This is a genomic window from Variovorax sp. UMC13 (assembly GCF_014170375.1).
Classification (GTDB): Bacteria; Pseudomonadota; Gammaproteobacteria; order Burkholderiales; family Burkholderiaceae_C; genus Variovorax.
Genome location: NZ_LZZW01000007.1, coordinates 113,590 through 170,209 on the forward strand (window position 1 = coordinate 113,590; position 56,620 = coordinate 170,209).

At 68.1% G+C, this 56,620-nt stretch carries 54 protein-coding genes (2 of these 54 running past the window's edge); 35 read left to right on the forward strand and 19 right to left on the reverse strand.

Annotation, left to right across the window (positions count from 1 at the left end; genetic code table 11):
- The 15 genes from ispC to A9977_RS04165 all read left to right on the forward strand — a co-directional run.
- A protein-coding gene (ispC, locus tag A9977_RS04095) for a 1-deoxy-D-xylulose-5-phosphate reductoisomerase (protein ID WP_183023606.1) crosses the window boundary here: on the forward strand, positions 1-874 show its 3' portion. The gene continues 308 nt to the left of window position 1, outside the view; 874 of the gene's 1,182 nt are visible here — the last part of the coding sequence; its start codon lies beyond the left edge, outside the window; the stop codon is at positions 872-874.
- 36 nt (positions 875-910) lie between these two features.
- Positions 911-2,290, forward strand: coding sequence for an RIP metalloprotease RseP (rseP, locus tag A9977_RS04100; protein ID WP_183023607.1), 1,380 nt, complete (start codon positions 911-913; stop codon positions 2,288-2,290).
- Between the two features lie 39 nt (positions 2,291-2,329).
- A complete protein-coding gene (bamA, locus tag A9977_RS04105) occupies positions 2,330-4,726 on the forward strand; it encodes an outer membrane protein assembly factor BamA (RefSeq protein ID WP_183023608.1) in 2,397 nt (798 codons plus the stop codon).
- On the forward strand, positions 4,726-5,271 hold the full coding sequence (locus A9977_RS04110) for an OmpH family outer membrane protein (protein WP_183023609.1): 546 nt from the start codon (positions 4,726-4,728) through the stop codon (positions 5,269-5,271). The genes bamA and A9977_RS04110 overlap by 1 nt, the downstream gene beginning before the upstream one ends.
- Before the next feature lie 12 nt (positions 5,272-5,283).
- Positions 5,284-6,261: a UDP-3-O-(3-hydroxymyristoyl)glucosamine N-acyltransferase gene (gene lpxD / locus A9977_RS04115; protein ID WP_183023610.1), complete on the forward strand. Its 978-nt coding sequence runs from the start codon at positions 5,284-5,286 to the stop codon at positions 6,259-6,261.
- A gap of 7 nt (positions 6,262-6,268) precedes the next feature.
- A complete protein-coding gene (gene fabZ / locus A9977_RS04120; protein WP_183023611.1) occupies positions 6,269-6,715 on the forward strand; it encodes a 3-hydroxyacyl-ACP dehydratase FabZ in 447 nt (148 codons plus the stop codon).
- A gap of 13 nt (positions 6,716-6,728) precedes the next feature.
- Complete coding sequence (gene lpxA / locus A9977_RS04125) at positions 6,729-7,517, forward strand: acyl-ACP--UDP-N-acetylglucosamine O-acyltransferase (protein ID WP_183023612.1); 789 nt, start codon at positions 6,729-6,731, stop codon at positions 7,515-7,517.
- Between the two features lie 7 nt (positions 7,518-7,524).
- The gene (gene lpxB / locus A9977_RS04130; RefSeq protein WP_259651805.1) at positions 7,525-8,679 is read left to right on the forward strand and encodes a lipid-A-disaccharide synthase; all 1,155 of its coding nucleotides are present in this window, start codon (positions 7,525-7,527) and stop codon (positions 8,677-8,679) included.
- Positions 8,651-9,322: a ribonuclease HII gene (gene rnhB / locus A9977_RS04135; RefSeq protein ID WP_183023613.1), complete on the forward strand. Its 672-nt coding sequence runs from the start codon at positions 8,651-8,653 to the stop codon at positions 9,320-9,322. The genes lpxB and rnhB overlap by 29 nt, the downstream gene beginning before the upstream one ends.
- Positions 9,319-10,098, forward strand: a complete 780-nt coding sequence (locus A9977_RS04140; RefSeq protein WP_183023614.1) for an RNA methyltransferase — start codon at positions 9,319-9,321, stop codon at positions 10,096-10,098. Before rnhB ends, A9977_RS04140 begins: the two co-directional genes overlap by 4 nt.
- Before the next feature lie 160 nt (positions 10,099-10,258).
- Entirely contained in the window at positions 10,259-11,443 is a 1,185-nt protein-coding gene (carA, locus tag A9977_RS04145) for a glutamine-hydrolyzing carbamoyl-phosphate synthase small subunit (RefSeq protein ID WP_183023615.1), read from the forward strand.
- Positions 11,436-14,663 carry a carbamoyl-phosphate synthase large subunit gene (carB, locus tag A9977_RS04150; protein ID WP_183023616.1) on the forward strand — a complete coding sequence of 1,076 codons (3,228 nt, stop codon included), beginning with the start codon at positions 11,436-11,438 and terminating at the stop codon, positions 14,661-14,663. The genes carA and carB overlap by 8 nt, the downstream gene beginning before the upstream one ends.
- 8 nt (positions 14,664-14,671) lie before the next feature.
- Complete coding sequence (locus A9977_RS04155; RefSeq protein WP_183023617.1) at positions 14,672-15,541, forward strand: Kdo hydroxylase family protein; 870 nt, start codon at positions 14,672-14,674, stop codon at positions 15,539-15,541.
- Positions 15,542-15,608: 67 nt separating this feature from the next.
- Positions 15,609-16,085 carry a transcription elongation factor GreA gene (gene greA, locus A9977_RS04160; RefSeq protein WP_183023618.1) on the forward strand — a complete coding sequence of 159 codons (477 nt, stop codon included), beginning with the start codon at positions 15,609-15,611 and terminating at the stop codon, positions 16,083-16,085.
- Positions 16,086-16,090: 5 nt separating this feature from the next.
- A complete protein-coding gene (locus A9977_RS04165; RefSeq protein ID WP_183023619.1) occupies positions 16,091-16,507 on the forward strand; it encodes a DUF4149 domain-containing protein in 417 nt (138 codons plus the stop codon).
- Here the strand turns inward: A9977_RS04165 and A9977_RS04170 are convergent, their stop codons facing one another.
- Both A9977_RS04170 and A9977_RS04175 read right to left on the reverse strand, forming a co-directional pair.
- The gene (locus A9977_RS04170) at positions 16,508-17,230 is read right to left on the reverse strand and encodes a glycosyltransferase (protein WP_259651806.1); all 723 of its coding nucleotides are present in this window, start codon (positions 17,228-17,230) and stop codon (positions 16,508-16,510) included.
- 41 nt (positions 17,231-17,271) lie between these two features.
- Positions 17,272-17,751 carry a YhbY family RNA-binding protein gene (locus A9977_RS04175; protein WP_183023621.1) on the reverse strand — a complete coding sequence of 160 codons (480 nt, stop codon included), beginning with the start codon at positions 17,749-17,751 and terminating at the stop codon, positions 17,272-17,274.
- A gap of 19 nt (positions 17,752-17,770) precedes the next feature.
- On the opposite strand from A9977_RS04175, the gene A9977_RS04180 reads away from it, so the two are divergent.
- From A9977_RS04180 to A9977_RS04205, 6 genes are all read left to right on the forward strand, one after another.
- The gene (locus A9977_RS04180; protein WP_183023622.1) at positions 17,771-18,439 is read left to right on the forward strand and encodes an RlmE family RNA methyltransferase; all 669 of its coding nucleotides are present in this window, start codon (positions 17,771-17,773) and stop codon (positions 18,437-18,439) included.
- Between the two features lie 152 nt (positions 18,440-18,591).
- Positions 18,592-20,511: an ATP-dependent zinc metalloprotease FtsH gene (ftsH, locus tag A9977_RS04185; protein ID WP_183023623.1), complete on the forward strand. Its 1,920-nt coding sequence runs from the start codon at positions 18,592-18,594 to the stop codon at positions 20,509-20,511.
- Positions 20,512-20,572: 61 nt separating this feature from the next.
- Positions 20,573-21,451 (forward strand): dihydropteroate synthase, encoded by an 879-nt coding sequence (gene folP / locus A9977_RS04190; protein ID WP_183023624.1) that lies wholly within the window; start codon positions 20,573-20,575, stop codon positions 21,449-21,451.
- Entirely contained in the window at positions 21,448-22,779 is a 1,332-nt protein-coding gene (glmM, locus tag A9977_RS04195; RefSeq protein WP_183023625.1) for a phosphoglucosamine mutase, read from the forward strand. The genes folP and glmM overlap by 4 nt, the downstream gene beginning before the upstream one ends.
- A gap of 1 nt (position 22,780) precedes the next feature.
- Positions 22,781-23,326, forward strand: coding sequence for an MOSC domain-containing protein (locus A9977_RS04200; RefSeq protein ID WP_183023626.1), 546 nt, complete (start codon positions 22,781-22,783; stop codon positions 23,324-23,326).
- A complete protein-coding gene (locus A9977_RS04205; protein ID WP_183023627.1) occupies positions 23,323-23,802 on the forward strand; it encodes a GNAT family N-acetyltransferase in 480 nt (159 codons plus the stop codon). Before A9977_RS04200 ends, A9977_RS04205 begins: the two co-directional genes overlap by 4 nt.
- Before the next feature lie 62 nt (positions 23,803-23,864).
- On the opposite strand, the gene A9977_RS04210 is transcribed toward A9977_RS04205, so the two are convergent.
- Genes A9977_RS04210 through A9977_RS04230 form a run of 5 tightly spaced genes read right to left on the reverse strand, consistent with a single transcriptional unit; the run spans position 23,865 to position 29,393 of the window.
- Positions 23,865-25,136 carry an acyl-CoA dehydrogenase family protein gene (locus tag A9977_RS04210; protein ID WP_183023628.1) on the reverse strand — a complete coding sequence of 424 codons (1,272 nt, stop codon included), beginning with the start codon at positions 25,134-25,136 and terminating at the stop codon, positions 23,865-23,867.
- Positions 25,137-25,173: 37 nt separating this feature from the next.
- On the reverse strand, positions 25,174-26,265 hold the full coding sequence (locus A9977_RS04215) for a phosphotransferase (protein WP_183023629.1): 1,092 nt from the start codon (positions 26,263-26,265) through the stop codon (positions 25,174-25,176).
- A 22-nt stretch (positions 26,266-26,287) separates the two neighbouring features.
- Complete coding sequence (locus tag A9977_RS04220) at positions 26,288-27,007, reverse strand: Crp/Fnr family transcriptional regulator (protein ID WP_183023630.1); 720 nt, start codon at positions 27,005-27,007, stop codon at positions 26,288-26,290.
- Between the two features lie 60 nt (positions 27,008-27,067).
- Entirely contained in the window at positions 27,068-27,847 is a 780-nt protein-coding gene (locus tag A9977_RS04225) for an oxepin-CoA hydrolase, alternative type (RefSeq protein WP_183023631.1), read from the reverse strand.
- Between the two features lie 25 nt (positions 27,848-27,872).
- Positions 27,873-29,393, reverse strand: coding sequence for a 3-hydroxyacyl-CoA dehydrogenase (locus A9977_RS04230; RefSeq protein WP_183023632.1), 1,521 nt, complete (start codon positions 29,391-29,393; stop codon positions 27,873-27,875).
- 82 nt (positions 29,394-29,475) lie between these two features.
- On the opposite strand from A9977_RS04230, the gene A9977_RS04235 reads away from it, so the two are divergent.
- Entirely contained in the window at positions 29,476-31,767 is a 2,292-nt protein-coding gene (locus A9977_RS04235) for a FimV family protein (RefSeq protein ID WP_183023633.1), read from the forward strand.
- 42 nt (positions 31,768-31,809) lie between these two features.
- On the opposite strand, the gene A9977_RS04240 is transcribed toward A9977_RS04235, so the two are convergent.
- From A9977_RS04240 to lexA, 3 genes are all read right to left on the reverse strand, one after another.
- Positions 31,810-32,817, reverse strand: coding sequence for a D-2-hydroxyacid dehydrogenase family protein (locus A9977_RS04240; protein WP_183023634.1), 1,008 nt, complete (start codon positions 32,815-32,817; stop codon positions 31,810-31,812).
- A 135-nt stretch (positions 32,818-32,952) separates the two neighbouring features.
- Positions 32,953-33,315 carry a hypothetical protein gene (locus A9977_RS04245; RefSeq protein WP_183023635.1) on the reverse strand — a complete coding sequence of 121 codons (363 nt, stop codon included), beginning with the start codon at positions 33,313-33,315 and terminating at the stop codon, positions 32,953-32,955.
- A gap of 120 nt (positions 33,316-33,435) precedes the next feature.
- Positions 33,436-34,110: a transcriptional repressor LexA gene (gene lexA, locus A9977_RS04250; protein WP_183023636.1), complete on the reverse strand. Its 675-nt coding sequence runs from the start codon at positions 34,108-34,110 to the stop codon at positions 33,436-33,438.
- Between the two features lie 72 nt (positions 34,111-34,182).
- Between lexA and A9977_RS04255 the strand changes: the two genes are divergently transcribed.
- A complete protein-coding gene (locus A9977_RS04255) occupies positions 34,183-35,175 on the forward strand; it encodes an asparaginase (RefSeq protein WP_183023637.1) in 993 nt (330 codons plus the stop codon).
- An 18-nt stretch (positions 35,176-35,193) separates the two neighbouring features.
- On the opposite strand, the gene adk is transcribed toward A9977_RS04255, so the two are convergent.
- From adk to A9977_RS04285, 6 genes are all read right to left on the reverse strand, one after another.
- Positions 35,194-35,850, reverse strand: coding sequence for an adenylate kinase (adk, locus tag A9977_RS04260; protein ID WP_183023638.1), 657 nt, complete (start codon positions 35,848-35,850; stop codon positions 35,194-35,196).
- 124 nt (positions 35,851-35,974) lie between these two features.
- On the reverse strand, positions 35,975-36,745 hold the full coding sequence (gene kdsB, locus A9977_RS04265) for a 3-deoxy-manno-octulosonate cytidylyltransferase (RefSeq protein ID WP_183023639.1): 771 nt from the start codon (positions 36,743-36,745) through the stop codon (positions 35,975-35,977).
- A 60-nt stretch (positions 36,746-36,805) separates the two neighbouring features.
- Complete coding sequence (locus A9977_RS04270; RefSeq protein ID WP_183023640.1) at positions 36,806-36,988, reverse strand: Trm112 family protein; 183 nt, start codon at positions 36,986-36,988, stop codon at positions 36,806-36,808.
- Positions 36,969-37,949, reverse strand: a complete 981-nt coding sequence (gene lpxK, locus A9977_RS04275; protein WP_183023641.1) for a tetraacyldisaccharide 4'-kinase — start codon at positions 37,947-37,949, stop codon at positions 36,969-36,971. Before lpxK ends, A9977_RS04270 begins: the two co-directional genes overlap by 20 nt.
- A gap of 1 nt (position 37,950) precedes the next feature.
- Entirely contained in the window at positions 37,951-38,376 is a 426-nt protein-coding gene (locus A9977_RS04280) for a biopolymer transporter ExbD (protein WP_183023674.1), read from the reverse strand.
- Between the two features lie 19 nt (positions 38,377-38,395).
- Positions 38,396-39,028 (reverse strand): MotA/TolQ/ExbB proton channel family protein, encoded by a 633-nt coding sequence (locus A9977_RS04285; RefSeq protein ID WP_183023642.1) that lies wholly within the window; start codon positions 39,026-39,028, stop codon positions 38,396-38,398.
- Positions 39,029-39,340: 312 nt separating this feature from the next.
- Between A9977_RS04285 and xseA the strand changes: the two genes are divergently transcribed.
- Together xseA and A9977_RS04295 are read left to right on the forward strand one after the other, a co-directional pair.
- The gene (gene xseA / locus A9977_RS04290; RefSeq protein ID WP_183023643.1) at positions 39,341-40,651 is read left to right on the forward strand and encodes an exodeoxyribonuclease VII large subunit; all 1,311 of its coding nucleotides are present in this window, start codon (positions 39,341-39,343) and stop codon (positions 40,649-40,651) included.
- A gap of 49 nt (positions 40,652-40,700) precedes the next feature.
- A complete protein-coding gene (locus tag A9977_RS04295) occupies positions 40,701-41,282 on the forward strand; it encodes a superoxide dismutase (RefSeq protein WP_183023644.1) in 582 nt (193 codons plus the stop codon).
- Positions 41,283-41,351: 69 nt separating this feature from the next.
- Here A9977_RS04295 and A9977_RS04300 read toward each other — a convergent pair whose 3' ends face one another.
- A complete protein-coding gene (locus A9977_RS04300) occupies positions 41,352-41,813 on the reverse strand; it encodes a DUF192 domain-containing protein (protein WP_183023645.1) in 462 nt (153 codons plus the stop codon).
- Positions 41,814-41,945: 132 nt separating this feature from the next.
- Positions 41,946-42,272: a cell envelope biogenesis protein TolA gene (locus tag A9977_RS04305; RefSeq protein ID WP_183023646.1), complete on the reverse strand. Its 327-nt coding sequence runs from the start codon at positions 42,270-42,272 to the stop codon at positions 41,946-41,948.
- Between the two features lie 209 nt (positions 42,273-42,481).
- On the opposite strand from A9977_RS04305, the gene icd reads away from it, so the two are divergent.
- The 6 genes from icd (at position 42,482) to sbcB (ending at position 52,083) form a co-directional block, all read left to right on the forward strand.
- Positions 42,482-43,741: an NADP-dependent isocitrate dehydrogenase gene (icd, locus tag A9977_RS04310; RefSeq protein WP_183023647.1), complete on the forward strand. Its 1,260-nt coding sequence runs from the start codon at positions 42,482-42,484 to the stop codon at positions 43,739-43,741.
- 174 nt (positions 43,742-43,915) lie between these two features.
- The gene (locus A9977_RS04315) at positions 43,916-46,153 is read left to right on the forward strand and encodes an NADP-dependent isocitrate dehydrogenase (RefSeq protein WP_183023648.1); all 2,238 of its coding nucleotides are present in this window, start codon (positions 43,916-43,918) and stop codon (positions 46,151-46,153) included.
- A 201-nt stretch (positions 46,154-46,354) separates the two neighbouring features.
- A complete protein-coding gene (clpS, locus tag A9977_RS04320; protein WP_183023649.1) occupies positions 46,355-46,714 on the forward strand; it encodes an ATP-dependent Clp protease adapter ClpS in 360 nt (119 codons plus the stop codon).
- Positions 46,715-46,771: 57 nt separating this feature from the next.
- A complete protein-coding gene (gene clpA, locus A9977_RS04325; RefSeq protein WP_183023650.1) occupies positions 46,772-49,093 on the forward strand; it encodes an ATP-dependent Clp protease ATP-binding subunit ClpA in 2,322 nt (773 codons plus the stop codon).
- A gap of 85 nt (positions 49,094-49,178) precedes the next feature.
- Entirely contained in the window at positions 49,179-50,627 is a 1,449-nt protein-coding gene (gene cls, locus A9977_RS04330; protein WP_183023651.1) for a cardiolipin synthase, read from the forward strand.
- A 13-nt stretch (positions 50,628-50,640) separates the two neighbouring features.
- Positions 50,641-52,083 (forward strand): exodeoxyribonuclease I, encoded by a 1,443-nt coding sequence (sbcB, locus tag A9977_RS04335; RefSeq protein ID WP_183023652.1) that lies wholly within the window; start codon positions 50,641-50,643, stop codon positions 52,081-52,083.
- Between the two features lie 10 nt (positions 52,084-52,093).
- On the opposite strand, the gene A9977_RS04340 is transcribed toward sbcB, so the two are convergent.
- Positions 52,094-53,230: an iron-containing alcohol dehydrogenase gene (locus A9977_RS04340; protein WP_183023653.1), complete on the reverse strand. Its 1,137-nt coding sequence runs from the start codon at positions 53,228-53,230 to the stop codon at positions 52,094-52,096.
- Positions 53,231-53,366: 136 nt separating this feature from the next.
- Between A9977_RS04340 and A9977_RS04345 the strand changes: the two genes are divergently transcribed.
- The 4 genes in view from A9977_RS04345 to A9977_RS04360 are tightly spaced (at most 11 nt apart) and all read left to right on the forward strand, a layout consistent with a single transcriptional unit that may run on beyond the window.
- Positions 53,367-54,296: an alpha/beta hydrolase gene (locus tag A9977_RS04345; RefSeq protein WP_259651807.1), complete on the forward strand. Its 930-nt coding sequence runs from the start codon at positions 53,367-53,369 to the stop codon at positions 54,294-54,296.
- Positions 54,293-55,165 (forward strand): YbgC/FadM family acyl-CoA thioesterase, encoded by an 873-nt coding sequence (locus A9977_RS04350; RefSeq protein ID WP_183023654.1) that lies wholly within the window; start codon positions 54,293-54,295, stop codon positions 55,163-55,165. The genes A9977_RS04345 and A9977_RS04350 overlap by 4 nt, the downstream gene beginning before the upstream one ends.
- Positions 55,166-55,176: 11 nt before the next feature.
- A complete protein-coding gene (locus tag A9977_RS04355; protein WP_183023655.1) occupies positions 55,177-56,538 on the forward strand; it encodes a cache domain-containing protein in 1,362 nt (453 codons plus the stop codon).
- Positions 56,535-56,620, forward strand: partial view of a response regulator transcription factor gene (locus A9977_RS04360; protein ID WP_183023656.1) — the 5' end (the start) only. The gene runs 553 nt beyond the window's last position; the window shows 86 of its 639 coding nt (coding positions 1-86); it begins with the start codon at positions 56,535-56,537; its stop codon lies beyond the right edge, outside the window. Before A9977_RS04355 ends, A9977_RS04360 begins: the two co-directional genes overlap by 4 nt.

The window sequence follows — 56,620 nt, forward strand, 5'->3', positions numbered from 1 at the left end:
CGTGGGCGCGGCGGGCCTGGGCCCGTGCCTCGCGGCGGCGCGGGCCGGCAAGCGGCTCATGCTCGCCAACAAGGAAGCGCTGGTCGTCGGCGGCGAGCTGTTCCTGCAGGCGGTGCGCGAGGGCGGTGCCCGGCTGCTGCCCGTGGACAGCGAGCATTCGGCGATTTTCCAGTCGCTGCCCGAAGACCCGGCCACCTGGCCGCGGCGCATCGAGAAGATCATCCTCACGGCCTCGGGCGGCCCGTTCCGCACTCGTGCGGCCGGCACGCTGCAGGACGTCACGCCCGAGCAGGCCTGCGCCCATCCCAACTGGAGCATGGGGCGCAAGATATCGGTCGACTCGGCCACCATGATGAACAAGGCGCTCGAGGTGATCGAGGCGCGCTACCTGTTCGACGTGACGCCCGAGCAGATCGAGGTGGTGATCCATCCGCAGAGCGTGATCCATTCGATGGTGCAGTTCACCGACGGCTCGGTGATCGCGCAGCTCGGCACGCCGGACATGCGGGTGCCGATCGCGGTCGGCCTGTCGTGGCCCGAGCGCATCGAGAGTGGCGCCGCCCGGCTGGACTTCCGGCAGATGGCGGCCATGACTTTCGAGGTGCCGGATGCGGCCCTGTTCCCGGGCCTGGCGCTGGCCTGGCATGCGCTGCGCGCGGTGCCCGGCACCACCGCCGTGCTGAACGCGGCCAATGAGATCGCGGTCGAGGCCTTTCTCGAGCGCCGCCTGCGCTTCGACCGCATTCATGCGGTCAACACGGAAACTTTGGCCGCGTTGCGGCCCTCGAAGCCTGCATCACTGGACGACCTGCTCGCGCTCGATGCCGAGGCCCGTTCGGTGGCCCAGGCAGCGGTGCGTCGCTTCGCCGGCTGACGCTTCCTTCTTGCCATTCCCTCAGGGAGTTCCTCGATGCTCACTGTTCTTGCCTTCATCGTTGCGCTCGGGGTGCTGATTGCCGTGCATGAGTACGGGCACTACCGCGTGGCCGTGGCCTGCGGCGTCAAGGTGCTGCGTTTCTCGGTCGGCTTCGGCCATTCGCTCTACCGCTGGAAGCCGCGCAAGCAGCGGCCGGGGCAGGACACGGAATTCGTCCTCGGCGCCTTTCCCCTGGGCGGCTACGTCAAGATGCTCGACGAGCGCGAAGGCCCGGTGCCCCCTGAAGAGCGGCACCTGGCCTTCAACACGCAGCCCCTGCGTTCGCGCGTGGCCATCGTGGCCGCCGGGCCGATCGCCAACCTGCTGCTGGCCGCGCTGCTCTACACCGCGGTCAACTGGATCGGGGTCCAGGAGCCCGAAGCCGTGCTGGGCCGGCCGGTGGCCGCCTCGCTGGCCGAACAGGCCGGATTGCGCGGTGGCGAGCGCATCGTGCGCGCGGGCTTCGCCGGCGCGTTGGAGCCGGTGCAGTCCTTCGAGGACCTGCGCTGGCGCATGACGCGCGGCGCCCTCGACGGCCGCGACCTCACGCTGGAGATCGCGGGGCAGGGCGCGCAAGCCGCCCGCACCGTGGTGCTGCCGCTCAGCCGCATCGAGGCCAAGGATGCCGATGCGCAGATGTTCCGCAAGATCGGCGTGATCTCTCCGCTGACGCGGCCCGAGATCGGCGAACTGGTGGCCGGCGGCGCCGGCGCCCGCGCGGGCCTGCAGCAGGGCGACCTGGTGCGCGCGGTGGGCGCCACCGCGGTGGTCGACGGCCAGCAGCTGCGCGAACTGATCCGGGCCTCGGTCGACGGCGGATCGCCGCGCACCCAGACCTGGCAACTGGTGCGCGGCGGCCGCGACATCAGCCTCGAGGTCACGCCCGAGGTGCGCGACGAAGGCCCGGCCAAGGTCGGCCGCATCGCGGCCTACGTGGGCGCGCCGCCGGCCATGCTGACCGTGCGTCAGGGTCCTGTCGATGGCGTCTGGCGTGGCGTGGTGCGGACCTGGGAGGTCTCGGCGCTCACGGTGCGCATGATGGGCAAGATGCTGATCGGCGAGGCCTCGCTCAAGAACCTCAGCGGCCCGCTCACGATCGCCGACTACGCGGGCAAATCCGCGAGCCTCGGCTTCACCCAGTACCTGGTGTTTCTCGCGCTGATCAGCGTGAGCCTGGGGGTGCTCAATCTGATGCCGCTGCCGGTCCTCGATGGCGGGCACCTGATGTATTATCTTTGGGAGGGCCTGACCGGTAAAAGCGTCTCCGATGCATGGATGGAACGGTTTCAGCGCGGCGGCGTCGCCCTGCTGCTGGTGATGATGTCCATCGCATTGTTCAACGACGTCAACCGACTCTTCGGGCTCTTTGGTTAACACTCCTTGCCGGCCCTTCATGCGCCGTCCACTTCATACATGAACAAAACAATCAGTCGCTTCCGTCTGCGTAGCGTGGCCGCGGTCATCGTCAGCACGCTCGCCGCCACCGCCGCCTGGGCCGTCGAGCCCTTCACGGTGCGCGACATCCGCGTGGAGGGGCTGCAACGCGTCGAGCCGGGGACCATCTTCGCCTCGATGCCGCTGCGCGTGGGCGACACCTACAGCGACGAACGCGGCTCGGCCACGATCCGCGCGCTGTTCGAGCTGGGCTTGTTCAAGGACGTGCGGCTCGACGTCAGCGGCAACGTGCTGGTGGTGATCGTGGAGGAGCGCCCGACCGTGGCCGACGTGGACTTCGTCGGCACCAAGGAATTCGACAAGGCGGCGCTGCAGAAGGCGCTGCGCGAAGTGGGCCTGGCCGACGGCCGCCCCTACGACAAGGCCCTGACCGACCGCGCCGAGCAGGAGCTCAAGCGCCAGTACGTGAGCCGTAGCCTCTACAACGCCGAGGTCGTGACGACCGTCACGCCGATCGAGCGCAACCGCGTGAACCTGACCTTCACCGTGACCGAAGGCGAGCCGGCGCGCATCCGCGAAGTGCGGGTGGTCGGCAACAAGGCCTTCAGCGAATCGACGCTGCTGAGCCTGTTCGACCAGGACAGCGGCGGCTACCTGAGCTGGTACACCAAGTCCAACCAGTACTCGCGCGCCAAGCTCAACGCCGACCTGGAGACCTTGCGCTCCTACTACCTCACGCGCGGCTACCTCGAGTTCCGCATCGATTCGACGCAGGTCGCGATCTCGCCCGACCGCTCGGACCTGACGGTGACGGTGAACGTGACCGAAGGCGAGAAGTTCGTGGTGGCCGGCGTGAAGCTCGACGGCAACTACCTCGGTCGCGAAGAGGAGTTCAAGTCGCTGGTGACCATCAAGCCGGGGCAGCCCTACAACGGCGAGCAGCTGACGGACACGACCAAGGCCTTCACCGACTACTTCGGCACCTTCGGCTACGCCTTCGCGCGCGTCGAGGCGCAGCCGGAGATCGACCGCACCAACAACCGCGTGACGTTGACCTTGAAGGCCGAGCCCTCGCGGCGCGTGTATGTGCGCCGCGTGAGCATCGGTGGCAACAACCGCACGCGCGACGAAGTGATCCGGCGCGAGTTCCGCCAGTACGAGGCGTCCTGGTACGACGGCGACAAGATCAAGCTGTCGCGCGACCGGGTCGACCGCCTGGGCTTCTTCACCGACGTGAACGTCGAGACACAGGAAGTGGCGGGCTCGCCCGACCAGGTCGACCTGACGGTCATCGTGGCGGAAAAGCCCACCGGTTCGCTGCAGCTGGGCGCCGGCTTCTCGAGCGCGGAAAAGGTGTCGTTCACCTTCGGCATCACGCAGGAGAACGTGTTCGGCTCGGGCAACTTCCTGGGCCTGCAGGTCAACACCAGCAAGTACTACCGCACGATCTCGGTGACCGCCACCGATCCGTACTTCACCAGCGACGGCATCTCGCGCACCTTCAGCCTGTTCCATCAGACGACGCGGCCGTACTACACGGTCGACGGCGACTACTCGCTGGTCAGCGAAGGCGGCAACATCAAGTTCGGCGTGCCGTTCAGCGAAGTCGACACCATCTTCTTCGGTGCCGGCCTGGAGCGCTTCAACTTCAAGCCGGGCTCGAACGTCGCCCAGTACACGCCGCAGGCCTACCGCGACTACTTCCAGTGCACCACCAACGCGGCCAACATCGTCAGCTGCGGCGAGGACAGCAAGTGGGGCCTGCCGCTGACCATCGGCTGGGCGCGCGACGACCGCGACAGCGCCCTGGTGCCGACCCGTGGTCGCCTGCAGCGCGCCAACGTGGAGTGGGGCGTGGGCGGCGACCTGAAGTACATCAAGTCGAGCTACCAGTACCAGCAGTACTTCCCGCTGAGCAAGCAGTACACGCTGGCGATCAACGGCGAAGTGGGCTACGGCAAGGCGGTGGGCGACAACGTCTACCCCATCTTCAAGAACTTCTACGCCGGTGGCCTGGGCTCCATCCGCGGCTTCGAGCAGAACTCGCTGGGTCCGCGTGACGGCATCACCCAGGCGGCGCTGGGCGGCACCAAGAAGGCGATCTTCAACGCCGAGCTGAGCACGCCGTTCCCTGGCGCCGGCAACGACCGCACGCTGCGCCTCTACGGCTTCTTCGACGCCGGCAACGTGTTCACCGAGCGCACCACGCAGAGCGATCTGCAATGGTCGTCGCAGAAGAAGCTGCGCGCCTCGGTGGGCCTGGGCATCAGCTGGATCTCGCCGCTGGGCCCCCTGCGCATCGCCTACGCGAAGCCCGTGCGTTCCCAGAAGGAGGACGACCTGTCCGACCCGCTGCATCCCATCTACAAGGATAGAATGCAGACCATCCAATTCCAGATCGGTACCGCTTTTTAATGAACCATTCGTACCGCGCAGCCGGCGCGCTCCTGCTTCCGTTGCTGGCCCTGTTTGCCGCACCTGCGCAAGCGCAGGTACAGGAAGGTTTTCGCATCGGTTTCGTGAACCCCGACCGCGTGCTGCGCGAAGCGCAGCCTGCCAAGGCCGCGCAAGCCAAGCTCGAGGCCGAATTCCTGAAGCGCGAGCGTGATCTCGGTGCCCAGGGCGAGGCCCTGAAGGCGGCTTCGGAGAAGTTCGAGCGCGAGGCGCCGACCCTGTCCGAAAGCCAACGCGCCACGCGCCAGCGGGCGCTGGTCGACCAGGACCGCGAATTTCAGCGCAAGCGCCGCGAATTCCAGGAAGACCTGAACGCTCGCAAGAACGAAGAGCTGCAACAGGTCTACGACCGGGCCAACCGCGTGGTGAAGCAGGTGGCGGAGGCGGAGAAATACGACGCCATCCTGCAGGAAGCCATCTACATCAACCCCAAGCACGACATCACCGAGAAGGTGATCAAGGCCCTGAACGCTGCTGCCACCGCGCCTGCCGCAGGCGCGAAGTAGGCCGCATCGCGCGTGGTGTTGCGGCTCGGAGCCATCGTCGGCGCCCTCGGGGGCGAACTCCAGGGTGAGCCCGAGCTGGCGATCGAGCGCCTCGCGCCACTGCAGAGTGCCGGGCCCGATGCGCTGAGCTTCCTGAGCCACCCCAAGTACCGCAAGGAACTGGCGGCCTCGCAGGCCGGTTGCGTCATCGTGTCACCCGCCATGCGGGAGGCCGCTGCGGCGCGCGGGGCCTTCATCGTCACCGACGATCCTTACCTCTACTTTGCCCGGCTGACCCAGTTGTGGAAGCGCTCGCATGCCGCGTTGGACGCGGCGCGCATCCATCCCAGCGCGGTCATCGATCCGCTGGCCGAGGTCGACCCCAGCGCGCAGATCGGCGCCTTCTGCGTGATCGAGCGCGGTGCGCGCATCGGTGCCCAGACGGTGCTCAAGTCAAGGGTGACCGTGAGCGAGGATTGCCGGATCGGCGCGCGTTGCCTCCTGCATCCGGGGGTGGTGATCGGTGCCGACGGCTTCGGTTTCGCGCCGCACCAGGGCGCCTGGATCAAGATCGAGCAGCTGGGCGCGGTGCGCATCGGCGACGACGTCGAGATCGGGGCCAACACCTGCATCGACCGCGGCGCGCTGGAAGACACGGTGATCGAAGACGGCGTGAAGCTCGACAACCTGATCCAGATCGGCCACAACGTGCGCATCGGCAAGCACACCGCGATGGCGGGCTGCGTCGGGGTGGCGGGCAGTGCCGTCATCGGCGCGCATTGCACCGTGGGCGGCGGCGCCATCGTGCTGGGACACCTGACGCTGGGCGATGGCGTGAACATCTCGGCGGCGACGCTGGTGACGCGCTCCATCCTCAAGCCGGGCCATTACACGGGTGTGTTTCCCATCGACGACAATGCCACCTGGGAAAAGAACGCCGCCACGTTGAAGCAGCTGCACGGCCTGCGGGACCGGCTCAAGGCGCTTGAGAAAAAAGAAATTGAACGATAGAACAAACATGACGACGCTCGACATCCACCAGATTCTCAAGCTCCTGCCGCACCGCTACCCCTTCCTGCTGGTGGACCGCGTGACGGCCATGGAGAAGGGCAAGCGCATCACGGCGCTCAAGAACGTGACGATGAACGAGCCCTTCTTCAACGGCCACTTCCCGCACCGTCCGGTGATGCCGGGTGTGCTGATGCTCGAAGCCATGGCGCAGGCCGCGGCGCTGCTGTCCTTCCATTCGCTGGACATCGTGCCCGACGACAACACGGTCTACTACTTCGCGGCCATCGACGGCGCGCGCTTCAAGCGGCCGGTGGAGCCGGGCGACCAGCTGACGCTGGAAGTCGAGATCGAACGCATGAAGGCCGGCATCTCGAAGTTCAAGGGCCGGGCGCTGGTGGGCAGCGAGCTTGCCTGCGAAGCCACGCTGATGTGCGCGATGCGCCAGATCAACTGAAATTCTGGCGGGCATGACGCAGGTTCATCCGACGGCCATCGTCGATCCGAAGGCCGAACTCGATCCCTCGGTATCGATCGGGCCCTTCACGGTGATCGGCCCGCATGTACGCATCGGCGCCGGTTCGAGCGTGGGTGCGCATTGCGTGATCGAAGGGCACACGACCATCGGCCGCGACAACCGCATCTTCCAGTTCGCTTCGCTCGGCGCGGTGCCGCAGGACAAGAAATACGACGGCGAGCCGACCGAACTGGTGATCGGCGACCGCAACACGATCCGCGAGTTCTGCACCTTCAACCTGGGCACGGCCCAGGACGTGGGCGTGACGCGCATCGGCGACGACAACTGGATCATGGCCTACGTGCACATCGCGCACGACTGCCAGCTGGGCAACCAGATCACCATGGCCAACAACGCCACGCTGGCGGGCCATGTGGTGATCGGCGACTGGGTCACGGTGGGCGGGCTCACCGGCATCCTGCAGCGCATGCGCATCGGCGCGCACGCCATGCTCGGCTTTGCCAGCCACATCGGAAAGGACATTCCTCCTTTCATGGTGGTGGACGGCAACCCGCTCGCGGTGCGTGGCGTGAACCTGGTGGGCCTGCGCCGCCGGGACTTCTCGGCCGAGCGCATCACCGCGATCCGCGAGATGCACAAGCTGATCTACCGGCAGGGCAAGACGCTGGACGAGGCGCGTTCCGCGCTTTCCGAGCTGGCGCTCCAGGTGCCCGGTGCCGCGGCCGACGTGGCGCTGATGGATGGCTTCCTCGGCAGCTCCGTCAGCGGCATCGCCCGCTGAGCCGCGCATGAGCGCAGACAACAAAGCGGCGCGACGCTTCGCGATGGTCGCCGGCGAGCCTTCGGGCGATCTGCTGGCCGGCCTGCTGATGGACGGCCTTCAGGCGCGCTGGCCCGCGGTCGAGACCGTCGGCATCGGCGGCCCGCAGATGCTGGCGCGCGGCTTCCAGAGCTGGTGGCCGCAGGAGAAGCTGGCCGTGCGCGGCTACATCGAGGTGCTGCGGCACTATGCCGAGATCGCCGGCATCCGGCGCCAGCTCAAGGCGCGCCTGCTGCGAGAGTGGCCGGGCCTGTTCATCGGCATCGATGCGCCCGATTTCAACCTCGACCTCGAGGCCGGACTGCGCGGGCGCGGCATCAAGACCGTGCACTTCGTCTGCCCCTCGATCTGGGCCTGGCGGCCCGACCGCATCGAGAAGATCCGCGCGGCCGCCGACCATGTGCTGTGCATCTTCCCCTTCGAGCCGGCGCTGCTGGCGGAGCAGGGCGTGGCGGCCAGCTATGTCGGCCATCCGCTGGCCAACGTGATCCCGATGCAGCCCGACCGGGCGGCGGCCCGCGCATCGCTCGGCCTCGACCCGGCGGCGCCGGTCGTGGCGCTGCTGCCCGGCAGCCGCCGCTCCGAGGTGCGCTACCTGGCCTCGCGCTTCTTCGAGGCTGCCGCGCTTATGGCCAAGGCGCGGCCCGAAGTCCAGTTCGTCTGCCCCGCGATCCCGGCGCTGCGCGCCGAGGTCGAGGCGGCGCTCAAGGCCAGCGGCATGGAAGGCCGCGTGACCCTGCTCAATGGCCAGTCGCACCCCGCGCTGGCGGCCTGCGACGCCACGCTGATCGCCAGCGGTACGGCCACGCTGGAAGCTGCGCTGTTCAAGCGCCCGATGGTGATCGCCTACAACATGAACCGGGTCTCCTGGCACCTCATGCACCGCCAGCAGCTGCAGCCCTGGGTGGGCCTGCCGAACATCCTTTGCGGCGAATTCGTCGTGCCCGAGCTGCTGCAGGATGCAGCGACGCCCGAGGCACTGGCCGCCGCCACCTTGCGCTGGCTGGAAGACCCGGCCAAAGTCGAGGCCCTGCAACAACGTTTCACCGCGCTGCACGCCGAGCTGCTGCGCGACACTCCGACACTCTGCGCCGATGCGATCGAGAAAGTTCTTGAAGGCTGAACAGGCCCCCCTGGTCTGGGATGCGCCCGGCCTGATGGCCGGCGTGGACGAGGCCGGCCGCGGGCCGCTGGCCGGCCCGGTCGTGGCCGCGGCCGTGATCCTCGACGATCGCCGCCCGATCCCCGGCCTGGCCGACTCCAAGACCCTGACCGCGCTGCAGCGCGAGCGCCTGCACGAGCAGATCCTGGCCCGGGCGCTGTGCTGCTCGGTGGCGCAGGCCAGCGTCGAGGAGATCGACACCTACAACATCCTGCAGGCCACCATGCTGGCGATGCGCCGCGCGGTCGAGGGCCTGCGGCTGAAGCCGGCCAAGGTGCTGGTCGACGGCAACCGCCTGCCCACGCTGGACGTGCTGGCCGAAGCCATCGTCAAGGGCGATGCGCGGGTCAAGGCCATCTCGGCGGCGTCGATCCTGGCCAAGGTGCACCGCGACCGGCTGTGCCGAGAACTCGACCTGGAATTTCCCCATTACGGCTTTGCCGGCCACAAGGGCTACGGCACGCGGGCCCATCTCGATGCCCTGCAGCTGCATGGCGCCTGCGTGCACCATCGGCGCTCCTTCGCGCCCGTTGCGGCGGCGTTCGAGCGCATGGCCGTGCAACAGATCGCAATCGTGGCCGGCCCGGATCGGATCGGCGCATGAGCCACGCGACACCCGAGCACATCAGCTCGCGCGACAACCCGCTGCTCAAAGAGCTGCGCAAGCTCGCGCAGGAGCCGGGCGCCTACCGCAAGCTGGGCAAGGTCTGGCTCGAGGGCGACCACCTTTGCCGCGCCGCCCGACAGCGCGGCGTGCGGCCGGCCATCGCGGTCTTCACCGAATCCTTCTGGCCGCAGGCGCAGTTCGAATGGACCGACGCCGCCGACCGCACGCTGGTCGTGGCCGATGCGCTGCTGGCGGGCGTGAGCGGCCTCGAGTCGCCCGCGCCCATGGGTTTCGTGATGCACCTGCCGATGCGCCCCGAACTGGTGGCCGATGCGCCGACCGTGGTGCTCGACCGGCTGCAGGATGCCGGCAACGTCGGCTCGGTGCTGCGCAGCGCTGCGGCCTTCGGCTTCAGCCAGATCGTGGCGCTCAAGGGCACGGCCGCGCTGTGGGCGCCCAAGGTGCTGCGCGCCGGCATGGGTGCGCACTTCGGCCTGCGATTGATCGAAGGTGTGGAGGCCGAACTGCTCGACGGGCTCGAGGTCCCGCTGGTGGCGACCAGTTCGCATCACGGCGACTGGTTGCATAAGGCGCAACTGCCGCATCCCTGCGCCTGGTTGCTGGGGCACGAGGGGCAGGGCGTCTCGGCGGCGCTCGAGGCGCGGGCCTCGCACCGCATCCGGATCGCCCAGCCGGGCGGGGAGGAGTCGCTGAATGTGGCGGCCGCCGCAGCGATTTGTCTGCATGCCAGCGCGGCTTTGTCCGGATTGTGACAGCGCGCCGGCTATAATCAGCGGCTTTCCCGCTCACACCCCGCCCACAGCGCACACAAGCTTACCCTTCGACGAAAGCCGCAGCCCGCCCCTTCATCGCATGTCATTGCATGTCGGGCACCTTGGGTTCGCTTTGGGCGTCATCCATCCGGAGAACCCAGTGCTTTTGTCTCTCAAGGGAGCTTTTCCTCCCGCCATCCTGGCGCTCGCAGACGGCACGGTCTTTCTCGGCAATTCGATCGGAGCCACCGGCTCCACAGCCGGCGAAGTGGTGTTCAACACCTCGATGACCGGCTACCAGGAAATCCTGACCGACCCCAGCTACTGCCAGCAGATCGTGACGCTCACGTATCCGCACATCGGCAACTACGGCGTCAACGAGGAAGACATCGAAGCCGACAAGGTCCATGCCGCTGGCCTGATCATCAAGGACCTGCCGCTCCTGGCCTCGAATTTCCGCCAGACCGAGACGCTCGACGCCTACCTGGTGCGCAGCAAGACGGTGGCCATCGCCAACATCGATACCCGCAAGCTCACGCGACACCTGCGCACGCACGGCGCGCAGAACGGCTGCATCGTGGGCCTGGCCGCTGGCGAAGCCGTCACGCAGGCGCACATCGACCAGGCCATTGCCGCCGCCAAGGGCGCGCCCAGCATGGCCGGCCTCGACCTGGCCAAGGTGGTGTCGGTCGCGCAGACCTACGAGTGGACCGAGACCGAGTGGAAGCTCGGCGCGGGCTACGGCGTGCAGATCACGCCCCGGTTCCATGTGGTCGCCTTCGATTACGGCGTGAAGAAGAACATCCTGCGCATGCTGGCCCAGCGCGGCGCGCGCATCACCGTGGTGCCCGCGCAGACGCCCGCGGCCGATGTGCTGAAGCTCAAGCCCGACGGCATCTTCCTGTCCAACGGCCCCGGCGACCCGGAGCCCTGCGACTACGCGATCGACGCCGTCAAGGAACTGATCGAGACCGGCATCCCGACCTTCGGCATCTGCCTGGGACACCAGATCATGGCGCTGGCCTCGGGTGCCAACACCTTCAAGATGAAGTTCGGCCACCACGGCGCGAACCATCCGGTGAAGGACCTGGACAACGGCCGCGTGAGCATCACCAGCCAGAACCACGGCTTCGCGGTCGACGAGAAGTCGCTGCCGGCCAACCTGCGGGCCACGCACATCAGCCTGTTCGACAACACGCTGCAGGGCCTGGCGCGCACCGACAAGCCGGCCTTCTGCTTCCAGGGACACCCCGAAGCCTCGCCCGGCCCGCACGACATCGGCTACCTGTTCGATCGCTTCACGGCATTGATGGAAAAGCACAAAGCAGGAAACAAGAATGCCTAAGCGCACAGATCTCAAGAGCATCCTCATCATCGGCGCCGGCCCGATCATCATCGGCCAGGCCTGCGAGTTCGACTACTCGGGCGTGCAAGCCTGCAAGGCGCTGCGCGAGGAGGGCTACAAGGTCATCCTGATCAACAGCAACCCCGCGACGATCATGACCGACCCGGCCACGGCCGACGTCACCTACATCGAGCCGATCACCTGGCAGACGGTCGAGAAGATCATCGCCAAGGAACGGCCCGACGCGATCCTGCCGACCATGGGCGGCCAGACGGCGCTCAACTGCGCGCTGGACCTGTGGCGCAACGGCGTGCTGGACAAGTACAAGGTCGAGCTGATCGGCGCCAAGCCCGAAGCCATCGACAAGGCCGAGGACCGGCTGAAGTTCAAGGACGCGATGACCAAGATCGGCCTGGGCTCGGCCCGCTCCGGCATCGCGCACTCGATGGACGAGGCCTGGGCGGTGCAGAAGACGCTGGGCTTCCCGACCGTGATCCGCCCGAGCTTCACGCTCGGCGGCACCGGCGGCGGCATCGCCTACAACCCCGACGAGTTCGAGACCATCTGCAAGCGCGGCCTGGAAGCCTCGCCGACCAACGAGCTGCTGATCGAAGAGTCGCTGCTGGGCTGGAAAGAGTACGAGATGGAAGTGGTGCGCGACACCGCTGACAACTGCATCATCGTCTGCTCGATCGAGAACCTGGACCCGATGGGCGTGCACACCGGCGACTCGATCACCGTGGCGCCCGCGCAGACCCTGTCCGACAAGGAATACCAGATCCTGCGCAATGCCTCGCTGGCCGTGCTGCGCGAGATCGGCGTCGACACCGGCGGCTCGAACGTGCAGTTCTCGATCAATCCCAAGGACGGCCGCATGGTCGTCATCGAGATGAACCCGCGCGTGTCGCGTTCCTCGGCGCTGGCCTCCAAGGCGACCGGTTTCCCGATCGCCAAGGTCGCGGCCAAGCTGGCCGTGGGCTACACGCTCGACGAGCTGCGCAACGAGATCACCGGCGGCGCCACGCCGGCATCCTTCGAGCCCTCGATCGACTACGTGGTCACCAAGATCCCGCGTTTCGCGTTCGAGAAATTCCCGCAGGCCGACTCGCGCCTCACGACGCAGATGAAGTCGGTGGGCGAGGTGATGGCCATGGGCCGCACCTTCCAGGAATCCTTCCAGAAGGCGCTGCGCGGCCTCGAAGTGGGCGTCGACGGCCTGAACGAGAAGACGCAGGACCGCGAAGTGCTCGAGAAGGAACTGGGCGAGCCCGGCCCCGAGCGCATCTGGTACGTGGGCGATGCCTTCGCCATGGGCCTCTCCGTGGACGAAGTGTTCGCACTGACCAAGATCGACCCGTGGTTCCTGGTGCAGATCGAAGAGATCGTGAAGATCGAACTCGAGCTGGAAACCAAGTCGCTGGACGACATCGACCGCGACACGTTGCTCGCGTTGAAGAAGAAGGGCTTTTCCGACCGCCGCCTCGCGCGCCAGCTGAAGACCACCGACACCGCGATCCGCGAGAAGCGCCGCGCCCTGGGCGTGCGTCCGGTCTACAAGCGCGTCGACACCTGCGCGGCCGAGTTCGCGACCAACACCGCCTACATGTACTCGACCTATGAAGACGAGTGCGAAGCCGACCCGACGGACAAGAAGAAGATCATGGTGCTCGGCGGCGGTCCCAACCGCATCGGCCAGGGCATCGAGTTCGACTACTGCTGCGTGCACGCCGCGCTCGCCATGCGCGAAGACGGCTACGAGACCATCATGGTCAACTGCAATCCCGAGACCGTGTCGACCGACTACGACACCTCCGACCGCCTGTACTTCGAGCCGCTGACGCTCGAAGACGTGCTCGAGATCGTCGACAAGGAAAAGCCGCTCGGCGTGATCGTGCAGTACGGCGGCCAGACGCCGTTGAAGCTCGCGCTCGACCTCGAGGCCAACGGTGTGCCGATCATCGGCACCTCGCCCGACATGATCGACGCGGCCGAAGACCGCGAGCGCTTCCAGAAGCTGCTGCACGAGCTGGGCCTGCGCCAGCCGCCGAACGCCACCGCGCGCACCGAGCCCGAAGCGCTCGAGAAGGCCGCGGCCCTGGGCTACCCGCTGGTGGTGCGTCCGAGCTATGTGCTGGGCGGCCGCGCGATGGAAATCGTGCACGAGCAGCGCGACCTCGAGCGCTACATGCGCGAAGCGGTCAAGGTGAGCAACGACTCGCCGGTGCTGCTCGACCGCTTCCTGAACGACGCGGTGGAATGCGACGTCGACTGCATCCGCGACGCCGAAGGCGGCACGCTGATCGGCGGCGTGATGGAACACATCGAACAGGCCGGCGTGCACTCGGGCGACTCCGCCTGCTCGCTGCCGCCCTACAGCCTCAACGCCGACACCATCGCCGAACTCAAGCGCCAGAGCGCCGCGATGGCCAAGGCGCTGAACGTGGTCGGCCTGATGAACGTGCAGTTCGCGATCCAGCAGAAGGACGGCCAGGACGTCATCTACGTGCTCGAAGTGAACCCGCGCGCATCCCGCACCGTGCCCTACGTGAGCAAGGCCACCGGCATCCAGCTGGCCAAGGTGGCGGCGCGCTGCATGGCCGGCCAGTCGCTGGCCTCGCAGGGCATCACGAAGGAAGTCACGCCGCCGTACTTCAGCGTCAAGGAAGCGGTGTTCCCCTTCGTCAAGTTCCCGGGCGTGGACACCATCCTCGGCCCCGAGATGAAGTCGACCGGCGAAGTCATGGGCGTGGGCAAGACCTTCGGCGAAGCCTTCGTCAAGTCGCAGCTGGGCGCCGGCACGCTGCTGCCGAAGTCGGGCAAGGTCTTCATCTCGGTGAAGAACAACGACAAGGCGCGTGCCGTGGAAGTGGCGCGCGGCCTGGTCAAGCTGGGCTTCGAGCTGACGGCCACCAAGGGCACGGCTGCCGCGATCGGTGCCGCCGGCATCGCCTGCGCGACCGTCAACAAGGTGACCGAGGGCCGTCCGCACATCGTGGACATGATCAAGAACAACGAGATCGCCCTGGTCATCAACACGGTCGAAGAGCGCCGCAACGCGATCACCGACTCGCGCCAGATCCGCACCTCGGCGCTGCTGGCCCGCGTGACCACCTTCACCACGATCTTCGGCGCCGAAGCCGCGGTCGAAGGCATGCAGCACATGGACGAACTCGGTGTGATCTCGGTGCAGGAGATGCACGCGCAGCTGGCGCAGGCCTGAGGCCGGACATGGACGCGCAGCTCGTCGAACTCGACCTGGCCGACTGGGCCGCGGCCACGCCCAATGCGGCGTGGATCGCGGCCCTGGAAGCCGGCAAGGTGCTGTACTTCCCCCGGCTGGGCTTCGAGCTTCTGCCGGAGGAACGCAGCCTGCTGACGCCCAGCCTGCTGGCGCCCAAGGTGCGCAACATCAGCCTCGACGCCGACGGCCGCCTCAAGGGCGCGGCGGGCGACGAGGCGGTGCAGCGCGCCGCGGCGGCGATGGTGGGGCGCTTCCGCGCCCAGGCGCAGCAGCTGATCCACGGCCTGCTGCCGCACTACACGCCAGCGCTTCGGCTCGCACCCACCAGCTACCGGCCGGCACAGGTCGAGACGCGCGTGCAGTCCTGGCGCGCCGACGACAAGCGCATGCACGTCGATGCCTTCCCCTCGCGGCCCAACTACGGCGAGCGCATCCTGCGGGTGTTCACCAACGCCAACCCCGAGGGCCTGCCGCGCGTCTGGCGCGTGGGCGAGCCCTTCGAGACCGTCGCGCAGCGCTTCCTGCCGCGCGCCAAGCCCTATTCGGCCTGGCAGGCGAGGCTGCTGCGCGCGCTGCGCGTGACCAAGTCGCTGCGCAGCGAGTACGACCACCTGATGCTGCAGCTGCACGACGGCATGAAGGCCGACCTCGACTACCAGAAGAACGCGCCCCAGCAGACCGTGCCTTTCCCGGCCGGCTCGGTCTGGGTCTGCTTCTCCGACCAGACCTCGCATGCCGTGATGTCGGGCCAGTACATGCTCGAACAGACGCTGCATCTGCCCGCGGCGAGGCAATACAATCCCGAGGCAAGCCCGCTCGCGATCCTGAGCCGGCTGACCGGACGAACCCTCGTCTGATCCTCTCTCCCCACATGCATCGCCGAACGGCAGCGTTCGGCGTTTTCGCTTTCTGGAGCAACAGAACATGAGCACCATTCCCGTCACCAAGCGCGGCGCCGAAAAACTGCGCGAAGAACTCCATCGCCTCAAGACGGTCGACCGTCCCTGGGTGATCAACGCCATCTCCGAGGCGCGTGCCCAGGGCGACCTGAGCGAGAACGCCGAGTACGAAGTGGCCAAGGACCGCCAGGGCTTCATCGAAGGCCGGATCCAGGAGATCGAAGGCAAGCTCTCGGCTGCGCAGATCATCGACCCGACCGAGCTCGACGCCGGCGGCAAGGTGGTGTTCGGTGCCACCGTGGAGCTCGAGGAAGAGAGCACGGGCGAAGCCGTCAAGTACCAGATCGTCGGCGAGGACGAGGCCGACCTGAAGCTGGGCCTGATCAACATCTCCAGCCCGATCGCGCGCGCGCTGATCGGCAAGGAGGAGGGCGACACCGCCGAGGTGCAGGCGCCCGGCGGGCTCAAGCACTACGAGATCGTCGCGATCAGCTACGTCTGAGCGCCGTGAAGGACCGTGTCGCGCTGCTGCTGGCCGCCTTCTGGTGGGGCAGCCTGAGCACCGTGGGCTTCCTGGTGGTGCCGATGCTGTTCGCCAGGCTGGGCAACCCTGCGGTGGCCGGCAACTTCGCCGGCCAGCTGTTCGCGGCGCAGAGCTGGATCGCGATCGCCTGCGGCCTGGTCCTGCTGATGTACCTGCGCCAGAAGGCCGACCAGGGCTTCGACGACAACACCCGCTTCGCCATCGGCCTGGTGCTGGCCGCGCTGCTGCTGGCGCTGCTGCAGCAGTACGCGGTGGCGCCGCGCATCATGGCGCGCGACAACCTCAAGCTGTGGCACCCGGTGGGCAGCGCCATGTACCTGGCGCAGTGGGCCTGCACCGGCGTGCTGCTGTGGCGCATGGGGCGCCGCAGCGGGGGCTGATCAGGCGCTGGTCCAGTAGCGGGCGATCCAGCGCGCCGGCCGGATGAAGCGGAAGGCGCGGTTGCGCCGGCCCGCCAGCGCATCCGGCGGGTTGCATTCGCCGTGGAACACCACGATGCGCGCACCCTCGGGCACGAAGGGCTCCTGCCAGTAGTTGGTCGGCCAGGTCGGGATGCCGTGGTACTTGAAGCTCGGGCACCAGGCGTCGGGCCAGTACTGCAGCCGGCCCTGGGCGTGCATGAAATCCGACAGGTAGGCCTGCTCGTTGCGGAATTTGGCCTGCACCGCGTCCATGTTGGCGCGGAAGTACGCCAGCACGTCGGCATGCGCACCCAGCTCGAAGCGGTACACCGACGAATTGCCGGTGATGCGCTCGGTGCGCCAGGGCCGCGCGTAGTCGTGGATGATCAGGAACTCGCCTGGCAGCTCGAAGAAGGCGTCGAGGCTGCCGACCACCACCACGTCGAGGTCGAGGAAGAGGGCGGTGCCGCGCAGGCCGTGCAGGTCGGCCTCGAAGGTGGTGAGCTTCTTCCAGGCCCGGTCCGGCTGGCCCGCGGGCACCTCCAGGTCGAGCGGCGGGATCGGCAGGCACTGCACCTCGCTGCGGATGCCCTGGCCGTCGTCGGTCAGGCAGACGAAATTGAAGTCGCCGCTGAGGTTGCGGCGCACCATCGCGTAGAGCCGGTTGACGTACTCGGGGCCGTATTTCGTGCCCCACTTCATGCAGAGGATATGGCGCCGGGCGCCTTGCACCGCCGCCAAGTTCAGTCTGCCTGGTTGCGCTTCTTGGCCGACAGCGGACGCGGCGGTTTGGCACGCTTGATGGTGCCGCCGGGCGTCAGGCGCTGGTTGCCCAGCACGCGCAGGGTCTTGATCTCGGGCCGCTGGCCGCCGCGCTTGCTGTACTTGAGCACCTTGACGTCACGCGGGCCGGGCATGCGGTCTTCGTCGATGACGCGTTCCTTCTCGACCTTGGGGCGCCACAGCACCAGCAGCTTGCCGATGTGCTGGATCGGCGCGGCGTCGAGTTCGTCGGCCAGCTGGGCCAGCATGGCTTCGCGGGCCGCGCGGTCGTCGGAGAAGACGCGGATCTTGATCAGGCCGTGGGCCTTGAGGGCGGCTTCGGCTTCCTTCGTGACAGCCGGGGTGAGCCCGTCGCCACCGATCATGACGATCGGATCGAGGTGGTGGGCATCGGCGCGATGCACCTTGCGTTGCGCAGGGGTAAGTTGAATGGCTGTCATGCCCGTATTATCGAGGCGAATGAAAGTCAAGACGAAAAGCAACAAGGTCAACAAGGCGTGGTTGAACGATCACGTGAACGACACGTACGTCAAGTTGGCCACCCGTGAGGGTTACCGCGCACGCGCGGCCTACAAGCTCAAGGAGATCGACGAGACGCTGGGACTGATCCGTCCCGGCCATCTGGTGGTCGACCTGGGCTCGACGCCGGGGGCCTGGAGCCAGTACGTGCGGCGTCGGCTTTCGCCCAGCGGCGCCGCCTCCGGCACGCTGGACGGCACCATCATCGCGCTCGACATCCTGCCGATGGAGCCGATCGAGGGCGTGACCTTCCTGCAGGGCGATTTCCGCGAGGATGAGGTGCTGGCCAGGCTGGAAGCCGCGCTGGCGGGCCGCAAGGCCGACGTGGTCGTGTCGGACATGGCGCCGAATCTCTCGGGCATCGCCTCGGCCGACGCGGCCCGGATCTCGCACCTGGTGGAGCTGGCGATCGACTTCTCGCGCCAGCACATGAAGCCCGAAGGGGCGCTGGTCGCCAAGCTCTTTCACGGCGGCGGCTACGCCGAGCTGACCCAGCTGTTCAAGGCGAACTTCAAGACCGTGAAGCCGATCAAGCCCAAGGCTTCGCGCGACAAATCCTCCGAAACCTTCATGGTCGGCATCGGCCTGAAGGCCGTCGACACGAATTGATACCTGCGCAGGGGCGCAAAACCGTGCCCCGGCTGTGGCTGCTTGCGGGAAATCACGGTGTTTCACGGCTTGAAAAGCCTAAAATGGTCATCAATTGCGTGACCTGGGCGAAGTTTCATTTCGCTGTCACGCGCTTTTGACTGGAGCTTCGTTTGAACAATCAGTGGTTTTCCAAAGTTGCCGTCTGGCTTGTCATCGCGATGGTGTTGTTCACTGTGTTCAAGCAGTTCGACACCCGCGGTGCCGCCGGCGCCGGCAGCGTCGGTTATTCGGACTTCCTCGAAGAGGTCCGCGGTAACCGCATCAAGAGTGCCACCATCCAGGAAGGCCAGGGCGGCGGAAGCGAGATCGTGGCGATCACCAACGACGATCGCCGCATCCGCACCACCGCCACCTACCTCGACCGTGGCCTGATCGGCGACCTGATCGCCAACAACGTCAAGTTCGACGTCAAGCCGCGCGAAGAGGGCTCGCTCCTCATGACGCTGCTGGTCAGTTGGGGGCCGATGCTGCTGCTGATCGGCGTGTGGGTCTACTTCATGCGACAGATGCAGGGCGGCGGCAAGGGCGGGGCCTTCAGCTTCGGCAAGAGCAAGGCCCGCATGCTGGACGAGAACACCAACAACGTGACCTTCGCCGACGTGGCGGGTTGCGACGAGGCCAAGGAAGAAGTCAAGGAGGTCGTCGACTTCCTGAAGGACCCGGGCCGCTTCCAGAAGCTCGGCGGCCGCATCCCGCGCGGCCTGCTGCTGGTCGGCCCTCCGGGCACCGGCAAGACGCTGCTGGCCAAGTCGATCGCCGGCGAAGCCAAGGTGCCTTTCTTCTCGATCTCGGGTTCCGACTTCGTCGAGATGTTCGTCGGCGTGGGCGCGGCCCGTGTGCGCGACATGTTCGAGAACGCCAAGAAGAACGCCCCCTGCATCATCTTCATCGATGAAATCGACGCGGTGGGCCGCCAGCGCGGCGCCGGCCTCGGCGGCGGCAACGACGAACGCGAACAGACCTTGAACCAGATGCTGGTCGAGATGGACGGCTTCGAAACCAACCTCGGCGTGATCGTCGTGGCAGCCACCAACCGCCCGGACATCCTGGACGCCGCGCTGCTGCGCCCGGGCCGTTTCGACCGCCAGGTCTACGTCACGCTGCCGGACATCCGCGGCCGCGAGCAGATCCTGGGCGTGCACATGCGCAAGGTCCCGCTGGGCCAGGACGTCAACGCGAGCATCATCGCGCGCGGCACGCCCGGCATGTCGGGCGCCGACCTGGCCAACCTGTGCAACGAGGCCGCGCTGATGGCCGCGCGCCGCAATGCGCGCGTGGTCGAGATGCAGGACTTCGAGAAGGCCAAGGACAAGATCTTCATGGGTCCCGAGCGCAAGAGCATGGTCATGCCCGAGGAAGAGCGCCGCAACACGGCCTACCACGAGTCCGGCCACGCCCTGATCGGCAAGCTGCTGCCCAAGTGCGACCCGGTGCACAAGGTCACGATCATCCCGCGCGGCCGCGCCCTGGGCGTGACCATGAGCCTGCCGGCGCAGGATCGCTACAGCTACGACCGCGAGTACATGCTCAACCAGATCAGCATGCTGTTCGGCGGCCGCATCGCCGAGGAAGTGTTCATGCACCAGATGACCACCGGCGCCAGCAACGACTTCGAGCGCGCGACCTCGATCGCCCGCGACATGGTCACGCGCTACGGCATGACCGATGCGCTGGGCCCGATGGTCTACGCCGAGAACGAAGGCGAAGTGTTCCTGGGTCGCTCGGTCACCAAGACGACCAACATGAGCGAACAGACCATGGAAAAGGTCGACGGCGAAGTGCGTCGCATCATCGACGAGCAGTACGCGCTGGCGCGCAGCCTGATCGAGGAGAACAGCGACAAGATGCACGCCATGGCCAAGGCCCTGCTCGAGTGGGAAACCATCGACTCGGAACAGCTCGACGACATCATGGCCGGCCGCGAACCGCGTCCGCCCAAGGACTGGACGCCGCGCATCCCGCCGTCGAACAACGGCGGCAGCGGCGGCACGCCGGCGGTCGCGACCGATCCGGCGCCCACCGCGGCCTGAGCATGGCGCAGTGCAGATCGACGGGGCCTTTGGCCCCGTTTTTTCGTCCTGGGGCCAGCGCATGACCACAGCTCCTTCGAACTGGCGCACCACGCGCTTCCTGGTCGACTTGTCGCGACCGCGCGTGATGGGCATCGTCAACGTCACACCCGATTCCTTCTCCGACGGCGGTGCCCATGCCTCGACCCAGGCCGCGCTGCGGCACTGCGAGGCCCTGGTGGCGCAAGGCGCCGACATGCTCGACATCGGCGGCGAGTCGACCCGGCCGGGCAGCCCGGCGGTGCCGCTGGATCAGGAGCTCGAGCGCGTGCTGCCGGTGGTGCGCGAGGCGGTGCGCCTGGGCGTGCCGATTTCGGTAGACACCTCCAAGGCCGGGGTGATGCGCGCCGTGCTCGACTTGGGCGCGGACATCGTCAACGACATCTGGGCGCTGCGGCAACCTGATGCGCTGGCAGCGGTGGCGCAGCACCCGTCGTGCGGCATCTGCCTGATGCACATGCACCGCGATCCGCAGACCATGCAGGCCCAGCCCATGGAGGGCGATGTGGTGCCCCAGGTGCGCGCGTTCCTTGCGGCCCACGCACAGGCCCTGCGCGACCTGCGCGTGGACCCCTCACGCATCGTGCTCGACCCCGGCATCGGTTTCGGCAAGACCGTGAGGCAGAATTTCGCCCTGCTGGCGCGGCAGCGCGCGCTGCTGGACCTGGGTTACCCGCTGCTGGCCGGCTGGTCGCGCAAGTCCTCGCTCGGCACCGTGACCGGCATCGAGCACGCAGGCGAGCGCATGGTGCCGAGCGTGGCCGCAGCCCTGCTGGCGGCCGAGCGCGGCGCTGTCATCCTGCGCGTGCACGATGTGCGCGACACCGTCGCGGCGCTGGCCGTGCGGCAGGCGGAGCAGGACGCCCAGACACAAGATCACCAAGACAAGACGACACCATGACACGACAGTATTTCGGCACCGACGGCATTCGCGGCACGGTCGGCCAGGCCCCCATCACTCCCGACTTCGTGCTGCGCCTCGCGCATGCCGTGGGCCGGGTGCTCAAGAAGACCCAGAAGCGCCCGGTGGTGCTGATCGGCAAGGACACGCGGATCTCGGGCTACATGCTCGAATCGGCGCTCGAATCGGGCTTCAACTCGGCCGGCGTCGACGTGGTGCTGCTCGGTCCGCTGCCGACGCCCGGCGTGGCCTACCTCACGCGGGCGCAGCGCGCCAGCCTGGGGGTGGTGATCAGCGCCAGCCACAACGCCTTCGCCGACAACGGCATCAAGTTCTTCAGCGCGCAGGGCACCAAGCTCGACGATGCCTGGGAACTGGCGGTCGAGGCCGCGCTGGAGGAGGCCCCGGTGTGGGCCGATTCGGCCAACCTCGGCCGGGCCCGCCGCCTCGACGACGCCTCGGGCCGCTACATCGAGTTCTGCAAGAGCACCTTCGCCAACGACCTCACGCTGCGCGACATGAAGCTGGTGGTCGACGCCGCGCACGGCGCGGCCTACCAGGTGGCGCCCAACGTGTTCCACGAGCTGGGCGCGGAGGTCAGCACCATCGGCGTCTCGCCCGACGGACTCAACATCAACAAGAACGTCGGCGCGACGCATCCCGAGGCGCTGGTGGCCGCCGTCACGGCGCAGCAGGCCGACTACGGCATCGCGCTCGACGGCGACGCCGACCGGCTGCAGCTGGTGGACGCCAGCGGCCGCTTGTTCAACGGCGACGAACTGCTCTATCTGATGGTGCGCGAGCGCATCGAGCGCGGCGAGAAGCCGGTGGGCGTGGTGGGCACGCTGATGACCAACAAGGCGGTGGAGATCGCGCTGCGCAAGCTGGGCATCGAGTTCGTGCGCGCCAAGGTCGGCGACCGCTACGTGCTCGAGGAGCTCGAGAAGCGCGGCTGGCTGCTGGGCGGCGAGAGCTCGGGCCATCTGCTCGCGCTCGACCGCCACACCACCGGCGACGGCATCGTGAGCGCGCTGCAGGTGCTGCAGGCCTGCCAGCGCAGCGGCAAGACGGTGGCCGAGCTGCTGTCCGACGTGGTGCTGTTCCCCCAGACCATGATCAACGTGCGGCTCCGGCCCGGCCAGGACTGGAAGGGCAATGCCGCGCTGGCCGCCGAGACGCGGCGCACCGAAGCCGAGCTGGGCGATGCGGGCCGGGTGCTGATCCGGGCCAGCGGCACCGAGCCGCTGGTGCGCGTGATGGTGGAGGCGCGCGACCGCGAGCAGGCCGACGCCTTCGCGCGGCGCATGGCGGCCACGCTCGAGGACTGAGATGGCGGGCGCCACGGTGAGCGCGGTGCATCGCAGCACGCTGCACAGCTTCTCCAAGTTCACCGAGCCCGCGATCCGACTGATCGCGGGGCTGGGTGTCGAGGACGACGCACATGCCGGCACCACGGTCCAGCACCGCTCGCGCGTCGCGCGCAACCCGGGCGCCCCCAACCTGCGGCAGGTGCACCTGATCCACGCCGAGCTGTTCGACGAGCTCATGGCCGCGGGCTTCGCGGTCTGGCCCGGGGACCTGGGCGAGAACCTCACGACGCAGGGCATCGCGCTGCTGGAACTGCCCACCGGCACGCGGCTGCACATCGGCGCGGACGCCGTGGTCGAGCTCACCGGGCTGCGCAACCCCTGCAGCCAGATCGACCGCTTCCAGCGCGGCCTGATGGCCGCCACGCTGGCGCGCGACGCCCGGGGCGAACTGGTGCGCAAGGCGGGCGTGATGGCCGTGGTGTGCCAAGGCGGGGAGGTCCGCGCCGGTGATGCCATTCGAATCGAAATGCCGGCGGCCGACGCCCGGCGACTGGAGCCTGTGTGATCGATATCGTCCTGGCCGACTACGGCCATCCTGTCCACGCCGCGGCGTTGGTGAATCTGCTCGATGCCTATGCGCGCGATCCGGCCGGCGGCGGCCAGCCGCTGAGCGACACGGTGCGCGCGGGCCTGCCGGCCGCGCTCGCGGCGCGGCCACAGGCCTTCAGCGTGCTGGCCTTCGACGGTGCGCAGGCGGTCGGCCTGATCAACTGCATCGAGGGCTTCTCCACCTTTGCCTGCCGTCCGCTGGTGAACGTGCACGACGTGGTGGTGGCGGCCAGCCATCGCGGCCAGCGCATCACGCAGCGCATGCTCGCGCGCGTGGAGGCAGAGGCCGTGGCGCGCGGCGCCTGCAAGCTCACGCTGGAGGTGCTGCAGGGCAATGCGCCGGCGGTGCGCGCCTACGAGCGCGAAGGCTTCGCGGGCTACCAGCTCGATCCGGCCTTCGGCTCGGCGCTGTTCATGCAGAAGCCGCTCTAGCACGGGCGCAAAAAAAGCCGCCGGCGCAGCAAGGCGCGGGCGGCTTCACGGCCTCGGGTGGATCAGAAGCGCGTGACGGGCGGCTCGATCTCGCGCTTGTCGGCGGCGTAGCGGCCCAGCTCCCACTTGGCGATCGCATTGCGGTGCACTTCGTCCGGACCGTCGGCGAAGCGCAGCGTGCGGGCGTGTGCGTAGGCGTTGGCGAGCGGGAAGTCGTCGGACATGCCGCCGCCGCCATGGACCTGCATGGCCCAGTCGATCACCTGGCAGGCCATCGACGGCGCCACCACCTTGATCATCGCGATCTCGTTCTTCGCGACCTTGTTGCCAGCCACGTCCATCAGCCAGGCGGCCTTGAGCGTGAGCAGGCGCGCCATGTCGATCTTGCAGCGCGCTTCGGCGATGCGTTCCTGCGTGACGGTCTGCGAGGCGACGGTCTTGCCGAAGGCCACGCGAGAGGAGGCGCGGCGGCACATCAGCTCGAGCGCGCGCTCGGCCAGGCCGATCAGGCGCATGCAGTGGTGGATGCGTCCCGGGCCGAGGCGCCCCTGGGCGATCTCGAAGCCGCGGCCTTCGCCCAGCAGGATGTTGTCGACCGGCACGCGCACGTTCTCGAAGGTCATCTCGACGTGGCCGTGCGGCGCATCGTCGTAGCCCATCACGTTGAGCGGGCGGATCACCTTGATGCCGGGTGCGTCGGCCGGCACGATCACCATGCTCTGCTGCGAATGCCGGGCCGCTTCGGGGTCGGTCTTGCCCATGGTGATGTAGACCGCGCAGCGCGGGTCGGCGGCGCCGGAGATCCACCACTTGCGGCCGTTGATCACGTACTCGTTGCCCTGGCGCTCGATGCGGGTGGCGATGTTGGTCGCATCGCTCGAGGCCACGTCGGGCTCGGTCATGGCGAAGGCCGAGCGGATCTGGCCTTCGAGCAGCGGCTTGAGCCAGCGCGCCTTGATGGCTTCCGAGCCGTAGCGTGCGATGGTCTCCATGTTGCCGGTGTCGGGTGCCGAGCAGTTGAAGGCTTCCGAGGCCCATGGCACCCGGCCCATGATCTCGGCCAGCGGCGCGTATTCCTGGTTGGTCAGGCCGGCACCTTCGTAGCCCGAGGCGGCCGCGCTGTCGACCGGCAGGAACAGGTTCCACAGGCCCTGGGCCTTGGCCTTCTCCTTGACCTGCTCCACGGTCTTGAGCGCGCTCCAGCGCTTGCCCGCGGCCGTGTTGGCGGCCAGCTCGGCCGTGTAGGCGGCCTCGGCCGGATAGATGTGCTCGTCCATGAAAGCGCTCACGCGCTTCTGCAAGTCCTGGGTCTTGGCGGAATACTCGAAGTCCATTGGTCGTCTCCTGGGGTGAACGGTTGAATCTCGGCGCTCAGGCCTTGCTGGCGAAGGCCCAGGCCATCTCGGCCATGGGACGCGCGCCGCGGCCCGATGCCACCGCCTGTTCGCTCGAGGCGGTGCCGGCCTCGACCCGCTTGGCGATGCCCTGCAGGATGGCCGCCATGCGGAACAGGTTGTAGGCGAGGTAGAAATTCCAGTCGGGCGCCAGCGCTTCGGGCGTGGTCAGGCCGGTGCGCTCGCAGTAGCGGCGGATGTAGGCGTTCTGCGTGGGGATGCCCAGGCTTTCGACGTCGAGCCCGCCGATGCCGCGGAAGGCGCCGGGCGCGATGTGCCAGGACATGCAGTGGTAGCTGAAGTCGGCCAGCGGATGGCCCAGCGTCGACAGCTCCCAGTCGAGCACGGCGATGGCGCGCGGCTCGGTCGGGTGGAACATCACGTTGTCGAGCCGGTAGTCGCCGTGCACGATCGAGGTCATCGATGCATCGCGCGCGCTCGCGGGCATGTGGGCGGGCAGCCATTCCATCAGCCGGTCCATCTCGGGGATGGGCTCGGTGATCGAGGCGACGTACTGCTTGCTCCAGCGGCCGATCTGGCGCTCGAAGTAGTTGCCGGGCTTGCCGTAGTCGGCCAGGCCGCGCTCGGCGAACTTCACCTTGTGCAGGGCCGCGATCACGCGGTTGAGCTCGTCGTAGATCGCGCCGCGCTCGGCGGTGTCCATGCCGGGCAGGGCCTGGTCCCAGAGCACGCGGCCCTGCTTGAACTCCATCACGTAGAAGGCGCGGCCGATGACCGATTCGTCTTCGCACAGGCAGTGCATCTGCGGCACCGGCACGTCGGTGCCGGCGAGCCCGCTCATCACCTTGAACTCGCGCTCGATCGCATGGGCCGAGGGCAGCAGCTTGGCGACCGGGCCCGGCTTGGCGCGCATCACGTAGCTCTGCATGGGCGTGACCAGCTTGTAGGTCGGGTTGGACTGGCCGCCCTTGAACATCTCCACCGTCAGCGGACCCTTGAAGCCGTCTAGGTTCGCTTCGAGCCATGCGGCGAGCGTGTCGACGTCGAAGGCGTGCTGCTGCGAGACCGCGCGGGTGCCGATGAAGTTGCTGAAGTCCTGCTGGGTCATGGGGTGGGGAAGGGGTTCGTCGTCAAAGATCGGCTTCGGACAGGCGCATGAGCCCGGCCCGGTCGAGCACCACCAGGCCGCCCTGTTCGATGCGGATGATGTGCTCGCGCTCCATGGCCTTGAGCTCCTGGTTGACGCGCTGGCGCGAGGCGCCCAGCAGCTGCGCCAGTTCTTCCTGCGCCAGATGCAGGCCGATGCGCATGTGGCTGCCGTCGTCCAGCGCCGGGGCGCCGTAGCTGCGCACCAGGTGCGTGAGCTGCTTGGCCAGGCGCGCGCGCAGGGGCAGGGTGTTGAGGTCCTCGACCAGGCCGAAGAGCTGGCGGATGCGCCGCGCCTGCAGGCGCATCAGCGCTTCGTAGAGCTCCACGTGGTTGGCCAGGATCTTCTGGAAGTCGGCGCGCGCCACGTTGAGCGTGGTGGTGTCGCCGTGCGCATAGGCATCGTGGGTGCGCCGGTCCCCGTCGAACATCGCCACGTCGCCGAACCAGATGCCCGGCTCGACGTAGGTCAGCGTCACCTGCTTGCCCGACACCGTCGTCGAGCTCACGCGGACCGCGCCCCGGGCGCACGCGATCCATTGCTCGGGCGGGTCGCCGCGGGCGCAGAGCAGATCGCCGTCCTTGTGACGTTTGACGTAGGCGCATCGGAGGATGTCGTGTCGCAGTGAGGGAGAAAGAGAAGAGAACCAGCGACCGTTGTTGATCGCCTCGCGTTCGTCGATGGTAAGAATGGGCTCGTCCATAGGTCTGTCCTGTCGGCGACTGAAGTTGGCAAAGATGTCTCGGGAGCGACGCGTGTCAGCTCACGCGTAGCGGGGCTTCTGCTTGGCGAGGAAGGCCTCGATGCCGATCCCCGCGTTGGGATGGTGCAGGTTGCGCACGAACTGGTCGCGCTCCTGCGCGAGCTGCGTCGACAGCGCGTTGCCGCGCGCCTCGTTGAGCAGGTCCTTGATGCTGGCCAGCGCATTGGGCGCCTTGCCGTCCAGGTGGGCCGCGAGCCGCAGCGCGGCCGACAGCGCCTGGCCGGTGTCGGCCAGCTCGTTGACCAGGCCGGCCGCATGCAGGCGCGGCGCGGCGATGCGCTCGCCGCCCATGAGCCATTCGGTGGCCAGCTGGCGCGGCAGCGCCTGCGCCAGGTGCCAGCTCATGCCGCCGTCGGGCGAGAGGCCGACGTTGATGTACGAGGCAGCGAACACCGCATCGCGCGCCGCCACGACCAGGTCGCAGGCCAGCGCCAGCGAGAAGCCGGCACCGGCGGCCGCGCCCTCGACCGCCGCGATCACCGGCTTGGGGAAGGTGCGGATCGCATCGATCCAGTTGTGCAGGCCTTCGATCGACTCGGCCTGCACCGAAGCGGGCTGCTGCCGGTTGGCCTGCAGCCGCTGCAGCGAGCCCCCGGCACAGAACCACGGGCCTTCGCCCACGATGACCACGCTGCGGATGTCGGCGCTGTTCTCGGCGCCGTTGAGGGCCTCGACGCCGGCCGCATAAATGGCCGGATCGAGCGCATTGCGCAGCGAGGGGTTGGAGAGGGTCAGCACCATCGTGCTGCCTTCGGTCGTGCTCTTGAGTTCGGCGGTCATGCTGTCTCCGGTCCGGTCTATGGCTTCATTCTTCTTCGTGCATCAGGCTCAGGCCCAGCGCGCCGCGCCGGCGCAGCCAGGGGCTCGGGCGATAGCGCGGGTCGCCGTAGACGGTCTGCAGGTTGAACAGCACCTCCAGCATGTTGGTCGGGCCGTACAGGTCGCCCATTGCGAGCGGGCCGCGCGGATAGCCCAGGCCCAGGCGCACCGCGGTCTCGAGGTCGGCCGGCGAGCAGACGCGCTGCTGGCACATGTCGGCCGCGATGTTGACGATGGTGCCGACCACGCGCTGCGTCACGAAGCCGCCGCTGTCGCGGATGACGCTCACCGCCTTGCCGTCGCGCGCGAACAGGGCGTGCGCCGCATCGCGCATGTCGCGCCGGGTCGCGGGGTTGGTGGCCAGCACGCGGCGCTTGGTCGCGGCATCGTCGATCATCAGGTCGATGCCCACGGTACGCGTCGCATCGAGGCGCTCGACCGCGGCCACGGTGGTCACGTCGAAGCCCAGCGGTGCGACCAGGATCAGTGCGAGCGAGGAGGGCGCGGCACCGGTTTCGATCTGCGCGCCCAGCGTATGGACCAGCTTGAGCAGCTCGGCGCGGCGGGCCGCGCGCGGCGACACCCAGACCGGCGGCAGCACATCGACCGTGGGCGCCGCGGGTTCGGGCGTGACTTGCGCCGTGCCGTCCACGTAGCGGTAGAAACCTTCGCCGGTCTTGCGGCCCAGCGCGCCTGCGGCCAGGCGCTGCGCGGTGATCACGCTGGGGCGGTAGCGCGGTTCCTCGTAGTACTGGCGGTAGATCGATTCCATCACCGGATGCGAGACGTCCAGCGCCGTGAGGTCCATGAGCTCGAAGGGGCCGAGGCGGAAGCCGGCCTGGTCCCGGAGGATGCGGTCGACCGTCGCGAAATCGGCCACGCCTTCGCCCACGATGCGCAGCGCCTCCGTGCCGAAGCCGCGCCCCGCATGGTTGACGATGAAGCCGGGCGTGTCCTGCGCCTGCACCGCGCTGTGGCCCATCTGGGCCGCATAGCCCGCCAGTTGCTTCAGCACGGCGGCATCGGTCTTGAAGCCTGCGACGACTTCGACCACCTTCATCAGCGGCACCGGATTGAAGAAATGGAAGCCGGCGATCCGCTCCGGGTGCGCGAGCCCGGCCGCGATGGCGGTGACCGAGAGCGACGAAGTGTTGGTCGCGAGCGTGGCCGACGGCGCCACCAGGGCCTCCAGTTCACGGAACAGCTGGCGCTTGACCGCCATGTCTTCGACCACCGCCTCGATGACCAGGTCGCAATCGGCCAGCGCGCCGAGCGACTCGACCGCATGCAGCCGCTCGCTCAACGCCGCCAGTTGGGCCGCGTCGAACTTTCCCTTTTCGTGCAGCTTTTGCCACTGCGCCACGACCGCGCCGCGGCCGCGTTCGGCCGCGCCGGCGAAAGTGTCGAAAATCAGCACGGTGCTGCCGGCCTGCGCCGCGATCTGGGCGATGCCGCGGCCCATGGCGCCGGCGCCGACCACGGCCACTTTGGAATAGTTCACAATCATTTTGATAAAGATCCGGTGTGTAATGGGTAGCGTGACAAACGTGTCAAAATGTGTTTACTTTAGGTTGCCTTCTGGGTTCATCTTGCACTTTCACAAACTCGCGGCGCCCCTGTTTTTACTCGGCTTTGCCCTGCCTTCGATCGCGTTGACGCTCGGCCAGCCGCAGGGTGCCGCGTGGGTCGGGCGTCCGCTCGACCTCGTGATCCCGGTGACGCTGGCCGAAGGTGACAGCCGGGACGCGCTGTGCGCGGAAGTCGAGCTCATGCAGGGCAGCACGCGCGTCGACGATCGACGCGTGACTGTATCTGCAGGCGCAGGCGCGACGCCGGGCACCGTGCGCCTGCATGTGCGTTCGAGCGTGCCCGTCGACGAGCCGGTGCTGCAGCTGACGGTGCGCGCCGGCTGCCAGATGAATTCCTCGCGCCAGTACGTGCTGCTGGCCGACATGCCTTCCGATGTGGGCGTCGTCGGCAGCGCGGAGACGGCCGTCGCGCGCGCCCTGCCTTCCGTCGGTGCTCGCAGCGAGTCTCTCGGCGGCACGCGCAGCGGCGCCTCGTCTTCTTCCTGGGCTTCCGATGCCGACAGCGGCACGGCAGCGCCGCCCGCTCCGGCGCCGCGCGAGCGCGTTCGCCCGCCGGCACCGCGGCCGGCCGTTGCGCGCAACCGCACCGTCGACGCCGGCGAAGCCCGCCGCCCGGTGCAGCGGGCGGCTGCGCCGCGCCGCGCCGTGGCATCGGCCAAGCCACCCGTGGTCGCGGCCGCCGCGCCGGCAGCACCGGCGGTCGCCGCCGTACCGGCCCCTCAGCCCACGGCCAGCGGCGCCCGTCTGCAGCTCGAAGGGCTGGAGCCGACCTCGGTGCGCAACCCTGCTGCTGTGGCGTCGGCGCCGGTGGCCGGGGCTTCGGCCGCGGCACCCCCGGCCCAAGGCGCATCGGCGCCGGCGGCCGTCGACGCCGCGGCTGCCGTGCCGTCCGAGGAGCTGCAGCGCGCCAACGAACGCCTGCAATCCCTCGAGGCGACCCTCAAGACGCTGCGCGAGCAAAGCGCCCAGAACCAGCGCATGCTGATGGAGATGCGCAGCGAACTGGCCGAGGCGCGCGACAGCCGCTACGCCAATCCGCTGGTCTACCTCCTGGTGCTGTTGCTGCTGATCGCGCTCGTCGCCCTGGCCCTGCTGTACCGCCTGGTGCGCAATGGCGGCGATCGGCCCGCATGGTGGGGCGACGCGCCGCTCAAGGACGACGGCGGACCCAGCAACTTTGCGCCCGAGGCGATCGAGCCTCCCGCCGCTGCCGCTGCCGTGCACGGCGTCCCGGATGCCGACGCGCGGCCGGCGGCCCTGGCTGCTGCGAGTGCCGCCAGCGCATCGATCGCCGAGCCCGTGGTGCACAACGTGCATTTCGACGACACGGTGCCGCAGTCGCTGGAACAGGCCGAGCCGCCGGCCCGCTATGTCAACACCGAGGAGCTGTTCGACGTGCAGCAGCAGTCGGACTTCTTCGTCTCGCTGGGCCAGCATGACCAGGCCATCGCCGTCCTCAGCGAGCACATCGCCGACAACCCGGAGACCAGTGCGCTCGCCTACCTGGACCTGCTGCGCATCTACCATTCGCTGGAACGCCGTGAAGACTATGCGCGGGTGGCCGGCGAGTTCGAACGCGCCTTCAATGCCGAGGTGCCGGTGTTCGAGCACTTCGCCGAAGCCGGCAACGGCCTCGAGCACTACCGGGAAGCCCTGGCGCGCATCGAGGCCCACTGGCCCGGTCCTGACACCCTGGGCCTGATCGAGGAACTGGTGTTCCGCAAGCCCGGCGCCCGCGGAGGCGACGAGAGTTTCGATCTGGCGGCCTATCGCGAACTGCTGCTGCTGTACTCGGTGGCCAAGGAGGTCATCGACCCCCACAGCGCGCCGCCGACCCCGGTGACGCCGCTGTCCTTCCTCGACACCCACGATGCGGGGCTGGAGTCGACGATGCTGGAGGTCGACCTGCAGGCGCGCCACGAGATGCAGGAGACCCAGCCGGATGCGCTGAGGGACGCCGCGGTCACGGTGCCAGGCGCCTCGCTGCCATCGATCTACGGCACGCTCGACGAGGGCCTGGCACGCGAGACGGAGCTGGCGGCCATCGGACGCGCACAGCGCGAGGCGGCCAACGGGATCATCGATTTCGACACCACGCTGCTCGCCACGACGGCACCGGCGGCGCTGACGCCCCTGGACCCTTCGCAGCGCCCGACGCCGGCACCGTCCGACTGGCTGTCGTTCGACATCGACACGCCGGCGCCAGCGGCACCGGCGGCACTGCCGGACCTGCAGCTGTTCGACCCGGCCACCGAGGCCGAGATCGCGCCCAAGCCCAAGCGCCGGACCTGAACGGCGCCACCGGGCCCGCAAAGCGGGCGCCGGGGCGGCGCGTCAGCGCCGGACCTGCAGCGCGCCGGGGTTCACGATGTTCGTGGGGTTGCCGCGGATGAAACTCACGACGTTGTCGAAGGCCTGCCCGAAATATTGCTCGTAGCTGTCCTGCTCGACATAGCCGATGTGCGGCGTGCAGATGCAGTTCTCCAGCCGCAGCAGCGCGTGGCCCTGCAGCGGCGGCTCGCTCTCGAACACGTCGATGGCCGCCATGCCCGGGCGCCCGCGGTTCAGGGCCGCGAGCAGGGCATCGGGCTCCACCAGTTCGGCGCGCGAGGTGTTGACGAACAGCGCGGTCGGCTTCATGCGCGAGAGATCCTCCAGCGTCAGGATGCCGCGGGTCTGGTCATTGAGCCGCAGGTGGATGGTCAGCACGTCGGCGGCCGCGAAGAAGGCCTCCCGGCTGGCGGCGACCTGGAAGCCATCCGAGCGCGCCTGGTCCCGGCTCTGGTCGCGGCCCCAGATCAGCACCTGCATGCCGAAGGCCTGGCCATAGCGCGCCACCATGCGCCCGATGCGGCCGTAGCCCCAGATGCAGAGGGTCTTGCCCTTCAGCACCGAGCCCAGGCCGAAGTTGGGCGGCATCGACGCCGACTTGAGGCCCGACTGCTGCCAGGCGCCGTGCTTGAGGTTGCTGATGTACTGGGGCAGGCGACGCATGGCTGCCATGATCAGGGCCCAGGTCAGTTCGGCCGGTGCCAGCGGCGAGCCGCTGCCCTCGGCCACCGCCACACCCTGCTCGGTGCAGGCGCCGATGTCGATGTGGTTGCCGATGCGGCCGGTCTGCGAGATTAGCTTGAGCTTGGGCAGCTTTTCGATCAGCTGCCGCGAGATCTGGGTGCGCTCGCGGATCAGCACGATCACGTCGGCATCCTTGAGCCGCACCGACAGCTGGCCTACGCCCCTGACCGTGTTGGTATAGACCTTCGCCGCATAGGCATCGAGCTTGGCCGCGCATTGCAGTTTGCGCACCGCATCCTGGTAGTCGTCGAGGATCACAATGTTCATGGCGTGTCATTGTGCCTCGCGTCATCCGAAAGCATGCGCATGCGATGGCATTGCGCATCCGTAACGGGATGCACGGCCACGCGGCGGCACGCGCCGATGGCCTCTGGCCCGGCCCTGGCCCGCGCGCCGATCGGCTCAGTGCAGCGCGTGCGGCGGGCGCATGTTCTCGGCTGCCTCGAGCTCGGCGAGGCGATCGAGTTCCGCGCAGACGTCGGCCAGCCGGCCCGAGATCACCAGGCGCCCGGCACGGCGGCCCGGCTGCTGCGCATCGACCGTGCGCACCACCCGCAGCGGACGCGCGACGCGCGATGCGGCGGTGGCCGTGTGCGGCGCATCGTTGTTCTTGGCCGTGCAGGAGGGCCGCACCGCCACATAGTGCAGGTCCGAGTGAAGGTCGATGCCACCGCTGCGGCGCGCGCGTTGGGCCGGCATCCAGCGGCTCGCCAGCGATTGCAGCGGCGAAAGCAGGTCCACGAAAGTGAGCAAAACGAATCCCATGCGAACTCCAGAAGTCAGAGGTTGAACACAGGCAGGATTGCGTCGATCCGGCTGCGACAGGGTGATGGCCTCATGCCATACGCCCGCCACCTGGCGCAGCCGTTGTTGGAAGAAAGAGGCTTACATCAGCATCGTGTTGCGGATCAGGCCGACGGCCAGGCCTTCGATCTCGAAGGGCTCGCCGGGCTGCACCACGATGGTGGGGTAGTCGGGGTTTTCGGCGTGCAGCTCGATCACCGCCTTGTTGCGCTTGAGCCGCTTCACCGTGACCTCGTCGCCCAGCCGGGCCACCACGATCTGGCCGTTGCGCGCTTCCTTGGTGGACTGCACGGCCAGCAGGTCGCCGTCCATGATGCCGGCGTCGCGCATCGACATGCCGCGCACCTTGAGCAGGTAGTCGGGCTGGTGCTGGAACAGCGTGTTCTCGACGTAGTAGGTCTGGTCCACATGCTCCTGCGCCAGGATCGGCGAACCGGCCGCCACGCGGCCGACCAGCGGCAGTGCCAGCTGGGCCATGCCCGGCAGCGACAGCGAGAACTGGTTGTCGCGCGACTGGTTGAGCGAACGCAGCGCATCGCCCTTGAGCCGGATGCCGCGCGAGGTGCCGCTGAGCAGTTCGATCGCGCCCTTGCGCGCCAGTGCCTGCAGATGCTCCTCGGCGGCGTTGGCCGACTTGAAGCCGAGTTCGGCCGCGATCTCCGCGCGGGTCGGCGGCGCGCCTGTCCGCGCGATGGTGGCGCGGATCAGGTCCAGAATCTGCTGCTGACGGGCGGTAAGCTTGACGGCGAACTGCATGGTGAATCTCCTTGGTACTGTCTGTTTATCCAGTGCCTGTATTTTTAAACAGTTTTCCGGACTTTGCAAGCCATGGTGACAAAAAGTGAATCGACGCCGTGCGTGGTGGTGCTTGGCACCGGCGGCACGATCGCCGGGCAGGCGGCCTCCGCAGGCGACAACCTCGGCTATGTCGCCGGGCAGATCGGTGTGGAGGCATTGGTGCAGCAACTGTCCCTGCCCGACGGATTGGCGCTGAAGAGCGAGCAGGTGGCCCAGCTGGACAGCAAGGACATGGACTTCGCGGTGTGGCAGGCGCTGACAGCGCGCTGCAACGAGTGGCTGGCGCGCGACGAGGTGCTCGGCGTGGTGATCACGCACGGCACCGACACGCTCGAGGAAACCGCCTTCTTCCTGCATTCGGTGTTGGCGCCCACCAAGCCGGTGGTGCTGACCTGTGCCATGCGCCCGGCCACCGCGCTGGCGCCCGACGGGCCGCAGAACCTGCGCGACGCGATCGCGGTGGCCGCGACGCCGGGCGCGTCCGGCGTGATGGCTGCCTGTGCCGGCACGGTGCACGGCGCCCTGGACGTACAGAAGGTCCATACCTACCGCCTCGACGCCTTTGCTTCGGGCGACGCCGGCCCGCTGGGCTATGTGGAGGAGGGGCAGGTGCGCTGGCTGCGTCCAGGGCGGGCGCGTGAGGCGGAAGCGCCCGCGCGGCTGGCGCGGGTCGGGCAGACAGCCGTCGCGGACTGGCCGCGTGTCGAGATCCTCATGAGCCACGCCGGCGCGGGCGGGCGCCTGGTCGAGGCCTTGCTGCAGGAACGCCGCTCAGGCGCCGCCGATGCGGTGCAGGGCCTGGTGCTGGCGGCCACGGGCAACGGCTCGCTGCATCAGGCGCTGGAGGCCGCGGCCGTGAAGGCACAGGAAGAGGGCGTGGCGGTGCTGCGCGCCACCCGTTGCAGCGAAGGCCGGATCCTGGCCACGCCGGATGCGGCGCTGCGCGATGCCGGCGCCCTCACGCCGGTGAAGGCGCGCATCGCCTTGATGCTGGAGCTGCTGCTGGCCATGCCGGGGGCGTGACGCCGCCCGGCGAATCGATCAGTTGCCGAGGGCGGCCAGCGCGCGCTGGGTGATCTCGTCGACCGTGCCGACGCCGCTGATGGCGCGGTACTTGGGGGCCAGCGCCGGCTCGGCCTGGGCCCAGGCGGCGTAGTAGTCCACCAGCGGGCGGGTCTGCTGGCTGTAGACGTCGAGCCGCTTGCGCACGGTCTCTTCCTTGTCGTCTTCGCGCTGGATCAGGTCTTCGCCGGTCGCGTCGTCCTTGCCTTCGACCTTCGGCGGGTTGAACTTGACGTGGTAGGTACGGCCCGAGGCCGGGTGGGAGCGGCGGCCGCTCATGCGCTCGATGATGTCGCTGAAAGGCACGTCGATCTCGAGCACGTAGTCGAGCTTGACGCCCGCCGCGCGCATCGCGTCGGCCTGCGGCAGGGTGCGCGGGAAGCCGTCGAACAGGAAGCCGCTGGCGCAATCGGGCAGCGCGATGCGCTCCTTCACCAGGTTGATGATCAGGTCGTCGCTCACCAGCGCGCCTGCGTCCATCACGGCCTTGGCCTGCAGGCCCAGCGGCGTGCCGGCCTTGACGGCGGCGCGCAGCATGTCGCCGGTCGAGATTTGCGGAATGTTGTATTTGCGGCAGATGAAAGCGGCTTGCGTGCCTTTACCTGCGCCGGGGGCGCCCAACAAAATCAGTCTCATGGTGTCCTCGGACGGTTCTTAGATTTCTGTCACGCCGTGCACGCCAAAGCGGCCCTCTGCAAGGCGGAGTTGCTTCGAGGATAGCATGCGTTTTTCGTGACGAAATGCCGCGCGGGACAGGGACTCAGCCGCTGGCGAAGAGGGCGCGCACGCGCGCCAGGTCCTCCGGCGTGTCCACGCCCGGGCCCGGGTTGTCCGCGCTGACGTGCACCGCGATGCGAAAGCCGTGCCACAGCGCACGCAGCTGTTCCAGCGCCTCGGTGCTTTCGACCGGGGCCGGCGGCAGGCTCGGAAAGCGCCGGATGAAGCCGGCGCGGTAGCCGTAGATGCCGATGTGGCGCAGCGGCGCCGGGTCGCGCGGCAGGGCCGGCGCGCCAGCGAGCGCCGCGCCGTCGCGCCAGCAGGGAATCGGCGCGCGGCTGAAGTAGAGCGCATGGCCGCGGGCGTCGAGCACCACCTTCACCACGTTGGGATTGGCGAACTCCTCGGTGCTGCCCATCGGGTGGGCCGCGGTGCTCATCACCGCCTCGTCCTGTACCGCCAGCACCCGCGCCACGGCGTCGATCAGCGCGGGGTCGATCAGCGGTTCGTCGCCCTGCACGTTGACCACGATGGCGTCGTCGGCCAGCGCGAGCTGGGTGCAGGCCTCGGCCAGCCGGTCGCTGCCGCTGGGATGGTCGGTGCGCGTGAGCAGGGCCTCGACGCCATGCGCGGCGCAGGCCTCGACGATGCGGCGGTCGTCCGCCGCCACCACCACCCGCGAGGCGCCCGAGGCGCGCGCGCGCTGCGCGACGCGCACCACCATCGGCAGGCCGCCGATGTCGGCCAGGGGCTTGTCGGGCAGGCGTGTGGAGGCCAGCCGCGCCGGGATCAGGACGGTGAAGGGAACGTGCATGGTGACGACAGGAGAAAGGTGCGAAAACCGGAGGAGCGCGCCGCAGTGCCGCGGCGGTCTTCAGAGGCCGAGTTCTTCGTCGGAGAGCGTGCGGGCTTCGTTTTCGAGCAGCACGGGAATGCCGTCGCGCACCGGATAGGCCAGGCGCGCGCTGCGCGAGACCAGCTCGCGCCGCTCGGCATCCCATTGCAGCGGCCCCTTGGTCACGGGGCAAACGAGCAGTTCAAGAAGCTTGGTGTCCATCGAGCGATGATAGCTGCGCATCCAGTGCCGCGAGGAAGGCTGGCTCGGGCGTGAAGCAGAGCGGCACGGCCAGTGCGTCGGGCTGGTGGCGCCAGAGCTTCAGCGCGTCTTTTTCGGTGCACAGCACCGTGGCCTGCGCGGCCGGGACCGGCGCCCAATCCTCGAAGTCATGGTGGTCGGGCAGGGCGATGCAGGACGACGGTGCCAGCTCCTGCCCGCGCAGCATCTCGAAGAAGGCTTCGGGCTTGGCGATCGCGGCGACCGCGATCAGCGGGCGGTCGCGCAAGGTCGACAGCGGCACGGACGTGCCGTCGCTGCGCAGCGCCACGTCGGCCAGCGTGCGCCAGGCGGTGTAGCCCGCGAAGGCCGGATGGGCGCCGGTGTGCAGCACCAGGTCGGCGGGCCGCGGCCAGGGCTCGCGCAAGGGACCGGCCGGCAGCAGCCAGCCATTGCCGATGCCGCGGTCGTCGAACACGCAGATCTCGATGTCGCGCGCCAGCGCCAGGTGCTGCAGCCCGTCGTCGCTGACGAGGACGCGGACCGCCGGGTAGGCCGCGCGCAGGGCCCGCGCGGCCTCGATCCGGCGGCGCGCCACGAACATCGGCGCGCCGGTCGCGCGCCGCACCAGCGCCGGCTCGTCGCCCACGTCGCGTGGATCGCTGTCGGGGCGGACTTCGCGGCAGTCGTCGGTGCGCCGGCCATGGCCGCGCGAGATCACGCCGACCGCGATGCCGCGTGCCTGCAGGTGCTGCACGATGGCCATCACCACCGGCGTCTTGCCAGCGCCGCCCGCCACCACGTTGCCCACCACGATCACCGGCACGTCGATGCGCTCGGTGGCGAGCCAGCCGATCCGGTAGCCCGCGCGGCGCAGCGCCGCCAGCGCGCCGAACAGCAGCGAGACGGGCCACAGCAGGCACGCGAGCGGGCCGCGCGTCAGCCAGGCGCGCTGCAGCGCCAAGTCAGCGCCCCGCCTGCGCGGTCGATTGGGTGGCGAAGGTGATCTGCATCAGCCCGGCGCGGCGCGCGGCCTCCATCACCGTGATCACGCTCTGGTGGGCGGCGCTGGCATCGGCGCTGATGATCACCACGGCCTCGCGGTTGCCGCCGGTCGCGGCGCCCAGGGCGGCCGTGACCGTCTCGACGCTGCGGTCAGGCAGCACATTGCGGTTGATCGAGTAGCGGCCGTCGGCCGACACCGCGACGATCACTTCCTTGGGATGGTCGCGCTGCGCATCGACGTCGGCCACCGGCAGGCGCAGCGGCATCTCGGTGAACTTGCTGTAGGTGGTCGACAGCATCAGGAAGATCAGCACCACCAGCAGCACGTCGATGAAGGGGATCAGGTTGATCTCCGGCTCGTCGCGCGAGCCGTGGCGGAAATGCATGCGACCGGGCTTCATCGCGTCACTTGCGCAGGGCGTTGAGGTGCCGGGCGAAGCGCTCGCCGGCGAGCTCGAGGTTCATCAGGTATTCGTCGACGCGGGTGCGGAAGTAGCGCCAGAAGATCAGCGTGGGAATGGCCACGATCAGGCCGAATGCCGTGTTGTAGAGCGCGATCGAGATGCCGTGCGCGAGTTGGGCCGGGTTGCCCGAACCGACCGCGCCGCCGGCCGGCGATTGCGCGCCGAAGATCTCGATCATGCCGATCACGGTGCCCAGCAGGCCCAGCAGCGGCGCGGCCGAGGCGATGGTCGCCAGCGCCGGCAGCCAGCGCTCCAGCCGGTGCGCCACGGTGCGGCCCGAGGCCTCCATGGCCGCGCGCAGGTCGTCCTCGGCGCAGTGAGGATTGGCGTTGAGCGCGCGAAAGCCTGCGGCCAGCACTTCGCCGAGCGCCGAGTTCTGTTCGAGCTTGGCGACCACGTCGGGGCCGGGGACCGTGTTGCGCGAGACCGTGATGGCTTCGTCGAGCAGCTTGGGCGGCATCACGCGGGAGGTCTTGAGGCTGCTGAAACGCTCGATCACGAGCGCCAATGCGAGCACCGAACAGGCGAGAAGCGGCCAGATGGGCCAACCCGCAGCAACTATGATGGAAAACAAGGAATCCCTCCGGCCCGTGGACTGCAAATGCGCGGCGATTATCACCGAGCGGCGTGACGCGACGGACGGCGCCGCGCTGTAGGCAGCGACGCACAGTTTCTGTGGATAACTTTGTGATTAACTGCGTGAGCAACAGGCGCCAACCCGCATGAACAGGCCCTGTCATTGATTCGACTTAATTTTGAGCAGCTATTTCTCCTTTCAAATCAATGCGTTGCACCACAACCTGTGCGTGCCTGGGCGGCCTTTCGATCCTGCGGGGCGCCGACATCCCGACTGTGGAAGAGTGACGCCGGCCGGCGCCCTCGCGGCATGAGCGGCCGCGAGAATTCCTCGGGCGCCGGGCCGCGCGTCTGGGCCGTCGGCGCCCTGTGCCACGCGGTCGCCGATGCGCTCGATGCGCGCTTCAACCCGGTCACGGTGCGCGGCGAGATCTCGGGCTTCTCCCGGGCCGCCAGCGGCCATTGCTACTTCTCGCTGAAGGACGCCAGCGGCCAGTTGCGTTGCGCCATGTTCCGGCGCGCCGCGAGCCTGGTCGACTTCTCCCCGCGCGAGGGCGACCAGGTCGAGGTGCGCGGCCGGCTGGCGGTCTACGAACCGCGCGGCGACCTGCAGCTCATCGTCGAGAGCCTGACGCGGGCCGGGCAGGGCGCGCTGTTCGAGCAGTTCCTGCAGCGCAAGGCCATGCTGGAAGCCGAAGGCCTGTTCGACCCGGCGCGCAAGCGCGCGCTACCGACCCTGCCGCGCTCGATCGGCCTGGTCACCTCGCTGGGCGCGGCGGCGCTGCACGACGTCGTGACCGCGCTGCGCCGGCGCGTGCCTCACATCCAGGTGGTGCTGGCGCCAGCCGCGGTGCAGGGGGCGGCCGCACCGGCCGAGCTGGTGCGCGCGCTGCGTTCGCTCTATGCGATGCGGGCACCGGTCGACGTGATCCTGCTGGTGCGCGGCGGCGGCTCGATCGAGGACCTCTGGGCCTTCAACGACGAGGCGCTGGCCCGGACCATCGTCGAGAGCCCGGTGCCCGTGATCAGCGGCATCGGCCACGAGACCGACTTCACCATCGCCGATTTCTGTGCCGACCTGCGCGCGCCCACGCCCACGGCCGCGGCCGAGCTGGTGTCGGCGCCGCGCGAGGTGTGGCTGGGCGCGCTCGAGCTGATCGAGCAGAAGCTGCGCGATGCGATCGGCGAGCGCCTCGATGCGCTGGGGCAGCGGCTCGACCTGGCGACCGGCCGCCTGGGCCGCCCGTCGAACGCGGTGCTGCGACAGCAGATGCGCCTGACACACCAGGCGCAACGGCTGCGCTACGCCGTGGCCTCGCAGCGCGAGCGCCTGGCGCTGCGCCAGCAGGCGGTGCAACAGGCATGGCCGACCGCCTGGCAAGGTGGTGTGAACACGCAGGCCGAACGGCTCGATCGATTGGCCGCCCGGCTGCGGCTGCTCGACCCGGCGCAGGTGCTGCAACGCGGCTACGCCTGGCTCGAGAACGCGCAGGGCAGGGCCCTCACGAGCGTCGCGCAGGCACAGCCCGGCGACGCGCTGCGCGCGCGGCTGGCCGACGGCAGCCTCGACCTCACGGTGACGGCGTCCACGACGCGGCGTCCGCCGACGCAGGGGCATTGAATCCTTTCTAGAATCCCCGAGTCCTTCAACCAACCCACGAGCAAAAAACATGGAACACGTTCTTCCTCCTCTCCCGTACGCACTCGACGCACTGGCGCCCGAGTACTCGAAGGAAACCCTCGAGTACCACTACGGCAAGCACCACAACGCCTATGTCGTGAACCTGAACAACCTGCAGAAGGGCACCGAGTTCGAGTCCCTGACGCTCGAAGAGATCGTGAAGAAGGCCAGCGGCGGCATCTACAACAACGCCGCCCAGATCTGGAACCACACCTTCTTCTGGAACTGCATGAAGCCGCAAGGCGGCGCCGCACCGACGGGCGCGCTGGCCAAGGCCATCGACGCCAAGTGGGGCAGCTACGACGCCTTCAAGGAAGCCTTCGTGAAGTCGGCCGTGGGCAACTTCGGTTCGGGCTGGACCTGGCTGGTGAAGAAGGCCGACGGTTCGGTGGACATCGTGAACACCGGCGCCGCCGGCACGCCGCTGACCACCGCCGACACCGCGCTGCTGACCGTCGACGTCTGGGAACACGCCTACTACATCGACTACCGCAACCTGCGTCCGAAGTTCGTCGAGACCTTCCTGGCCAAGCTGGTCAACTGGGAATTCGCCGAGAAGAATTTCGGCTGATCGCCTTCGGGTGACCCATGCAAAAAGCCGGCTCAGCCGGCTTTTTGCATTCTCGGGCGGGAGGGCGCATCAGCGCCGGGCCTGGAAGGGCGCGCCGCTCAGCTTGGCGCCCTTCTTGATGTTCTTCTTGGCGAACCAGCCCTGGTTCATCTCGAGCACGTAGCGCACCGGCTCCTCGGAGCAGTGCGAATCGAGCGTGAGCGGCTGCATGTCGACCAGGTTCACGATGCGGCCATCGTCCGCCACAAAGGCCGCGCTCAGCGGCAGCAGCGTGTTCTTCATCCAGAAGCACTGGGTGCTGGGCTGCTCGAAGACAAACAGCATGCCTTCGGCCTGGGGCATCTCCTTGCGGTACATCAGGCCGGTCTGCTGCTGCTGGGGCGTGAGCGCGACCTGCGCGTCGATCTGGTACATGCCGGCCGAGATCCGGGTGCGCTGCAGGTCCATCTGCGGAACCTGGGCCAAGGCGGAGGTCGCGGACAGACACAGCGCGAGAAGCCCCGAGAGGAGGGCGGGGAGACGCAATGACATGAAATCAGCTTTCTTTGTTCTGACGATCAAACCGAAGCGTAGCAATTGCGCGCGCGCTCTGCCTGACGGGGACCGGACGCGGGCGAAAAAAAAGCGCTCCGAAGAACGCTTTTTTTCAATCGACCGGGTCGATCAGTTGGGCGTGCCGCCTTGGGTCGACTTGCGCTTCACGCTGCCGTCCTTGGCGCGGCGGCGGTTGTCGCGCGTTTCAGCGCGCTTTTCGCCGGCCGTGGCTGCCTTGTCGGTGCCGATGGCGCCGCCTTCAGGCGTCTTGTTGATGTCGCCACCCGCGCCGGCCTTGACCTGGCCTGCGGGCTTGGATGCCACCTTGGCATCGGCACGTGCCTGGGGCTTGGTGTTGGTCACAGCCGACTGTTCAGCCGACGCGCCGGGCGGATTCTGAGCGTAGGCGCCCGCTGCGAAAAGGCCGGCGATCATGACTGCGAGAGCTTTGTTCATTTAGGAATTCCTCGAGAAGTTGGATGAAAACGCCTTCCGCCCAGCAGAAGGTCTGCAAACAACGAAGCCGGTCCGGCGGCGGTTGACAGCGCCTTTGGTTTCATTGCTTGCGTCTAAAATTCTACGGCCTTTACACGCTCATTTCGCATCGCCATTTCAGCGCTGAAAATTCCTTCGGCCACCAACGTTCTCCGGGAGCTCCTCCGCCCATGTCCGACTACCAGCACATCACCGTCCCGACCGAGGGTCACAAGATCACGGTCAACGCCGACAACACGCTGAATGTGCCGGAGCAGCCGATCATTCCGTTCATCGAGGGCGACGGCACCGGACGCGACATCACACCGGTGATGCTCAAGGTGGTCGATGCGGCCGTCGCCAAGGCCTATGGCGGCCAGCGCAGGATCCACTGGATGGAGGTCTTCGCCGGCGAGAAGTCGACCAAGATCTACGGCCCCGACGTCTGGCTGCCCGAGGAAACGCTGCAGGCGGTGCGCGACTACGTGATCTCGATCAAGGGCCCGTTGACCACGCCGGTCGGCGGCGGCATCCGCTCGCTCAACGTGGCGCTGCGCCAGCAGCTCGACCTGTACGTCTGCCTGCGCCCGATCCAGTACTTCAAGGGCGTGCCCAGCCCGGTGAAGGAGCCCGAGAAGACCAACATGGTGATCTTCCGCGAGAACTCCGAAGACATCTATGCCGGCATCGAGTTCGAGGCCGAGAGCGACAAGGCGAAGAAGCTCATCAAGTTCCTGCAGGAGGAGATGGGCGTCCACAAGATCCGTTTTCCCGACACCTCGGGCATCGGCGTGAAGCCGGTCTCGCGCGAAGGCACCGAGCGCCTGGTGCGCAAGGCGATCCAGTACGCGATCGACAACGGCAAGCCCTCGGTCACGATCGTGCACAAGGGCAACATCATGAAGTTCACCGAGGGGAGCTTCCGCGACTGGGCCTACGGCCTGGCGGCCAAGGAGTTCGGCGCCGAGCTGCTGGACGGCGGCCCCTGGATGCGCTTCAAGAATCCCAAGACCGGCAAGGACATCACGATCAAGGACAGCATCGCCGATGCCTTCCTGCAACAGATCCTGCTGCGGCCGGCCGAATACTCGGTGGTCGCCACGCTCAACCTCAACGGCGACTACATCTCCGACGCACTGGCGGCCCAGGTCGGCGGCATCGGCATCGCGCCCGGCGGCAACCTGAGCGACACGGTGGCGATGTTCGAGGCCACGCACGGCACGGCGCCCAAGTACGCGGGCAAGGACTACGTGAACCCCGGCTCCGAGATCCTGTCGGCCGAGATGATGCTGCGGCACATCGGCTGGAAGGAAGCGGCCGACCTGATCATCAGTTCGCTCCAGAAGTCGATCGCCAGCAAGCGCGTGACCTACGACTTCGCCCGCAACATGGAGGGCGCGACCCAGGTCAGCTGCTCGGGTTTCGGGCAGGTGATGATCGACAACATGTGAGGCCGGCCCGCCGCCTCCACGCGTTTTCCTGACGGCCGACAAGGCGCGGTCGCCCTGCACCCGGCAAGCTCATCGAGCGCCCCGACACCGGGTGCGCCCCACAAGCGGCGACAATTGCAAATTCCGGTGAACTCCGGTGAACACAAAGACCATACGAATCAAGGATGTAGGCGCATGAGCACGACGCAACCAACCATCATCTACACGCTGACCGACGAAGCCCCCGCGCTCGCGACCCGCGCATTTCTGCCCATCGTGCGCGCCTTCACGGCGCCGGTCGGCATCGATGTCACGACCAGCGACATTTCCGTCGCGGCCCGCATCCTGGGCCAGTTTCCCGAGGCGCTGACCGACGCCCAGCGCGTGCCGGACAACCTGTCCGAGCTGGGCCGGCTCACGCTGCTGCCCGACACCAACATCATCAAGCTGCCGAACATCAGCGCCTCGGTGCACCAGCTGACCAGCGCGATCAAGGAACTGCAGGCGCGCGGCTACAAGATCCCCGACTACCCCGAAGATCCCAAGACCGACGAGGAAAAGGCCATCCGCGCCAAGTACTCGAAATGCCTGGGCAGCGCCGTGAACCCGGTGCTGCGCGAAGGCAACTCGGACCGCCGCGCCCCCAAGGCGGTCAAGGAATACGCCCGCAAGAACCCGCACAGCATGGGCGAGTGGAGCATGGCTTCGCGCACCCACGTGGCGCACATGAAGCACGGCGACTTCTATCACGGCGAAAAGTCGCTCACCATCGACAAGGCGCGCGACGTCAAGATGGAACTGGTCACCAAGGGCGGCAAGACCATCGTGCTCAAGCCCAAGGTGTCGCTGCTCGACGGCGAGATCATCGACAGCATGTTCATGAGCAAGAAGGCCTTGCTGGCCTTCTACGAGCACGAGATGGAGGACGCGCGCAAGACCGGCGTGATGCTCTCGCTGCACGTCAAGGCCACCATGATGAAGGTGTCGCACCCGATCGTGTTCGGCCACGCGGTGCGCGTCTTCTACAAGGAAGCCTTCGAGAAGCACGGCAAGACCTTCGACGAGCTGGGCGTGAACGTCAACAACGGCATGGTCGACCTGTACACGAAGATTGAGACGCTGCCTTCGACCAAGAAGGAAGAGATCATCCGTGACCTGCACGCCTGCCACGAACACCGCCCCGAGCTGGCGATGGTGGACTCGGCCAAGGGCATCACCAACCTGCACGCGCCCAACGACGTGATCGTCGATGCATCGATGCCCGCCATGATCCGCATCGGCGGCAAGATGTGGGGCGCCGACGGCAAGCCCAAGGACACCAAGGCGGTGATCCCGGAAAGCACCTTTGCCCGGATCTACCAGGAAATCATCAATTTCTGCAAGACCAACGGCAACTTCGACCCGGTGACCATGGGCACCGTGCCGAACGTGGGCCTGATGGCGCAGCAGGCCGAGGAATACGGCTCGCACGACAAGACCTTCGAGGTGTCGGAAGCCGGCCAGGCCAACATCGTCGACCTCGCCACCGGTGAAGTGCTGCTGTCGCAGGAAGTGGAAGCCGGCGACATCTGGCGCATGTGCCAGGTCAAGGACGCCCCGATCCGCGACTGGGTCAAGCTGGCCGTCACGCGCGCCCGCAACTCGGGCATGCCGGCCCTGTTCTGGCTCGACCCGTACCGCCCGCACGAAGCCGAGATGATCAAGAAGGTGCAGAAGTACCTGAAGGACCACGACACCAAGGGCCTGGACATCCAGATCATGTCGCAGGTCCGCGCCATGCGTTACACGCTGGAACGCGTGATCCGCGGCCTGGACACCATCTCGGTGACCGGCAACATCCTGCGCGACTACCTGACCGACCTGTTCCCCATCATGGAACTGGGCACCAGCGCCAAGATGCTGTCGATCGTGCCGCTGATGGCCGGTGGTGGCATGTACGAGACGGGCGCGGGCGGCTCGGCCCCCAAGCACGTCAAGCAGCTGGTCGAGGAAAACCACCTGCGCTGGGATTCGCTGGGCGAATTCCTGGCGCTGGCCGTCTCGCTGGAAGACCTGGGCCTGAAGACCGGCAACGCGCAGGCCAAGGTGCTGGCCAAGACGCTGGACACCGCCACCGGCAAGCTGCTGGACACCAACAAGAACCCGTCGCCCAAGACCGGCCAGCTGGACAACCGCGGCAGCCAGTTCTACCTGGCGCTGTACTGGGCGCAGGAACTGGCCGCCCAGACCGAGGACAAGGCGCTGCAGGCGAAGTTCACCGGCCTGGCCAAGGCACTGGCCGAGGGCGAGCAGAAGATCATCGGCGAACTGCAGGCCGTGCAGGGCAAGCCGGCCGACATCGGCGGTTACTACCTGGTCGACGAGGCCAAGTGCGAGGCCGTGATGCGCCCCAGCGCGACGCTCAACGCGGCGCTCGCAGCCGTCCACGGCTGATCCCGATCGCCGACGGCGCGCGTCCGGCCCGGTGCCGGGTGGGGCGCCGGCCCGGTCCGCCCCGGCGTCCGCAAGGATGCCGGGGTTTTTTCTTGCGCAGAACGCAATTTGTGCGCTTCGCCGGCCCTTGTTTTCTGCAAAAGCTGCCACCAATTCCTCTGGCGTCGGCATGGCGCTTGCTCGCTCGATAGAATGATTTTCATGGCAACCAGAATCCCCTCCAAACCCACCACGCCGCCGGCCCAGAAGCCCGGCCGGGGTGACGGCGATGCAGTCGTCCTGGAGCGCCGGCCGCAGAAGACCGCACCGCCGCAGATGTATCAAGTGGTGATGCTCAACGACGACTACACGCCGATGGAGTTCGTCGTGGTGGTCATCCAGGAATTTTTCAACAAGGACCGCGAGACGGCGACCCAGATCATGCTGAAGATCCACCTCGACGGCCGGGCCGTCTGCGGTGTCTATTCGCGCGACATGGCCGCCACCAAGGTCAACCAGGTGATGGAGGCGGCGCACCAGGCCGGCCACCCATTGCAATGTGTCAGTGAACCGGTTGAATAAATCGGACTCTGACCCATTTGAGAAGAAGTTATTTACAGCAAGGCAAAAGGAAATCTCATGATTGCCCAGGAACTGGAAGTCAGCTTGCACATGGCCTTTGTCGAGGCCAGGCAACAGCGCCACGAGTTCATCACGGTGGAGCACCTGCTGCTCGCTTTGCTGGACAACCCGAGTGCCGCGGAAGTACTGCGCGCCTGCTCGGCCAACGTCGATGACCTGCGCGCGTCGTTGACGAATTTCATCAAGGACAACACGCCCCAGGTGGCGGGTACCGACGACGTCGACACCCAGCCCACGCTCGGGTTCCAGCGCGTGATCCAGCGCGCCATCATGCACGTGCAGTCCACCGGCAACGGCAAGAAGGAAGTGACCGGCGCCAACGTGCTGGTCGCGATCTTCGGCGAGAAGGATTCGCACGCGGTGTACTACCTCCACCAGCAGGGCGTGACCCGCCTCGACGTGGTGAACTTCATCGCCCACGGCATCAAGAAGAGCGATCCGCCGGAAGCCGCCAAGGGCAGCGCCGAATCGCCTTCCAACGAGGGCGAGGAGGGCGGCAACGAGAAGAGCGAGAAGGCCTCGCCGCTCGAGCAGTTCACCCAGAACCTCAACCAGATGGCCAAGGACGGCAAGATCGATCCGCTGATCGGCCGCGAGTACGAGGTCGAGCGCGTGATCCAGATCCTGTGCCGCCGGCGCAAGAACAACCCGCTGCTGGTGGGTGAGGCCGGCGTGGGCAAGACCGCGATCGCCGAGGGCCTGGCCTGGCGCATCACGCAGGGCGACGTGCCCGAGATCCTGGGCGAAGCCCAGGTCTACTCGCTCGACATGGGCGCGCTGCTGGCCGGCACCAAGTACCGTGGCGACTTCGAGCAACGCCTCAAGGGCGTGCTCAAGTCGCTCAAGGACAAGCCGAACGCGATCCTGTTCATCGACGAGATCCACACGCTGATCGGCGCGGGCGCCGCATCGGGCGGCACGCTGGACGCCTCGAACCTGCTCAAGCCGGCGCTCTCCAGCGGCCAGCTCAAGTGCATCGGCGCGACCACCTTCACCGAGTACCGCGGCATCTTCGAGAAGGATGCGGCCCTGTCGCGTCGCTTCCAGAAGGTCGACGTGGTCGAGCCCACCGTGCAGGAAACGGTCGACATCCTCAAGGGCCTGAAGTCGCGCTTCGAGGAGCACCATGGCGTGAAGTACGCGGTGGCGGCCCTGCAGGCCGCGGCCGAGCTCAGCGCCAAGTACATCAACGACCGCCACCTGCCCGACAAGGCGATCGACGTGATCGACGAGGCCGGCGCGGCCCAGCGCATCCTCGCGCCGAGCAAGCGCAAGAAGACCATCAGCAAGACCGAGGTCGAGGAAATCGTCGCGAAGATCGCGCGCATTCCCCCGGCCAACGTCAGCAACGACGACCGCGGCAAGCTGCAGACGCTGGAACGCGACCTGAAGAGCGTGGTGTTCGGCCAGGACAAGGCGCTCGAGGTGCTGGCGTCCGCGGTCAAGATGGCGCGTTCGGGCCTGGGCAAGGGCGACAAGCCGATCGGCTCCTTCCTGTTCAGCGGCCCCACCGGCGTCGGCAAGACCGAAGCCGCCAAGCAGCTGGCCTACATCATGGGCATCGAGCTCATGCGCTTCGACATGTCGGAGTACATGGAGCGCCATGCGGTGAGCCGGCTGATCGGCGCGCCTCCGGGCTATGTCGGTTTCGACCAGGGCGGCCTGCTGACCGAGGCCGTCACCAAGAAGCCGCACGCGGTGCTGCTGCTCGACGAGATCGAGAAGGCGCACCCGGACATCTTCAACGTGCTGCTGCAGGTCATGGACCACGGCACGCTGACGGACAACAACGGACGCAAGGCCGACTTCCGCAACGTCATCATCATCATGACGACCAATGCGGGTGCCGAGACCATGAACAAGGCGACCATCGGCTTCACCAACGCCCGCGAATCGGGCGACGAGATGGCCGACATCAAGCGCCTGTTCACGCCCGAGTTCCGCAACCGCCTGGACGCGAGCGTGAGCTTCAAGGCACTGGACGAAACCGTCATCCTGCGGGTGGTCGACAAGTTCCTGCTGCAGCTCGAGACGCAACTGGCCGAGAAGAAGGTCGACGTCACCTTCACCGACGCGCTGCGCAAGCACCTGGCGAAGAAGGGCTTCGATCCGCTGATGGGCGCACGCCCGATGCAGCGCCTGATCCAGGACACGATCCGTCGCGCGCTGGCCGACGAGCTGCTGTTCGGTCGCCTGCAGGACGGTGGCCGCCTGACGGTGGACCTCGACGACAAGGGCGAGGTGCAGCTGGACATCCAGCCGCTGCCGAAGAAGGAAGGCCGCGCCAAGCCCGAGCCTGAAGAGGCCGCGGCAGGCTGACGAATTCCGCCGCCGATCCGTCGGTGGCCGGGAACGACACCAAAGGCCGGTAGCATCGCTACCGGCCTTTTTCTTTTGCCCGACCTTGATCCTTCCCCAACTCAGCCAAGAATGGAAAACCGGCCTCTCCCTGGCGTGGAGCGGTTACATCGCGGTGTTGTCGATCTGGATCGTGCTGCAGAAGCGCGCGCCGGTGTCCACCATGAGCTGGATCCTGTCGCTGGCCCTGCTGCCCTTCGCGGGCTTCCTGGTCTATTACTTCCTCGGGCCGCAGCGCCTGAAGAAGCAGCGGCTCAAGCGGCTGCGCAGCCGGGCCATCGCCCAGGCGCCGGCCGACATTGCGCTGCTGCGCGAGGGGGCGGAGAAGGCGCCGCCCGCGCTGCGCCACATGGCGGCGCTGAGCACCGCCGCCTGCGGCATCCCGGTGTCGAGCGCCACCGACGTGCAGCTGCTGTCGGGCGGCGCCCGCACCTTCGACGCGATCTTCGAGGCGGTGCGCGCGGCGCGCCACCATGTCCACCTTGAGTACTACATCTTCGAGCCCGATCGCATCGGCACCGCGCTGCGCGACCTGCTGATCGAGCGTGCGCAGCAGGGCGTGACGGTGCGGCTGCTGCTCGACGCGCTGGGCTCCAAGCGCATCGGCCGCAAGTTCATGGCGCCCATGCACGCGGCTGGCATCCACGTCGCGCTGTTCCACGACACGCGCATCGGCCGCCGGCTGCGGCCGGTGACCAACTACCGCACCCACCGCAAGATCGTGGTGTGCGACGGGCAGGTCGGCTTCACCGGCGGCGTCAACATCACCGACGAGGAAGACCGGCGCACCCAGCCCGACGCTTATCACGACGTGCACCTGCGCATCGAGGGCAGCGCGGTGCGCTGGCTGCAGACCACCTTCCTCGAGGACTGGAGCTACGCCACCGGCGAGAGCGCGCGCCGCATGGTGGACGAGTCGCTCGAGCACATGCTGCCGCGCATGACGGCCGGTGAGATCCCCACGCAGATCGTGACCAGCGGTCCCGACAGCCCGCTCGAGGCGATCCACCGGATGCATGTGGAGGCCATCCACTCGGCCAGCCAGCGCGCCTGGCTCACCACGCCGTACTTCGTGCCCGGCGAGCCTGCGCTGATGGCGCTGACCAGCGCCGCGCTGCGCGGCGTCGACGTGCGGCTGCTGGTGCCGCGGCGCAGCGATTCGGCCATCGTGAGCGCGGCCGCGCGCTCCTACTACGACGAGCTGATCACGGCCGGCGTCAAGGTCTGGGAGTACAAGGCCCGCATGCTGCACTCCAAGACGCTGGTGGTCGACGACCACTGCGCGATGATCGGCACCGCCAACTTCGACAACCGCAGCTTCCGCCTCAACTTCGAGGTGATGGCGGTGGTGTACGGTCCGGCCCTGGCGCGCCCGCTGGCCGCCCAGTTCGAGACCGACCTGCACAGTGCCGCCGCCGTGCGCCTGAACCGGCCGCAGACCTTCCTGCGCCGCCTGGGCGATGCGGTGGCCCGACTTTCCTCACCTTTGCTCTGACCCCAGCGAATTCATGCCCGCCCACACCTTCCTCTGGCACGACTACGAAACCTTCGGCGCCGTGCCGCGCCGCGACCGGCCCTCGCAGTTCGCCGCCATCCGCACCGACGCCGACCTGAACGAGGTCGGCGAACCGCTGATGCTCTATTGCCAGCCCGCGCCCGACTACCTGCCCAGCCCCGAGGCCTGCCTGATCACCGGCATCACGCCCCAGCTCGCGCTCGAGCGCGGCGTGCCCGAGCACCAGTTCGCGGCCGAGGTCGAGCGCGTGTTCTCGCAGCCCGGCACCATCGGCGTTGGATACAACACGATCCGCTTCGACGACGAGGTCACGCGCTTCCTGTTCTGGCGCAACCTGATCGATCCCTACGCGCGCGAATGGCAGAACGATTGCGGCCGCTGGGACCTGCTCGACGTGGTGCGGCTGACCTATGCGTTGCGTCCCGAGGGCATCGCGTGGCCGACCAAGGAGGACGGCAAGCCCAGCTTCAAGCTCGAAGACCTGGCGCGCGCCAACGGCCTGCTGCACGAAGCGGCGCACGATGCGCTGTCCGACGTGCGCGCCACCATCGCGCTGGCCCGGCTGATCCGCGACCGGCAGCCCAAGCTGTTCGACTTCGCCTTCGGCCTGCACCGCAAGGACCGGGTGGCGAACGAGCTGGGCCTGCCCGCGACGCGCGAGACCGCGCGGCCCTTCCTGCACGTCTCGGGCATGTTCCCGGCCGAGCGCGGCTGCCTGGCCGTGATGTGGCCCTTGGCCAGCCACCCGACCAACAAGAACGAACTGATCGCCTGGGACCTGGCGCACGACCCCTCGGAACTGCGCGACCTGGACGTCGAGACCCTGCGCCTGCGCCTGTTCACCCGCAGCGCCGACTTGCCCGAGGGCGTGACGCGGCTGCCGGTCAAGGGCATCCACCTCAACAAGTCGCCGATGGTGGTGGGCAAGCTCCGGACGCTGGCGCCTGCCATGGCCGCGCGCTGGAACATCGACCTCGACGCCGCGCTGCGCCACGCCGAAATCGCGGCCGGCCTGCCCGACATGAGCGCGATCTGGCCGCAGGTGTACGCACGCCCCAAGGAGGCCACGCCCGACGTCGACGAGGACCTGTATGGCGGCTTCGTGGGCAATGCCGACCGACGCCGGCTCAACCAGCTGCGCGAGCTGGCGCCGGCGGCGCTGGCCCAGGCCCGCACCGGCTTCGACGATCCGCGGCTGGAGGAGATCTTCTTCCGCTACCGCGCGCGCAACTTCCTCGACACGCTCAGCGAGGAAGAGGCCGAGCGCTGGGAAGCGCACCGCGCGGCGCGGCTGCTCGAAGGCGAGGGCGGGGCGCGCAACGTCGACCAGTTCTTCGCCGAGATCGACACCGCGGCCGAGACGGCCGACGAGCGCGGTGAGGAACTGCTGGGCCTGCTCTACGAGTACGCCGAGGCGATCGCGCCGTCGCCCTGACGACCTGGCCTCACATCGAGGCTTCGAGCATCTCGCGGTAGTCCTCGCGCGTCGCGAGGCGCGGGTTGGTCTTGTGGCAGTGGTCGGCCATGGCGCCGTCGATCACCTTGTCGAACAGCGCGGGCGTTACGCCTACCTCGGCCAGGCCGCCCGGCAGGCCCAGGCGCTGGCCCATGTCGCGGATCGCATCGCCCAGGTCGCCGGCCGAGTCGAGGTTCATGGCGCGCGCCATGCGCTGCAGGCGCTGCTCCTTCTGCACCGACTCGGCGCCCGCGTTGAAGCGGATCACGGCCGGCAGGAACAGGGCGTTGAGCGTGCCGTGGTGCAGCCGCGGGTCGACGCCGCCCAGGCTGTGGCTCAGCGAATGCACGCAGCCCAGCCCCTTCTGGAAGGCCATCGCGCCCTGCATCGAGGCGCTCATGAGGTTGAGCCGCGCCTCGCGGTCGCTGCCGTCCCTGGTGGCGCGTTCGATGTGGCCCCAGGCACGCTCCAGGCCGTCGAGCGCGATGCCGTCGGCCGGCGGGTTGAAAGCGGCCGACATGAAGGTCTCCATGCAGTGCGCGATCGCGTCAATGCCGGTCGCGGCCGTGAGCCGGGGCGGCAGGCCGAAGGTGAGTTCGGGGTCGCAGATCGCGGCCTTGGGCAGGATGTGCCAGCTGTGGAAGCCCAGCTTGCGGTGGTCGTCCACGATGATGATCGCGCCGCGCGCGACTTCGCTGCCGGTGCCGCTGGTGGTCGGCACCGCGATCAGCGGCGCCACGTTCTCGGTGATCTTGGGCGAGCCGCCCTCGATGGTGGCGTAGGTCTTGAGCGGGCCTTCGTGCGTGGCGGCGATGGCCACGCCCTTGGCGCAATCGATGGCCGAGCCGCCGCCCACGGCGATCAGCCCGTCGCAACGGCCCGAACGGTACAGCTCGACCGCGGCGCGCACCGCCGCCTCGGTGGGGTTCGAGGGCGTGGCGTCGAACACCGAGACCTCCAGGTCGCCCAGCGCGTCCAGCGTGGTCTGCAGGATGCCCGCGGCGCGCACGCCGGCGTCGGTCACGATCATCGGTCGGTTGATGCCCACGCGCGCGCATTCGGCGCTGAGCAGGCGGATCGCGCCGAATTCGAACTGGATCTGGGTCAGGTACTGGATGAGGGCCATGGCGGGTGCGTGGGGGGCGGTACGATTTGGAGGCTTGAATCTAGCAACAGGACACCATCTTGCCCATGAACAAAACCCTTGCCGATGTCACGGCGGGAACACCCCGGATGACGACCTCGGCGCGCCCGGAGGCCGCATGCTGACCCCGAAGATGGCCAGCGTGGTCGAGCGCATGGCGCGCGCCGGCCATCCCGCGATGAACACCCTGACCGCGGCCGAAGCCAAGGCCTCGTACGAGAAAGGCGCCGGCGTGCTCGAGGTACCCAAGCCCGCGCTGGCACGCATCGAGGACTTCACGATTCCCGCGCGCGACGGCTTCGCGCTGCCGGCGCGGCTGTATGCGCCCTCGGACGCGGTGCTGCCGGTGCTGGTGTACTTCCACGGCGGCGGCTTCACTGTCGGCAGCATCGCCACCCACGACACGCTGTGCCGCGTGCTGTCGCAGCGCAGTGGCTGCGCGGTGGTGTCGATCGACTACCGGCTCGCGCCCGAGCACAAGTTCCCGACCGCCTCGGACGACGCCTGGGACGCGGTGCAGTTCGTGGCCCGCGAGGCCGGCTCGCTGGGCCTCGACGGGAGCCGGCTCGCGCTTGGCGGCGACAGCGCGGGTGGCACGCTGGCGGCGGTGTGCGCTGTGATGGCGCGCGACGCGGGCCTGCCGGTGGCGCTGCAGCTGCTGTTCTACCCGGGCACCACCGCGCACCAGGACACGGCCTCGCACGAGCGCTTCGCCTGCGGGCCGCTGCTGGACGAGGCGCTGATCAGCTGGTTCTTCGGCCAGTACGTGCGCAGCCCGACCGACCGTGACGACTGGCGCTTCGCGCCGCTCAACGCAGAGGATGTGGACGATGTCGCGCCGGCCTGGATCGGCCTGGCCGAGGCCGACCCGCTGGTCGACGAGGGCATCGCCTATGCTGACAAGCTGCGCGCCGCCGGGGTGCCGGTCGACCTGGAGATCTACCGCGGCGTGATCCACGAATTCGTCAAGATGGGCCGCGCCGTGCCCGAGGCGCTGCAGGCCCACGCCGATGCCGCCAACGCCCTGAAAGAAGCCCTGAACCCATGACCGAAACACTCTCCCGCGCCGACTTCCGCTTCTTCCACCGGCTGCGCGTGCGCTGGGCCGAAGTCGACATGCAGAAGATCGTCTTCAACGCCCACTACCTGATGTACTTCGACACCGCCATGTCGGACTACTGGCGCGCGCTGGCCTTGCCCTACGAGGCCTCGATGGAATCGCTCGAGGGCGATCTCTACGTGAAGAAGGCGACCATCGAATTCAACGCCTCGGCGCGCATGGACGACGCGCTGGACGTGGGCATGAAATGCGTGCGCGTCGGCACCTCGTCGATCGTGTTCCGCGGCGGCCTGTTCCGCGGCGACGAGCTGCTGGTCACCAGCGAGCTGGTCTATGTCTTCGCCGACCCGGCCACCCAGACCTCGCGGCCGGTGCCCGATGCGCTGCGCGCGATCTTCAGCGCCTACGAGGCGGGCGAGACGATGTTCACGGTCGAGACCGGCGATTGGCAGGCGCTGGGCAGCGGCGCGGGCGCGATCCGGCGCGCGGTGTTCGTGCAGGAGCAGCGCATTCCCGAAACGCTCGAATGGGACGAACACGATGCGACCGCGTTGCATGCGGTGGCGCGCAACCGGCTGGGCCGGGTGATCGGCACCGCGCGCCTGCTGAGCGAGGCACCCGGCGTGGGTCGCATCGGCCGCATGGCGGTGCACCGCAACCTGCGCGGTGGCGGCCAGGGCGCCGCGGTGCTGCGTGCGCTCGAGGCCGCGGCCAAGGCGCGTGGCGACCGCGAGATCACGCTGCATGCGCAGCGCAGCGCCGAGGGCTTCTACGGGCGCCTGGGCTACGCGCCGCACGGCGCGCCCTTCGAAGAGGCCGGCATCGCGCACATCGAGATGCGCCGCGCGCTGGCCTGAGGTTTCGGCGGATGCGCCTGCGCACCAAGATCATCACGCTGGCCGTGGTGCCGCTGATCGTGGCGCTGCTGCTGGTGGCCACCGCGGTGCGCCACCAGGAGCGCGACCTGGCGGCGCGCGAGCGCGCGCTGGTCGAGCTGAGCCTGCTGGCGCAGCGTCGCTCCGAGCTGCGCAGCTATGTCGAGCTGGCGGTCAGCACGGTGCGCCCGCTCTACGACACCGGCCGCGACGACGAGCAGACCCGCAACGAGGCGCTGCGCCGGCTGGCCGCGCTGGACTACGGCAACGACGGCTACTTCTTCGTCTACGACATGGACGGCCGCTCGCTGATGCACTCGCGCCAGCACGAGCTCGAAGGACAGAACCTCTGGGAGCTGCGCGATTCGCAGGGCCGGGCGACCATCCAGGACCTGGTCGGCCAGGTGAGGAAGGGCGGCGGCTACGTCGAGTACGAGTGGCGCAAGCCCTCGAGCGCGCAGATGGCGCCCAAGCTCGGCTACATCACCTCGCTGCCGCGCTGGAACTGGATGCTGGGCACCGGGCTGTACCTCGACGACGTCGAGGCGGCGGTGCAGTCGCTGCAGCACCAGGTGAGCGAGAACGTCACCACCACCATGCTGTGGATCGCGGCCATCGCGGCCGTGTGCCTGGGCGTGGTGAGCGCGGGAGGGCTGCTGCTCAACCTCAGCGAGCACCGGGTGTCCGAAGCCCGGCTGCGCCTACTCGCGCGGCAGGTGGTGCAGTCGCAGGAGGACGAGCGCGGCCACCTGGCGCGCGAACTGCACGATGGCATCAGCCAGACGCTGGTCTCGGCCAAGCTGCTGATCGAGTCGGCGGTCGACACGCTCGAGCGCGGGCAGCAGGCCACGCCGCCGGCCATGCCCAAGGCGCTGGCGCGGCTCAACGATTCGCTGTCGGAGGTGCGCCGCATCTCGCACCGGCTGCGGCCCGCGCTGCTCGACACGCTGGGCCTGCCGGCCGCGCTCGAGCGGCTGGGCGACGAGTTCGGCGACGAGACGCCGCTGCGCGTGCAGGTGCATGCCGAGGGCAGGGCGATCGACCTGCCGGAGGACGTGAAGACCGCGCTGTTCCGCGTGGCCCAGGAGGCGCTGACCAATGTGCACAAGCATGCGCAGGCGAGCCAGGTCACGCTGGCGCTGGCCTTCGGGCGGGCCAGCGTGCGGCTGACGGTGCAGGACGACGGGCGCGGCTTCGACGAGGCCGCGCTGAGCTTGGACCCGCGCCGCGGCATCGGCCTGCGCAACATGCGCGAGCGCATGGACGCGATCGGCGGCACGCTCGAGGTGCAGGCCGGCGAGGGCGGCACCCGCATCGTGGCGGCGGCGCCGGTCACAATCGCACGCGCCGCATGACCGAAACCCCGCCCGTCCGCCTGTTCCTCGTCGACGACCATCCGCTGGTGCGCGACGGCCTGCGCGCGCGGCTGGGTTCGCT

Excerpts from the sequence above, each read along its gene's own strand:
- rseP (WP_183023607.1), top strand. The coding sequence starts at position 911 with ATGCTCACTGTTCTTGCCTTCATCGTTGCGCTCGGGGTGCTGATTGCC.
- bamA (WP_183023608.1), top strand. The coding sequence starts at position 2,330 with ATGAACAAAACAATCAGTCGCTTCCGTCTGCGTAGCGTGGCCGCGGTC.
- A9977_RS04110 (WP_183023609.1), top strand. The coding sequence starts at position 4,726 with ATGAACCATTCGTACCGCGCAGCCGGCGCGCTCCTGCTTCCGTTGCTG.
- fabZ (WP_183023611.1), top strand. The coding sequence starts at position 6,269 with ATGACGACGCTCGACATCCACCAGATTCTCAAGCTCCTGCCGCACCGC.
- lpxA (WP_183023612.1), top strand. The coding sequence starts at position 6,729 with ATGACGCAGGTTCATCCGACGGCCATCGTCGATCCGAAGGCCGAACTC.
- lpxB (WP_259651805.1), top strand. The coding sequence starts at position 7,525 with ATGAGCGCAGACAACAAAGCGGCGCGACGCTTCGCGATGGTCGCCGGC.
- rnhB (WP_183023613.1), top strand. The coding sequence starts at position 8,651 with ATGCGATCGAGAAAGTTCTTGAAGGCTGAACAGGCCCCCCTGGTCTGG.
- A9977_RS04140 (WP_183023614.1), top strand. The coding sequence starts at position 9,319 with ATGAGCCACGCGACACCCGAGCACATCAGCTCGCGCGACAACCCGCTG.
- carB (WP_183023616.1), top strand. The coding sequence starts at position 11,436 with ATGCCTAAGCGCACAGATCTCAAGAGCATCCTCATCATCGGCGCCGGC.
- A9977_RS04155 (WP_183023617.1), top strand. The coding sequence starts at position 14,672 with ATGGACGCGCAGCTCGTCGAACTCGACCTGGCCGACTGGGCCGCGGCC.
- greA (WP_183023618.1), top strand. The coding sequence starts at position 15,609 with ATGAGCACCATTCCCGTCACCAAGCGCGGCGCCGAAAAACTGCGCGAA.
- A9977_RS04170 (WP_259651806.1), bottom strand. The coding sequence starts at position 17,230 with ATGAAGTGGGGCACGAAATACGGCCCCGAGTACGTCAACCGGCTCTAC.
- A9977_RS04175 (WP_183023621.1), bottom strand. The coding sequence starts at position 17,751 with ATGACAGCCATTCAACTTACCCCTGCGCAACGCAAGGTGCATCGCGCC.
- A9977_RS04180 (WP_183023622.1), top strand. The coding sequence starts at position 17,771 with ATGAAAGTCAAGACGAAAAGCAACAAGGTCAACAAGGCGTGGTTGAAC.
- folP (WP_183023624.1), top strand. The coding sequence starts at position 20,573 with ATGACCACAGCTCCTTCGAACTGGCGCACCACGCGCTTCCTGGTCGAC.
- glmM (WP_183023625.1), top strand. The coding sequence starts at position 21,448 with ATGACACGACAGTATTTCGGCACCGACGGCATTCGCGGCACGGTCGGC.
- A9977_RS04200 (WP_183023626.1), top strand. The coding sequence starts at position 22,781 with ATGGCGGGCGCCACGGTGAGCGCGGTGCATCGCAGCACGCTGCACAGC.
- A9977_RS04210 (WP_183023628.1), bottom strand. The coding sequence starts at position 25,136 with ATGGACTTCGAGTATTCCGCCAAGACCCAGGACTTGCAGAAGCGCGTG.
- A9977_RS04215 (WP_183023629.1), bottom strand. The coding sequence starts at position 26,265 with ATGACCCAGCAGGACTTCAGCAACTTCATCGGCACCCGCGCGGTCTCG.
- A9977_RS04220 (WP_183023630.1), bottom strand. The coding sequence starts at position 27,007 with ATGGACGAGCCCATTCTTACCATCGACGAACGCGAGGCGATCAACAAC.
- A9977_RS04225 (WP_183023631.1), bottom strand. The coding sequence starts at position 27,847 with ATGACCGCCGAACTCAAGAGCACGACCGAAGGCAGCACGATGGTGCTG.
- A9977_RS04230 (WP_183023632.1), bottom strand. The coding sequence starts at position 29,393 with ATGATTGTGAACTATTCCAAAGTGGCCGTGGTCGGCGCCGGCGCCATG.
- A9977_RS04240 (WP_183023634.1), bottom strand. The coding sequence starts at position 32,817 with ATGAACATTGTGATCCTCGACGACTACCAGGATGCGGTGCGCAAACTG.
- A9977_RS04245 (WP_183023635.1), bottom strand. The coding sequence starts at position 33,315 with ATGGGATTCGTTTTGCTCACTTTCGTGGACCTGCTTTCGCCGCTGCAA.
- lexA (WP_183023636.1), bottom strand. The coding sequence starts at position 34,110 with ATGCAGTTCGCCGTCAAGCTTACCGCCCGTCAGCAGCAGATTCTGGAC.
- A9977_RS04255 (WP_183023637.1), top strand. The coding sequence starts at position 34,183 with ATGGTGACAAAAAGTGAATCGACGCCGTGCGTGGTGGTGCTTGGCACC.
- adk (WP_183023638.1), bottom strand. The coding sequence starts at position 35,850 with ATGAGACTGATTTTGTTGGGCGCCCCCGGCGCAGGTAAAGGCACGCAA.
- kdsB (WP_183023639.1), bottom strand. The coding sequence starts at position 36,745 with ATGCACGTTCCCTTCACCGTCCTGATCCCGGCGCGGCTGGCCTCCACA.
- A9977_RS04270 (WP_183023640.1), bottom strand. The coding sequence starts at position 36,988 with ATGGACACCAAGCTTCTTGAACTGCTCGTTTGCCCCGTGACCAAGGGG.
- A9977_RS04280 (WP_183023674.1), bottom strand. The coding sequence starts at position 38,376 with ATGCATTTCCGCCACGGCTCGCGCGACGAGCCGGAGATCAACCTGATC.
- xseA (WP_183023643.1), top strand. The coding sequence starts at position 39,341 with ATGAGCGGCCGCGAGAATTCCTCGGGCGCCGGGCCGCGCGTCTGGGCC.
- A9977_RS04295 (WP_183023644.1), top strand. The coding sequence starts at position 40,701 with ATGGAACACGTTCTTCCTCCTCTCCCGTACGCACTCGACGCACTGGCG.
- A9977_RS04300 (WP_183023645.1), bottom strand. The coding sequence starts at position 41,813 with ATGTCATTGCGTCTCCCCGCCCTCCTCTCGGGGCTTCTCGCGCTGTGT.
- A9977_RS04305 (WP_183023646.1), bottom strand. The coding sequence starts at position 42,272 with ATGAACAAAGCTCTCGCAGTCATGATCGCCGGCCTTTTCGCAGCGGGC.
- icd (WP_183023647.1), top strand. The coding sequence starts at position 42,482 with ATGTCCGACTACCAGCACATCACCGTCCCGACCGAGGGTCACAAGATC.
- A9977_RS04315 (WP_183023648.1), top strand. The coding sequence starts at position 43,916 with ATGAGCACGACGCAACCAACCATCATCTACACGCTGACCGACGAAGCC.
- clpS (WP_183023649.1), top strand. The coding sequence starts at position 46,355 with ATGGCAACCAGAATCCCCTCCAAACCCACCACGCCGCCGGCCCAGAAG.
- clpA (WP_183023650.1), top strand. The coding sequence starts at position 46,772 with ATGATTGCCCAGGAACTGGAAGTCAGCTTGCACATGGCCTTTGTCGAG.
- sbcB (WP_183023652.1), top strand. The coding sequence starts at position 50,641 with ATGCCCGCCCACACCTTCCTCTGGCACGACTACGAAACCTTCGGCGCC.
- A9977_RS04340 (WP_183023653.1), bottom strand. The coding sequence starts at position 53,230 with ATGGCCCTCATCCAGTACCTGACCCAGATCCAGTTCGAATTCGGCGCG.
- A9977_RS04345 (WP_259651807.1), top strand. The coding sequence starts at position 53,367 with ATGCTGACCCCGAAGATGGCCAGCGTGGTCGAGCGCATGGCGCGCGCC.
- A9977_RS04350 (WP_183023654.1), top strand. The coding sequence starts at position 54,293 with ATGACCGAAACACTCTCCCGCGCCGACTTCCGCTTCTTCCACCGGCTG.
- A9977_RS04355 (WP_183023655.1), top strand. The coding sequence starts at position 55,177 with ATGCGCCTGCGCACCAAGATCATCACGCTGGCCGTGGTGCCGCTGATC.